This is a genomic window from Brachybacterium sp. NPDC056505, assembly GCF_042794925.1.
In the GTDB taxonomy this organism is placed as follows: Bacteria; Actinomycetota; Actinomycetes; order Actinomycetales; family Dermabacteraceae; genus Brachybacterium; species Brachybacterium kimchii.
The window spans coordinates 1-55,752 of record NZ_JBHTSV010000014.1 but is presented as its reverse complement, the minus strand read 5'-3'; the positions used below and the strand labels follow the sequence as shown (position 1 = coordinate 55,752).

Below are 55,752 nucleotides of genomic sequence, written 5' to 3'. Positions count from 1 at the left end.
GGCTGGATACACGACCACCAACCCGACAACGGGACAGACGATCAGGGAATATGACGGCCTGGACGAGGCAGGGGTGGAGAGGACCTTGTCGCAGTCGTCCGACGCATACCCGGAATGGCGGGACAAGGGGGCGGCAGAGCGCGCCGCGATCCTCGAGCGTGCCGCCGATGCCTACGACGAGCGGCAGGAGGAGCTCGGTCGGCTGATCGCCCAAGAGATGGGCAAGCCGCTCGCCCAGGGTATCGGCGAGGCGCAGCTCGCGGGTTCGATCTACCGTTGGTACGCGACGCACGGTCCCGAGATCCTCCGGAGCGAACAGCTCGACCCCCAGGGGGCACAGGAGTCGCTGGTCCAGACGGAGCCGATCGGCCCCCTCATCGGGGTGATGCCGTGGAACTTCCCCTACTACCAGGTCGCGCGCTTCGCGGCCCCGAATCTGGTCGCGGGGAACACTATCATCCTCAAACATGCCGAGATCTGTGCGGCATCGTCGTCGGTGATGGCGGACATCCTTCACCAAGCGGGCGCCGCCGCCGGTGTCTATGCGAATGTCTTCGCCGGTCATGAGCAGATCGCTGGCATGATTGCCGACCCGCGGGTGCGTGGGGTCTCTCTCACGGGGAGCGAGCGCGCCGGCGCTTCGATCGCCGAGACAGCCGGGAAGAACCTCAAGAAGGTCGTGCTGGAGCTGGGGGGCTCCGACCCCCTCATCGTCCTCGAGGACGCGAACATCGACGAGGTCGCCCGCACCGCCGCCACGGCTCGGCTCTCCAATGCCGGGCAGGCCTGCAACTCGCCCAAGCGAATGATCGTGGCCCATCACCAGGCGCAACAGTTCACCTCGAGGGTCATCGCGTCGTTCGAACAGGCTGTCGTGGGCGATCCGACCCATGAGGGCGTCGACGTGGGTCCGCTGTCCTCGGTCGGCGCGCGGGATACCGTCGTCGAGCAGGTGTCGCGTGCCGTGGAGCAGGGCGCGCACCTGCATGTCGGGGGCGAGGCGATCGAGGGTGACGGCGCGTTCATGCGTCCAGCCGTCCTTTCGGGCGTGACGCCGGAGATGGACGCCTATTCCGAGGAGATCTTCGGCCCCGTCGCCGTGATCCACGAGTACGGATCCATCGACCAGGCAGTGCAGCTGGCGAGCGACGTGCCGTTCGGCCTGAGCGGATCCGTGTGGGGCGCCGACCTCGAGCGCGCGAAGGAGGTCGCAGACCGACTGCAGGTCGGGATGGCCTACATCAACGAGCACGGTACGACCCTTGCGGGGCTCCCGTTCGGTGGGGTCAAGCGCTCCGGGTTCGGCCGGGAGCTGGGTCGCTGGGGCATGGGCGAGTTCGTCAACACTCGCCTGCGTCGAACCTCCGCTGCCTGACCGTCAGCTGCGGAGCCGCAGCCGTCGACCTCGCCTCGCGGGTGGTCGACGGCTCCCAGCACCCTGTGCAGGCATAAGCGCCCTGTGCGGGTATATCTGTGGACGGACTGCCCACCGCGTGGTCGACTGGCGCTCATGGAGATCACCGTCCGCCCGCTGAACGTCGACGAGCCCGGCATGCTCGAGCAGCTGAACGCGCTCCACGAGGCCGACGACCGCGACCTCTTCGGCGCGGTCGACAAGCACACCGTGGCCCAGCGTCGCGCGATCCTCGCCGACACCCCCTACTGGACCGTGCAGCGCTGGGTCGCCGAGGTCGAGCCGATGGACGGCGGTGCGAGCGTCGTCGGCCTGTGCACGGTCCATCTGGCTCTGGAGGAGAACCTCGACGCCGTCGACCTGGGGCTCGTCGTCCACCCCGCCTTTCGCGGGCACGGCGTCGCGACCGCCATGATCGAGCAGGCCCTGCGGCCAGCCATCGCCGCATCCGGCCGCCATCAGGTGTCCTACTGGGGCGAGATCCCCGCCGAGGGCGACCCCGACGACCCGGCCCTGCCCACCCGTCGCATCGCCGCGCGTCTCGGCCTGGAGCGCCGGACGATGGGCGTCTGCCGCACCCTCGCCCTCCCGGTCCCGACGTCTCTGCTCGACGAGCTCGCCGCCGAGGCCGCCGAGAAGACCGACGGGTACGAGATCCGCCTGTGGGACGACGCGGTTCCCGAGGAGCACCTCGCCTCGTTCGGCGTCGTGCTGCGCCAGCTCGATCTCGACGACCCCGACGAGGACTTCGAATACGAGGCGCCGCAGTACACGCCCGAGCGGATCCGCACCTTCGAGAAGCGCCGGGCCGACGCGGGCACCCGCGTGCTGATCGCCGTCGCCCTGGCGCCCGACGGGTCCATCGCCGCCCACAGCGAGATCCACGTCCAGAGCTCGGCGGGCACGACGGTCGGCTGGCAGGAGAACACGCTGGTCATGCCCGGCCACCGCGGCCATCGCCTGGGCCTCGCGCTGAAGGTCGCCAATCATCGTCGGCTCACGCAGGCGTTCCCCGACCTCGAGCGCCTGGTCACCTGGAACTCGCACGTGAACCCCTGGATGATCAGCATCAACGAGAAGCTCGGCTTCGAGGTCGCATTCCGCGAGATCGGCTTCCAGGGCGAGGCGCGCGCCGACGGGGCCTGATGCCCAGGTGAACGGGTGGCGAACACGCTCATCGGCCACAGGTCCCGCCCGTACGATCACTGCGTGTCCCCCGTATCGCAGGCCCGTCCCCGCGACGCTCGCCGAGACCGGCGCTCGCCGCTGGTCCTCGCCGCGCTGGGTTCGATCGGGCTCGTGGCGGGCGTCCTCGCCGCGGGCGAGGTGCTCTCCGCCCGCGCGGCCCGTGCCGAACGCGCACAGCTCGAGGGGTCCTATCCCGACCGCGCACGGCCCGAGGAGGGGCCGACGGGCGGGTCCGAGAGCCTCCGCGAGGTCATCGTGGTGCTCGGCTACGGCAATCCCGGCCAGCGCATCAACGCGGTGAACCGCTGGCGGGTCGACGTGGGCCTGCGGTCCCGGGACCCGCAGGCCACGAGCAGCCTGCTCGTGATGGCCGGCGGGGCCGTGCACGGCGAGGTCTCCGAGGCCGAGCACATGGCCCGCTTCGCCCGGTCCGAGCGCGGCTACGCCGGGCCCCTCGTCCTCGAGGACGAGAGCGTCACCACCTGGGAGAACGTGCGCAACGCGCTCCCGCTGCTCGAGGACGCCGATCGCATCGTGCTCGCGAGCGATCCCCTGCACTCGGTGCGCGCCGAGGGCTTCCTGCGCACCCTGCGCCCCGATCTCGCCGCGCGCCTCGCGCCCGCCGAGGGCAACCGGCTCGGGGAGCAGATCCTCCGCAAGCCCGCCTTCGTCGTGATGGGCCTGGAGGGACTGCGTCGCGCCCGCCGCGACGGGCTCGTCTCCTGATCGCTCGCGCGTCACGCCAGCACGGGGTCCTCCAGCAGCCGCCCGAGCGTCGTGCGGCCGAGGTCGGCCATTGCCGGCAGCGTGCGCTCGTAGTACCAGACCAGTCCCAGCGCCTGCTCGAGCGCCCAGGCGGCCCCGCGCGCCCACTGCAGATCGGACGCCCTCAGCTGCTCGCGCAGCACCGCCCTTCTCTCCGCATCGAGCAGGTGCCAGGCGACGACGAGGTCCAGAGCGGGGTCGGCGGGTCCGAATCCACCGGTGTCCAGCACACCGACCAGGCGGGACGCGGTGCCGGTCACGTCGGCCCCATCGGCCCCATCAGTCCCATCGGCCCCATCGGCCCCATCGACCAGGAGGTTCGCGGGGATCAGATCGCCGTGGCACAGGACGTCGGCATCCTCTCGCGGAAGCGACCGGGCCCGATCCCACATCCGCCGCAGCCTGTCGACGGGAAGCAGGTGCTCGCTGCGCTGGAGGCACTCGGAGACCCAGTCGTCGTGGTCCGCCAGGCGACCGCCCCGGCCGCTCCCGGAGAACCGGCGCTCACCGGGGTCCGCGTCGCGCAGTGCCCCGATCAGTGCGGCGAGCTGACGGGAGACGGTGGCACGGTGCTCGATCCCGCGCGGCGTCGCCGGGATCCCGGGCACCCAGGTCTGCAGGGACCAGGGGAGCGGAAATCCGGGTCCGGGTCCTCCCACCCCGCCGGAGCGGGAGCGGTCAGCGGGCTCGCACGGGCGAACTCCGCCATCGCGCGCTGCTCCCGTACGAGATCCCGGCGCACCTTCTCCACAACGGCCCGCCGACGGGGGAAACGGGCTGCGAGAGAGTCCCCGACCCGCACGATGTGGCTGGTCGTACCCGCCGCGGGCAGGATGCGGACGCTGCACCCCGCGAGATCCGGTCGCAGGGCGACGAGGCACTCGGCGGCGACCGCGGCCGTCAGCGGGATCTCGTCCTCGTGCACGCTCACCCCGCGGAGGCTACGGACCCGCTCGTCGCGGGTCCATCGGATATCCGGCCGGCTGAGATCGCGCTCTGCTCGACCGGCGCCTCGACCCGCCGCCCTGGACTCCCGCCCGCCGCCGCGAGAGGATCGGGTCACAAGGGCGCATCAGAGGACGCGAGGACGCGAAGACGCGAGCACGCGACGGGCCGCATCGCGCCGCTCCCCACCAGAGCGTGCGCCCATCCGCGAGGAGGCTCAGATGATCCGGGACGGCAAATGGGTCGACGGCGCCATCGAGGAGGCCATGGCCCGCGGCGACTTCGACGACCTCCCCGGCAGCGGCAAGCCCCTGAAGCTCCCCGCCCATCACGACCCCGACTGGTGGATCAAGCAGCGCATCGCCGAGGGCGAGGTCGATCCGTCGGCGATGCTGCCCACGGTGGTGGTGCTGCGACGCGAGTACGCGGCGCGCGACGAGACCCTGGTCGAGCTCCCCGACGAGGCAGCGGTGCGCGCCTATGCCGAGGACTTCACGAAGCGGGTGATGGACGACCGGCTCGAGCACCCCATGGCCCGCATGATCTCTCCGACCCTGGAGACCGACGAGGCGCTGGCGCGCTGGCGGGAGCTGCGCGCGGCGCAGGCGGAGCAGGAGCGCGCGCAGCTCGAGGCGGACCGCGCGACGGCCGCCGCGTCACCGCGGCGAACCTCCTGGTGGCGAAGGATCCTGGGCCGGAGGGACGCGGGTCACGAGACCACTCCGAGCACGCCCGCCGGGCCGTAGTCGCCCGTAGACTCGGGGCATGTCCCCGGTCCGTCTGGTCGCCTCCGATCTGGATGGCACTCTGCTCGATGACGCGGGCGCCCTCACCGAGCGCACCGCCCGCACCTGGCGGGCCCTGTGGGACCACGAGATCGAGACCGTGCTGGTCACGGCCCGTCCGCCGCGCTGGGTCGACGCGCTGGCGGGGATCACCGGCGCCCACGGCGTGGTGCTCTGCCTGAACGGCGCCTTCGTCTACGACGCGGCGAACCGGCGCGTGCGCAGCCACCACGCGATCGCGCCGGGAACGGTGCAGGAGATCGCTGCGCGGCTGCGCCAGATCCCCGGCATCCGCTTCAGCGCCGAGCTCGCCGGCGGCGCGCACCGCGAACCCGACTACCTCGGCGGCACGCCGGCGGGTGTGCTGCGCACGGAGGCGGCGTCCGTCGGCCCGATCGAGGAGGTGCCCGGACCGGTCGGGAAGCTGCTGGCCCGCAGCGACGAGCTGGGGGAGCGCGAGTTCCTGGCAAGGGTCCGGGTGCTGCTCGGCGACATGGCGCTGCTGTCGACCTCGTGCGAGGGCGGTCTCGCCGAGATCGGTCCGTCGGGCGTGACCAAGGCGCGGGCCCTGGAGACGTGGTGCGCGGATCTCGGCATCAGCGCGGGCGAGGTCTGGGCCTTCGGCGACATGCCCAACGACATCCCCATGCTGGAGTGGGCGGGCACCGGCTGGGCCGTCGCGAACGCCCATCCGGACGTGCTCGCGGTCGCCGATCGCGTGTGCGCCGAGAACAGCGCCGACGGCGTCGCCGAGGCCCTCGAGAGCCTGCTGCCCGAGCCCGCGGGCGCGTGAACGCGCTCGCGCGCGCTCAGTCCACGCCTTGGGCGACGCGCTCCCGCACCGCCCGCACGGCCGCCGCATCGCCCGTGAGGTCGACGCTCTGCGGGCCGTCCTCGAACACGTCCAGCGCACGCTCCCTGCCCCACAGCCACAGGTAGAGCGCCGGGGCGAGACCGCTCGCGACCGCGCGGGGGAGGGCGTCGACGGTGTCGGACGACCCGTTCCCGTCTCCGCTGCCCTGGTTCCCGGCGGGCAGCGGACGGGCGAGCAGCTGCGAGAGCTTCTCGCCGTCGCGCGGCCGGGTCCCGTGCCAGCGCGCGATCTCGACCTCGATGCCCGCGCCGGTCCCGTCGCCCTGGCCGTCGCGCACCTGCAGGGTGAGCACGGCGAGCGGCTCGACCTCCGCCCACTCGGGGATCCAGTCCCAGCTCGCGGCCCACATGACGCCCACCGCGTGATCGATGCCATCGGTCGCGACGTCCTCGCTGACCGCGGTGACCGGCAGGTTCGCGGTGAGCTGCGCGTCGACGCGGTGCACGGTCGCCTCGTGAACCTGCATGCGCCGGGTGAAGCCGACGGTCTGGTCGGCGGGGAACCACGACCAGCAGGCCTCGGCGCCGCCGCGCGTGGTGAGCTGGGCGAGGAGCGCGGCGGTCGCCTGCTCGCGCCGTTCGACGAGCTGGTTGCGGGCGCCAGGGCCCTCGGGGCGCGGCACCTTCGCGTTGTCGACCGACTCGGCGTCGGCATCGGTGAGAGCGCCGCTGCCCAGCACGCCCGCCCAGAACTCGTGCACCTCGGTGAGGTGCCACAGAAGATCGACGGAGGTCCAGTCGGGACAGGTGGGAACGGGGGCAGAGGGGTCCGGTCCGCGCAGGGCGTCGGCGAAGCGCTCGGCCTCCTCGGCGATGAGGTCTGTGGCCTGAGTCATACGACCAGTCAATCACTCCGCGGGCCAGCGGGCAACGGAGATCCGGCCCGCCTCTCCGCCCCGGGGCCGTGCCGCGGTCCGCGCGATCAGCTCTCGCGGAGCGCGTCGAGCGTGAGCAGGATGTTCGCCGCCGTCCACGCCAGCGGCGCGACCGCGGCCGGCGAGCCGTCGGCGAGGACCTTCTCCGGCAGGGACCCGTCCGCCGTGCGGTGCTGTTCGAGCCATTCGAGCAGGTCGTGCGCGCCGTCGGCGTCCCCCGCGCGGGCGAGGCCGAGGGCGAGCATCGAGGTCGAGGGCGTCCAGCTGACCCCGTCGCGGCGCCAGCGCGCACCGGGGGCGATGCCGCCTGCGGGCCGCGCCAGGGATGTGCGCAGGGCCCGCAGCTGGTCGGGCCCGACGATGCCGTGGCTGCCGGTCGCATCGAGGAAGGCGAGGGCGGAGTCGGCGCCGCCGCTGCGGGCTCGGCGCTGGAAGCCGTGGGGGCCGAAGGAGGTGACGAGGACGCGGCGGAAGGCCTCCGCCCCGTCGGCCCTCCCGGCGTCCTCGGCCTCGGCCCCGTCCTCCTCGGCTCCTTCCCCGTCGAGCCGCCCGGCTGCCTCGAGGCCCGCGAGCGTCGAGGCCATGATCCCGAGCGTCACCGCACGCTCGCTGACCTCCCAGTAGTCGGGCGAGACCGGTGGCAGCTGGGTGCCGTGGTCGGTGGCGCGCAGCAGGGCGTCGCGACTGGTGGTGAGCAGGGGATCGAGGCGGCGTTGCGCCGACGCCCGGGCGCTCCCGGACTGCGTGCCGATCACCTCTGCGGCGGCCCAGAGCGCGAGGCCCGTGCCGTCGAACTGGCGGGGGCGCTCGTCCGGGGCCTCGCCGGTGGTGGGGGAGTAGCGGGCCTCGAACCAGCCGTCGGCGGACTGCAGATCCTGCAGATGGGCGAGGTGGTCCAGGGCCGTGTCCACGTGGCCGATGCGCGCGAGGGCGACCGCGCAGAAGGCGGTATCGCGGGGCCAGATAAAGCGCCAGCTCGTCGACCAGCCGGCGACCGGGGCCGGCAGGCCGTCGCTGAGTGTCCACAGGTCCCAGACCGCGCTGCGCGCGAGATCGGCGAAGCGGTCGGGGACCTCGGCGAGCCAGGTCGCGACACCTTCCATGAAATCGTCGGCCCGGCGGGCGGCGGGGGAGTCGGCGGGTGTCCCGGCGAGCAGCCTGGTGCCGGGCTCGAGGCGGGGTGAGGAGTCGGCTGATCCGGCCGAGGCGGAGCCTGAACCCGAGGCCGAGCCCGACGGCGGGGCGAGGAGGGTGCGCCGACCGTCCCCGTCGACGGCCACGGTGCTCGAGTACAGGGAGATCTTCGCGTTGCCCGGCAGATGCTCGCTGAGCAGGCGGTGCGCCCCGGCGCCGAGTCCGCCGAGGGCGATCACTGCGCCCCCTGCACCGAGGGTCTGCAGCGCGCGGCGGCGCGTGGGCGGGGGTGTCGGGGTGTCCGGGAGCGCGGAGTCATGCGTCATCGAGCCCCCTTTCCTGCTCGGATCAGTATGCCGGAGAGCCGTGGTCCGCGCGCGTCGGGACGGTGGGGCAGAGGCATGGCAGACGGGCGCGGGCGGATCGCCGACGACGGCCGGGCGACGGTCGATGCCCGGCGGACGACGGGACGTACCGTAGGACCGCATGGGCCTCCGCGATCATCTCGACTCCCGCCTCGGCACCGCTGCGTCGCGGGCGATGCACGACCTGAACGCCCGGCACCCGTGGAGCCACAACGACCACTTCCACAGCTGGATCCTGCATGAGCTGCCGGAGCGTCGGCGCGCGGCGCTCGACGTCGGCTGCGGACGCGGTGGGCTGCTCGCCGAGCTCGCGCCCTGGTTCGATCGCGTCGAGGGGATCGACCGCGACGCCGGGATGCGCGAGGCCGCTGCACGGCGCACGGCGGACGTTCCGCAGGTGGACGTCCTGGACACGCGCCTCGAGGACCTCGAAGGGCCCTTCGACCTGATCACGATGATCGCGGTGCTGCATCACCTGGACCTCGAGCAGGCGCTGACTCGGGTGCGGGATCTCCTCGCGCCCGGCGGGCGCTTCCTCTGCGTGGGCCTCGCACCGCCCGCCTCGGTGCGCGACCACGCCTGGGACATGGCGTCGATGGTGACGAATCCGCTGATCGGCGCCGTGAAGCACCCCTGGCCAGCGCGACGGGAGCCGAGAGCCGACGGCGTGGACGCGCCCCCGATCGAGGGCCCCGGCATCCCGCTCGACGAGCTCGTGCGACGGGCCGCCCCGATCCTCCCGGGGCTGAGGGTGCGACGCCGCCTGGCCTTCCGCCACACCCTCGACTGGACCCGGCCCGTGTGAACCCCGCGTCGTCGGGCGCTGCGCCGTCGGGCCCTGCACCGCGCGGCCGTGCTCTGCACCGCGCGGCCGTCCCGCGGGCATAGCCTGGGGCGATGAGCCACCCCGCGCGCACCCGCAGATTCCTCACCGCCCTGCTCGCCGGAGCCGGGGTCATGCACTTCGCGAAGCCGGCGCCCTTCGACAGCATCGTGCCGCCCGTGCTGCCCGGAAGGGCCCGCTCCTACACCTATGCCTCGGGCGTCGCGGAGCTCGCGGTCGCCGGGCTGCTGGCGGCGCCTGCCACCCGGCGTCTGGGCGGGGCGGCCTCGGTCGCGCTGTTCGTCGCGGTCTTCCCCGCGAACGTGCAGATGGCGTGGGACTCCCGGCACGCCTCCGCGGTGCGGCGGGCGATCGCCGTCGGGCGGCTGCCGCTGCAGGGAGTGCTGGTCGCCCAGGGGCTCAGCGTCGCGCGGGACGGCGCTCCCGCATCGCGATGACCACCATCGCGGCGGCGGCCACCATGAGCACGACGCCCACGCCCGCCGTATAGGCGACGCCGGAGTCGAAGGCCTCCCGGGCCGAGCTCAGCAGCGCCTCGCCCGTCTCGCCGCCCAGCGAGCGGGCCGCATCGGTCGCGCCGCCCAGAGTCTGCCCGGCGGCGTCGGCCGCTCCGCCGCTCAGTGCCGTCGGTACCTCGACATGCGCGCGGAAGGTCGCGTTGAGGATCGAGCCGAGGATCGCCGTGCCCAGCACCGCCCCCGTCTCGTAGGCGGTCTCCGAGATCGCCGAGGCCGCGCCCGCCCTGCGTGCGGGAACGGCACCGAGGATCTCGTCGTTCGAGATGGTCTCCGCGGTGCCGACGCCCGCACCGACCACGGCGAAGGCGAGCACGAGCGCCCCGTCGGACCCGGCCGTGCCGGTGACCAGCACGATCCCGTAGCCGACGGCGTTCATGAGCAGTCCCGCCGCCATCGCGTGAGCGGGACGGACCCGCGGCACCACGCGCACCACGAGCAGGCCGGCCACGATCGTGACCACGAGCCCCGGCAGCAGGAGCAGGCCCGCCTGCATGGGGGAGCGGCCGCTCACGAGCTGCAGGTGCTGGGAGAGGAAGTACAGGAATCCGACCAGCGAGAACACGCTCAGCAGGTTCGCCGTCACCGAGGCGCTGAAGGCGGGGATGGTGAACAGGCGCACGTCGAGCATGGGCTGCTCGCGCGTGACCTGGCGGCGCACGAAGGCGACGCCCGCGAGGACCGCGATGCCCGCGGCCAGCACGACGGGGAGGGAGATGCCCGCGTCGGCCGCGGTCTTGATCGCCCAGACGAAGGGCGTCATGGTCGCCATCACCAGCACGATGCTCAGCGGGTCGACGGGGCCCGGCTGCGGGTCGCGCGACTCGGGCACGAGGATCGGCGCGAGCGCGAGCAGCGGCACCAGCATCGGCAGGGCCAGGAGGAACACCGAGCCCCACCACAGGTGCTCGAGCAGGAAGCCGCCCAGGATCGGGCCCAGCGCCGCGCCGCCCGAGAACCCGGCCGCCCACAGCGCGATCGCGGTGCGGCGCTCGCGCGGGTCCTCGAAGATGTTGCGGATCAGCGAGAGCGTCGCGGGCATGAGCATGGAGCCGAACAGGCCCATCGCCGCGCGCAGGCCGATGAGCGCGAGGGCGCTCGGTGCGAAGGCCGCGAGTGCGGAGACGGCTGCGAAGCCCGCGGCGCCGATCAGCAGCAGCCGGCGGCGCCCGATGCGGTCGCCCAGGCTGCCCATCGGCACCAGCAGGCCTGCCAGCAGCAGCGGGTAGATGTCGACGATCCACAGCAGGGCCGTCCCCGAGGGCCGCAGCGACTCGGAGATCGCGGGCAGCGCGAAGGACAGCACGGTGTTGTCCACCGACACCAGCAGCACGGGGAGCATCAGCACCACGAGGGCGGCCCAGCGCCGTCGCGGCGAGGTCGACGTGCCGATCACCGGGATGGGGCTCGTGATCGTCATGGTCTTCCTCCTTCGATGCGGCGGGTGCGTGGGATGCGGTGGATGCAGGGTGTGAGAGTCGCGCGGGATCCGGGGTCGACGGGGACAGGGCGCATCGCGCCGACCGCTCCAGACTAAACCGTCCAGACGGTACAGTAAACAGCGGGGCCTATGGTGTGGGTCATGTCCGCACGTGAAGACGTCCTCGACGCCCTCGAGGAGATCCTCATCCGCGACGGTGAGCGCGCCGCGACCCTCGACGCCGTCGCCGCTCAGGCCGGGGTCTCCAAGGGCGGACTGCTCTACCACTTCGGCTCCCAGCGGGCCCTCGTGGAGGGCCTCGCCGAGCGGATGCGCGAGCGCGCCGCGCAGGACGTGGAGCTCATGGCCGAGGCGTCCGACGGTCCCTCCGCCTACTTCGTGCGCACCTCCGTCTTCGAGGACACCCCGTTCGACCGCACGCTCGTGGCCGCGACCCGCCTCTCCGGCAGGGACGACGCCCCCGTGCACCAGGCCTTCGCCGACATGCGCGAGGGCTGGCTCGCGCTGATCCGCGAGGAGGTCGGCGACGACGCCCGGGCCGAGGCGATCATGCTGATCGGCGACGGGCTCTACTACAACGCCGTCCTCGATCCCGCGTTCCAGGCGGGCGACGCCGTGCGCGCGAAGGCCATGCAGGGGCTGCTCGGCGTCGTCGAGCAGCTGCGCGACGGCACGGCGTGAACGCGGGCGAGGTATGAGCGCGGGCGCGGCGTGAGCTCGGGTCTGGCGTGAGGAGGGCTCCGACGTGAGGGCCGCAGAGCCGCCCGCGACCGAGCGCGAGGTGGGCGGCGCACTGCTGCTGTCGGCCCTCGCGCTGGTCCTGCTGCTCGCCTCGACCTGGATCCTCGTCGCCATCGCGCTGCAGGATGCCCCGGTCCCTCTCGTCTCCGCAGGCCGCAGCGTCTTCGTCGTCATGGGCCTCGGTGTGCTCGCATCTCTCGCCTCCCGCACGGGGCGGACGGGCGGCGAGCAGGGCCCCGCCGCGTCGTCCGCGGACGCAGTGCCCGCCGTGCCGACGGCGCCTGCCGTTCCGGCGATGCCGGCGCGCACCACGGTGCTGCTCGCGCTCACCGGAGTCACCGGGTACACGATCGCCTCGACCGCAGCGATCGCCCTGGCCGGTCCCGACATGCCCGCGCTGATCCTCACGCTCGGTCCGGCCGTGGTGATGGCGATGGAGGCCGCGAGCGGGCCGGCGCGCGCACACCGCCGCGAGGTCGTGGCCACGCTCGCCGCGGTCGTCGCGACCGCTCTCTACGTCGCGGCGCGACCCGGTGGCGAGGGCGGTGGCGGGCATCCGTTCGCCGGTGCGGTCTGCGCCGTCGCGGCGATGCTCCTCATCTCCTGGTACGGCGTCGCCTTCTCCCGCACGAATCGTGGGTTCAGCGGGTCCATGGCGCGCAGGATCCTCCCGATCCACGCGATCGGTGTGGTCCCGCTGATGCTCTGGGCCGCCGCAGCGATGCTCGGCGGGGATCGCCTCACCCTGCGCGCGCTGCTCGTGCTGGTGGTGCTCGGGATCGTGGTCTACGTGCCGGTCTACCTGCTGCAGCACCGGATCATCGTGCGCGCGGGCGCGACCTTCAACGCGCTCCTGGGACTCGTCGTCCCGATCTTCGTCGGCGTCGTCTCGACCCTCCTCGGGATGACGGCGCCGCTGGGGCCCCTGCAGTGGTGCGCGGGCCTGATCGCGCTCGCGGCGATGGGGGTCGTCGTCATCTCGCGGGCACGGGGCGGGAGCCGATCGCGCCGGCGTGAGGACGGCGCTGTGGAGTCAGCCGAGACCGGCGGGACAGGCGAGGGCCGGTCCGTCGATCCCTGTTCGTGACGGTCGGCGCCGACGCGGCGGAGGTCAGGACTGCATGCCCTGCACCGAGCTGAGGATCGCCTGGGCGGCGTCCTCGAGCGACTGGCTGCCGAAGTAGTAGGCCTGGGAGAGCCGGGTGAAGTCGTCGGAGAAGCCGACGCCGGAGGTGGGTGTGACCCGCGGGGTGGGGGCGACCTCCTTCTGCATGTCGCGTGCGAAGTCCAGGCAGATGGTCTCGATCTCGTCGAGGTCGGGCTCGATCTCGTCCTGCACGGCAGGGAACCCGGTCACGCCGCGCTCGATCTTCAGGGCCTTGGCGGCGCCGGGATCGGTGAGCAGGAAGTCCATGAGCAGGCCCGCGTTCTGCGCGGACCGGGACCGCGACGAGATCGACCAGTACATCGACGCCTTGTTCACCATCTGGGGGCTGCCGCTGGTCAGCGCGGGCAGGCGCCACAGCGTCATGTGCGCTTTCGAGGAGGTCTGGAACGTCTGGATCTGCGTGTGGAACTGCAGGTGGAACGCTGATCTTCCGGTGCCGAACAGCCCCTGTTCGACGCCCGCCGCCGTGTCCTCGATCTGCGCCGAGACGGAGGGGACGGCCCGGGCGTCGACGAGCTTCTTCGAGTAGTCCAGGAACGAGGCGATCGTGTCCAGGCTGACCAGGGTCTCGTCGGATCGGGGGAAGACCTGCTCTCCGGACTGGCGCGCCCACGCCGCGAGCTGGTCTCCGCCCTGCCCGAAGCCGTCCAGGCCCACGATGTCCTTGCCCTCGTCGGCCGCCCACTCGCTGATCTGCGCGGACGTCTGCATGAGGTCGTCCCAGGTCCACGACGTGTCCTCGGGCGCATCGACCCCCGACTCCTCGAGGATGTCGGTGTTCACCCCGACCGACAGGATCCCCGTGCCCAGCGGCGCGCCGACGAGCGTCCCGTTCTCGAGCCGTCCCGTGTCGAGGAGGCTCTTCTCCATGTCGGAGAGATCGAGGACGTCGTCGAGCGTCTCCAGATCGAGCAGGGCGCCGCGGGTCCCGTAGGAGTCGATGTACTTCTCGTCCATCTGCAGGAGGTCCGGCATGCTCCCGCCCGAGGTCTGGGTCGCGAGCTTGTCCCAGTACCCGGTCCACTCGCTGTACTCGGGCGTGACCGTGATGCCGTTGTGCGCGTCCTTGAAGAGCCCGAGCGCCTTCTGCGTGAGCTCATGGCGCAGGTCCCCGCCCCACCAGTAGGTGCGCACGGTGTTCGGATCGCTGTTCGACCTCGAGGGGAGGTTCGGCCCGCAGGCGCTCAGTGCCGACGCCGGACCCAGAGCGGTCATCAGCAGCAGGGTCTGGCGACGGGTGAGCATTCGGGGCTCCGTTTCGAAGAGGGCGGTGTCGGCGTCGGTGCCGGAGTCGTCTCGATCATGCGGCGCCGGTCGTGGCGAGTCCGCGGATGAGGAGGCATCGGCGCCTCCTCATGCACCGAGCATGGTCGATCGCCCGGGCATCATCAAGGACGGGCCGAGTCCTGGGCGCCCGTCCGCACCGTCGTTCCATGGCCCTGCGCGCGCGGGCCACCCGCGCGGATGTGCGAGCCTCGCGCCTCGCTCAGCGTCGCCACATGTCCCACGGGCGATCGCCGGGACGGAACCCGAAGTGCTCGAGCATGGCTGTGGCCTCGTGGAACCCTCCGGCGATGCCCGCCGGCACGTGCGCATCGCTGCCGAAGGCGACGGCCCGTCCTCCCTCCTCGGTCCACCATTGTGGGATCCAGGGCCACAGTCGTCGGGTGTTCATCTCGAGCGCCCTCCCCGTCGCGGCGAGCGACCGCATCGCCGAGCGGAAGCCCTCCTCGAACTCGCGCGGATCGAACGGGCCGGCGGCCTCCGTCGGCCAGGACCTGACCGCGTAGTCGATGTGCGTGAGCACCTCGAACGTGTCCGAACCCTCGACCATTCGGGGGATCTCCGCGAGGTAGGCGTCCATGACGTCCGCGGGGGAGCGGTGGCGGTAGAGGGTCGTCGGCTCCGTACGATCCTCCGTCCCGCCGCTCTCAGGGAAGGGGAGCGTGTGCAGCGACCCGTTCACGCGGTCGAAGCGGCCGCGTGCGAGGAGGTCGGCCGCACGATCGTCGTGCAGGTGCGGCTGCCCGTACTCGACGCCCGTGAGGATCGTGAGCTCGGGGAACCGGGCTCGGCACCGGTCGACGTTCTCGAGATAGCCCTCAAGATCGAAGGACGGCAGGTGCACGTACCCGTCGTCGCCGATGTGGCGGTCGGCGTGCCCACCGAGATCACCTCGCTCGGCCCGCCAGCACGGATCCAGGTCCACATGCTCGGTGAACACGAGGGCCGGGAGGCCGATGCGTATCGCCTGCGCGCAGGTGCGATCCATGCGCCCTGCTGCGTCGGGATCGGAGCCGCTGTCCCATGACCATTCGCTGTGGACGTGTGCGTCGGCGGGGAGCAGGTTGCGGGGGCAGCCTCGCAGGTCGAAGGGCATCGTCATGAAGCGAGCATGATGCCTGTTCCGCCAGGCAACAAGGTCCCGTCGATCTGCAGACGGTCATCCTCGGGCGAGCTGCTCCCGGGTCTCGCGCACGAGTTCGGTCGCCTCGACGACGGAAGTCGCCAGGCGAGGAACGCGGTCGTCGATCGGAGATCCGCCTGCCTCGCCAGCCTCCGCGGATCCCTCCGCGCCGATGCCCGCGAGGATCTCCGTCGCGCGCGCCGCGAAGCCGTGGGTGTCGATCGGGAGGTGCTCGACGCCGGGTATCAGGCCCTTCTCGTTGGTCACCCAGGCGCCTGCCTCGGCGCACCACGCATGCGCGCACCACAGGAGTGCGCATGCGCAGCACAGCTCGATGTAGCCGACATCGACCCGGACGGCCGCCTTGGCCGCCCCGCCCAGCAGGAACTCCGCGTTGACCAGGTGGTCCGTGAACGCACCCCGAAGCGCGCGCGGGTAGGGGTCCAGGCCTTCGCGCAGCTGCTCGACGAGCTCCCCGGGATCCGCGAGCGGGGTGCAGACAGCGGCCTCCGCCGCGTACGCGATATCGAGGAAACCCAGCGGGTGGCCGAGCTGGTGGTGGAAGGCGAACTCGCCCGCGATCGCCCGGTCCCGCTGCGCGCGCACCCGCGAGGTCTCGCGCAGGATGAGGTCGACGGCGGTGTCCTCGATGGTGAGCCACCCGCCGCCGTCGACCCAGGGACCCCATCCGCCGGGCCCAGCGACGTCGACCGGGGCATCGGCGATCTCGCGCGCGACCTCCCTCAGTGCGTGCATGTCCAGGTGCTCGGCGTCGTAGTAGAGGCCGAGGTCCACGTCGGACCCGTCGTGGTGGGTTCCGCGGGCTCGGCTGCCTCCGAGCACCACGGCCTCGACGCCGCCCACAGCATGCAGCCGCTGCGCGATCCGGTGCAGTTCGTCGTCCTTCAGCATGTTCGTCTCCGTTCTGCTCGTGCCTCGGCGGCGCGGAGTGTCGTCGGCGCCGCCCCGGCACGACTCCTCATCCGCGCCGTTCCATCGCTTCGATCCACCACTCCTCGGCGTCGGCGGCGTGAGGGGCGGCTCCGTGGGCGCGCAGCCAGGTGCACACGTTCTCGCAGTCGCGGCGCAGGAAGTCCGGTCCGTTGGGGTTCGCGACCAGGTCGATCACCTGGGGCACGTCGATCACCACCAGGCGCTCGTCCTCGCTGCGCGGATCGACCAGCACGTTGTACGCCGAGAGGTCGCCGTGGACGAGCCCCAGCTCTGCGAGGCGCAGCACGAAGTCGCGCAGCTCCTGGGCCCATTGCGCGGCGAGCTCGGACGACGGCCTGCGTTCGTGCAGGCGGGGCCCGGCGACGGGCGTGACCGGCTGGCCTGTCGCCCCGACGAGCCCGATGAACTCCATGCAGACCTCTGTGCCCTGGATCTGCACGGGATAGGGGACGGCGAGGCCGGCGGCGTGCAGCCGGGAGAGGGTGTCGAACTCGGCGCGCGCCCACTGTCCGGCGGCCGCGCGCTTGCCGAACGCGCTGCCGCGCGCGATCGCACGGCCCTCGCGGGAATCGGTCACCCGCCTGCCCTCGGTGTACTGGGCGGAGCGGTGGAAGGAGGTGTGCTCGTCCGCGCGGTAGCGCTTGGCGACCATGAGCGCTGCCTCGCCGGGCGCCCCCGTGCGGTGGGCAGCTGGAAGAGCGCGCTCGAGCAGGAAGGCGTCGGCCTCCTTGCCCGTCTTCAGCACGCCGAGCTCGGTGTCGATCGCGCCCTCGTGCTGGACCACCCAGGCGGGGAACGGCTGCGGGCCGCGATCCAGGGTGTGGGCGGTCTCGGGCCAGGTGGACCAGCGCTGGTCGGGCCCGGGCTCGTCGGGGTCGCAGGGGAGGTCGTCGTCGGTCACGCCGGCGGTGACCAGAGAGGTCGTATAGAAGGTGTCCCGGTCGAAGGACGGTGCCATGTGGGATTCTCCCGAGGTGGGGACCTGCGACCCAGCCGCGCGGGGTGCTCCGCGGAGCGGCGCATCGTGCGCGGTGTGCGCGGGGTCAGCAGGTCGAGGTGGAGCGGAGGACGGCAGGGTTCAGCACGGTGACAACCATCGGGTCCTCCTCCCCTCGGGGTCGGCGCATGGCGGCCGACGCTCAGCAGCACGGTACGGCGGGCGGGGGAGCGGGGTCGAGGGATTTATGGCGGGCCGGGCCGTACCACCATGGGTGAAGCGTTTTACGCCGATCCCGGTGCATGCCCTACGGTGGATCCGTCGTCGGCGCGTCCTCGCGAGCGCCGGAGCATGAGCACGAAGGAGTGGACGTGACCAGCAGACGCACCCTGCTAGGAGCCGCAGGCGTCGCCGCGGCCGGGGGAGCGCTCGCGCTCTCCGGATGCTCCTCGGGAGGCGGCGGAGCCTCCCCGGAGCTCGGCGCGATGGCCGCGAGGAGCGCGAAAGACTCGATCAGCTTCCAGATCTGGGACGCCGCCCAGGCACCCGCGATGCAGCAGATCATCGACGCCTTCCACGAGGACTACCCCGGCATCGAGGTGAAGATGTCGATCGCCGCCTACGCGAGCTACTTCGAGCGCCTGCGCATCCAGGCCACGGGCGACGACCTGCCCGACGTGTTCTGGATCAACGGCCCGAATTTCGAGCTCTACGCCTCCCACGGACTCCTCCAGGACCTCAGCGAACTCGAGGGGTTCGACCCGAAGAACTACCCCGAGAACCTCGTCGACCTCTACACCTACGACGCGAAGCCCTGCGCGATCCCCAAGGACTTCGACACCATCGGCCTCTGGTACAACCGGGAGCTGCTGCATCGGGCGGATGTCGATGCGCCCGACGGCTCCTGGAGCTGGCAGCAGTACCGCGACGCCTCCGAGCAGGTGACCCGGAAGCTCCGCTCCGACCGCATCTGGGGAAATCCCGGCGGCATCGAGACCCAGGCCTACATCTACCCGCTCGCGCTGCAGGCCGGCGGCTTCATCGTCTCCGAGGACAAGACGACCTCCGGGTACGACGACCCCGGGACGCTCGAGGCCTTCGAGTTCCTGCGCGGGATGATCGACGACGACATCGCCCCCGACGTCCGGTACACCACCGAGAATCGTCCGCAGGACCTCTTCAGCGACGGCCGCGCGGCCCTCATGACCTCCGGCAACTGGCAGGCGGCCGTGCTGCAGGACTCCGTGGTCAAGGAGCAGATCGATGCCGCCCCGCTGCTGCACGGGAAGCAGGAGGGCAACGTCATCCACGGCATCGGCTGCGCGATGAGCGCGCACGGAACGCACAAGCCCGCCGCCTCGGCGTTCCTGTCGTTCCTGGGGTCCGAGAAGGCGGCCCGCATCCAGGGCGCCGCGGGCGCCGCGAACCCCGCGTTCATCGGCACCAACGACAGCTTCTTCGACGCCCTCCCGGGATTCGACCTCGAACTCTTCGTGGACGCCGCGAAGACCGCCCTGCCCTACCCGGTCTCGCAGAACACCTCGGCCTGGAACCAGCTCGAGGAGCTCCTGCTCCCCAAGATCGTCGGCGGCCCCGGCGATGTCGTCGGGACCGCGGAGGATCTCGCCGATCGCATGAACGGAGTGCTCGCCGATGAGTCATGAGACCGCCGCGGCAGCGCCGCGCAGCAGACGCCGAGGGGCCGACGGCTGGTGGCCGCTCGTGTTCCTCGGCCCCCTGCTGATCGGCGTCGCCGTCTTCTACTTCTGGCCGATCCTCGCGACCGTCATCAACTCCTTCACGGTGTTCGGGCCCTTCGGCGGGCGCACCTTCAACGGACTCGCGAACTTCGCGCAGCTGCTCCAGGACTCCTTCATCCCGCGGGCCGTCCTCAACACCCTCATCTACACGCTGATCGTGCTGTGCGGGATCCCGCTCGCCGTGTGCATCGCCTCGCTGCTGAACCAGAAGGGCCTGCGCTTCGCCCGCTTCTACCAGGTGCTGTTCTTCCTGCCCGCCGTCTCGATGCCGGTCGCCGTCTCGCTCGTGTGGCGGATGATCTTCAACAAGGAGTTCGGCCTGGTCAACTGGGCGCTCTCCCTCGTGGGCATCGACGGGCCCTACTGGGTGACCGCCCCCTGGTGGTCCCTGCTCGCGGTCTCGATCGTGGGCCTGTGGTCGAGCCTGCCGCTCGCGATCATCATCCTGGGTGCGGGACTGCGCGGCATCCCCGCCGAGCTGTACGAGGCCGCGCAGCTCGACGGCGCCGGCACCGTGCGCCAGTTCTTCTCGGTGACCGTGCCGCTGCTGACGCCCAGCATCTTCTTCCTGTCCATCATCACCGCGATCAACGGCTTCCAACTGTTCGACCTGCTCTTCGCGATGATGGGGCAGGCCAACCCGGCGATGGCCGACACCCAGTCGCTCGTGTACCTCTTCTACTCCGAGGCCTTCCGCCAGAACAACCAGGGCTACGCCTCCGTGATCGCCCTGCTCATCCTCGCGATCATCGGAGCGTTCACGCTGCTGCAGTTCCGCCTGCAGAGGAGGTGGGTCCACTATGAGTGAGACGTCCGCACGCACGACCGCACGCACGTCCGCCCGCACGAGCGCACCTGACCGGGCCCGCTCGAGGTCGCGCGCCCCTCGGCCCCGATGGGCGACCCATGCGGTGCTACTGATCGGCGGGATCCTCATGGTGTTCCCGTTCCTGTGGCAGATCAACATGTCGCTGTCCACGCAGGCGGAGGTCACCTCGGTCCCGCCCAGCTGGCTGCCCGACTCGCCCCAGTGGCAGAACTATCCCGCGGTCTTCGAGCAGGTGCCTTTCCTGCACCAGTTCGTGAACACGGCGCTGGTGACGATCGCCCGCGTGATCGGGCAGCTGCTGCTGTGCGCCCTGGCCGGCTACGCCTTCGCGCGGATGAGGTTCCGCGGGAAGAACCTCGTGTTCGCGCTGGTGCTCTCGATCCTCATGGTCCCGTACCAGATCTATCTCATCCCGCAGTACGGGGTGATCCAGAACCTGGGGCTGCTCAACACCATCGCCGGCATCGCCGCACCGGGCGTCTTCAGCGCCTTCGGCACGTTCCTCATGCGCCAGCACTTCCTGTCGATGCCCGCCTCTCTCGAGGAGGCGGCGCGCCTGGACGGCGCGAACCCGTGGCAGACGTTCTGGCGGATCATGTTCCCGCTCTCGGGACCCGCCCTCAGCGCGGTCGCGATCCTCACCGCGCTCGCCTCGTGGAACGACCTCATGTGGCCGCTGATCGCCGCCACCTACGACGAGAAGACGACCCTCGCCGTCGGGCTCACGTCCCTGCAGGGCCAGTTCACGACGGACTACCCGGTGATGATGGCCGCGAGCTTCATGGCGATGCTGCCGCTGATGATCCTGTTCATCGTGCTGCAGCGCCGCGTCGTGGAGGGGCTCGCCCATTCGGGCATGAAGGGGTGAGCGAGTCCGCGGCCCGCCGACACGGACCTTCCCGGCGAACCGCCCCACCCGCCGTCTCGTGCCCCCAACCCACCCTTCCCACGTGGGCATCCCGCGGCTACAGTGCAGATCCCCCACCTGCCACAGGAGTCGATGATGACCGTGGATCTGCCCCGCCCTGCCCTCTCCTCCCGTCCTGAACCGGCGGCGACCGTGCCGTCGGCGTCCCGCTCGTTCACCCGCCGCACGGCGCTGGCCGGCGGCATCGGCGCCGCGGGCGTCGCCGCCGCTCTCTCGATGAGCGTCCCGTCGGCCGACGCGGCGGGCCCGGCTCCCGCCGGCGGTCACCACGGCGGCCACCATTTTGGGTCCGCCCCTGCCGTGCACTGGGAGCGCGGGCACTTCTTCCCGACCTTCGACCGCGCCGCGAGCACGGTGCGCGTGGGAGACATGCGGAAGCTCGACGGCTTCGACCGTCTGCTGCTGATCACCCTGCAGGGCCTCGTGAACCGTGAGCGCCCCGAGCTGTACCTCATCACCGACGACGTCGACGAGACCTGGATCCACGACCTGCCCGCGCGCACCCGGTACGAGAAGCACCCGCTCGACCTCGTCGATCGCTTCCGCCGCCGCATCGCGGGCGCCGTCGTCTACGACATGGACGCACCGGACACCATCAACCTCGCCACCACGATCGCCGCGCAGCGGGGCGCCGTCGTCGCGACCGCCGATCAGGCCTCCGAGCATCGCCTGAAGGTCATCGAGGACCTGCGCGGGCGCTTCGACGACGACCCGGCCGCGATCTATGCCTACGCGACCGACCACCTCTGGGAGAAGAGCACCCACAGGGTCCTCGTCGGCCTCCCGCCCACCCACACCGTCGAGGTCGACGGCGTGGAATGGACCGAGCTGCTGCGCGAGAAGGAGCGTGTCACCGACTCCTCGAACCTCGGCACGCAGACCGTGGACCTCTCGGGCCAGGTCGGCGACGGGGAGGTGTTCGTGCGCCTGTCCGACTCCTTCCCCGAGGACGGCTGGGGCCCCGCCCTCCACCACGCGACCCTCACGGTCGACGGCGAGCAGACCGCCGACTTCGTGCCCGGCACCGACGCCGAGGCCGAGCTCCTCTTCGACGGCAGCGGCTCCCAGACCAAGGACGGACTGCGCTTCGCCGACGGCGGCTCCTCCTTCATCTACCGCTTCGAGGTGCCGGCCGGGGCGAGCGCCGTGAGCATCGACCTCGAGCTCGAGAACGAGTACCTGGTCTCCGCGACCGGGACCGCGCCCACCCGCGTCGAGCCCTTCTCCTCCTTCCGCGACTTCGCGATCGCCACGAGCGCGCTGATCACCTGGCTCCCGCCCTCGGGCGACAGCGGCAGCCAGTTCTCCGAGCTGCTCGCGAAGGTCGACCCCGGCACCGTCTACGCGGGATGGTTCGCGAACGACGTCGACGGCGAATGGTCGGGGGTCGAGCTGTGCAGCACCCACGGCGTCATCGTCGTCGCAGCGGACTACTTCATGAACGCGAGCGTGCTGTCGGGCATCCCCGCCACGACCCGGGCCCGGCCCACCAAGCCCTCGCGGGGCCGCGTGAAGGACCGCACGTACCTCACGCTCACCTTCGGCGAGGGCGACAACATCCAGTTCTGCGAGCGGCACATGCGCGAGCTCTGGGACGATCCCGCCCGCGGCTCCGTGCCCATGAACTGGACGATCACCCCTCTCCTCGAGGACATCGGCCCCGCCCTGCTCCACCACTTCCAGCGCACAGCCACCGAGAACGACTTCCTGGTGTGCGGCCCCTCGGGCGCGGGCTACACCTACGGCGACTCCTGGCCGAAGGACCAGCTGGACGTCTTCACGAAGGCCTCCGGCCGCTACCAGTCCCGCACCGGACTCGACGTCGTCTACGCCTACTCGACACCCGAGTCCGGGAAGCCCTCGCCGACCCTTCCCGACTGGGTCCTCGAGTCCTATGCGGAGAACGTCGACCTCCGCGGCATCATGCAGACCGACGAGAAGGGGTCGATCAGCGATCCCGGTGCCGCCGTGCCTCTGATCGGCACGTTCTATCCCGCCGGCGGCGTCGACACCTACCGCGAGGAGCTGCTCGCGAAGATCGAGGAGGAGCGCGGGGCCGACGGGGCCGACCGGAAGGGCGACCCCCTCTTCGTCGCCGGGCTCATCAATGCCTGGAGCTGGACCCCGTCGGACGTGAAGGAGCTGGTCGAGAGCCTCCCGGAGGACGTCGAGGTCGTGCTCGCCGACGAGTTCTTCGACCTCTTCGCGCGCACGCGCTGAGCGTCGGCCCGGACTACCCTCTCCCTGTGCCAGATCCTGTGCCTGACGACGTCACCGACTTCCTCTCCGCGTACGACTCCCAGTTGCGGACCGATGCCGAGGTCGTGAACGCCGCGAGCGTCACGCGGCTCGGTCCGCTGCTGGTGGCGAGGTATCCCGGGGGCCGGGGCTTCGTCACCTATCGGGATCTGCAGGTGAGCGACGCCCAGCAGGCGTCTCGCAGGGTGCGGGACGCGCTCGCGCTGCTCCTCGAGGAGCCGCGGTGCACGGAGATCGAGTGGAAGACCCGGGGCCATGATCGCGCTCCCGGGCTCGAGGATGCTCTGCGCGCGCACGGCTTCGCGCCGGACGAACCGGAGTCGATCATGGTCGGCCGCCTGGAGGCCCTGATGGACGGCGCTCCGCTGCTGGGCGGTGTCACCCTGCGACGCATCACCGAGGGCGCCGACGTGCGGGCGATGTGCGCGATGGCGGAGGAGGCCTTCGGGCGCAGCGCCGGCCCGCGCCATTCGGACGTGCTCCTCGCGCGCATCGCGGCCGGTGACCCCATGCAGCTCTGGGTCGCAGAGACGGAGGGGAGGTTCGTCTCGTGCGGACGGCTCGAGCCCGTGGAGGGCACCGACTTCGTCGGCCTCTGGGGTGGGGCCACCCTCCCCGGGTATCGGCACCGGGGGATCTACCGGGCACTCACGGCCGCCCGTGCCCAGGCGGCACGCGCGGCCGGATACAGCTTTGTCCACAGCGACTGCACGGAGTTCTCCCGCCCCATCCTCGAGCGCTCCGGTCTGGTGCGGGTCTCGTCGACCACGCCCTTCATCTGGAGGAAGGCGGACGCCTGAGCCCAGCGGTAGCGTGCCCGCCATGACCGCTCCCGCAGATCGCCTCATCGACGTCCACGCCCACTTCGTCACCGACGGCTACATCGCCGCCGCCCGCGCCGCGGGGATCGAGCACCCCGACGGCATGCCCGGGTGGCCGCAGTGGGACCTCGCTTCGCAGATCGAGGACATGGACCGCCGCGGCATCGAGCACGCGGTGCTCTCGATCTCCTCGCCCGGCGTCCACTTCGGCGACGACGCGTCCGCGGCCTCGCTCGCCCGCGCGGTGAACGACGCCGCGGCCGCGTTCGTCGCCGAGCATCCGCAGCGCCTCTCCTTCTTCGCCTCCCTGCCCCTGCCCGATGTCGACGCGGCCCGCGCCGAGGCGCGTCGGGCCCTCGCGCTGCCCGGGGCGCGCGGGGTGATCCTCGAGTCGAACGCGCGCGGCCAGTACCTGGGCGATCAGGCGCTCGAGCCGCTGTGGGCGGAGCTCGAGGCGGCGGGCGCGATCGTGTTCGTGCATCCGACCTCGCCCGTCGGGGCCGACGGGACGGACCTCGGCCGGCCGCGTCCGATGCTCGAGTTCATGGCCGACTCGACCCGCAGCATCGTGGACCTCGTGCTCGCGGGCGCCCTGGACCGCCATCCCGGACTGCGCGTGATCGTCCCGCACTCCGGGGCCTCCCTCGCCCTGCTGTCCGACCGGGTCGCCCTCTTCCAGGACGGTTTCGGGCTGGGCGGCACGCGCTTCGCCGACGCGCTGCGCGGCCTCTGGTTCGACCTCGCGGGGACGCCCTTCCCGCACGCCGCGCCGCTGCTGGTGGACGTCGCCGGGTCCCAGCACGTGCTCTACGGCAGCGACTCCTGCTGGACCCCGGCGCCCGCGGTCGACGCGCAGATCGAGAGCATCGACCGCGCGGACCCGCCCCTCGGCGCGACCAGCTGGCGGCGTCTGACCACCCGCAACGCGGAGTCGCTGCTGGGCGAGGCGTGAGCGCGCGAGCTCAGGCGCCGGCGAGCCCGTCGACCCACTGGTCGACGGTCGTCACCGCCGCCTGACGCGGGAACACCTTCTGCGTGAGCACGCGGTGCACCTCCTCGTCGGGGTCGGCGCAGGCGTCGGCGAGCACGGTGAGGCGGAAGTCCAGATCCGCGGCCTGGCGCAGCGTCGAGAGCACGACGCCGCTCGTGGAGATCCCGGCGAGCACGAGCGACTCGGCCTGCAGGCCCCGCAGCAGCACCTCGAGGTCACTTCCGGTGAACGCGCTGATCCGGCGCTTGATCACGACCGGCTCCTCGGGGCGCGGGGCGAGGGTCTCGTGGAGCGCCGTGGCGGGGGAGTCCTCGGTCATGCCGTTCTCGCCCGCGCGGGCAGAGATGCCGGCGAATCCCGAGGTCGGCGCGATCTCGGGGTAGCCGGGGCGGAAGGCCACGCGCACCCACACCACGGGGATGCCGGCGTCCCGCGCCGCCTCGACGGCCGCGCGGGCGTGCACGAGGACGCCGGTGCCGGTGAAGCGGTCGGCGATGCCGTGCTGGAAGTCCATGGCGAGCAGGACGGTGCGCGCTTCGTGGCCCGTGGTCTCGTGGGAGTCGGTGGCGGGTGCGGTCATGGGGGAGTGCTCCTCGATCGGGGTGGACTGGGTGGTCGCGGTGGACGGGGCGCTGGGCCCGTTCGGTGAAGGTCACGACCCGCGTTTGCTCAATGAACATTGATCAATGTACGTTGACGGTATGGATCCAGCAAATCGTCCGGCCTCCTCGGCCGAGGCCGCGCACGCCCTGCGCGGGGTCGTCGGCAGGCTGCGGCGCCGCCTTCTCGCGGTCTCCGGCAGCGATGTCCTCACGCCCGCGCAGGCCTCCGCCCTCACCCTCTTCGCACGCGGCGACGCCGACTCGGGCGCCTCTCTCGCCCAGGCCGAGCGGATCTCGGCCCAGGCCGCGGCGGTGACGGTGGCGGCGCTCGCGAAGGCCGGCCTCATCGAGCGCACGGCCGATCCCGCCGACGGCCGTCGCCAGATCATCGCCGTCACCGACACGGGCCTCGACTACGTGCAGGGCGCTCGCGGGATGCGACAGGCCTGGCTCGAGCAGGGCCTCACCGAGGAGTTCACCGAGGACGAGCGCGCGCAGCTCATCGCCGCGGCCGCCCTCCTCGAGCGCCTGCTGCAGCGATGACGGCGATCGCCCGCCGCCCCTCGCCCCCGGATCGCTTCGATCGCCGGCTGCTGTCCCCGATGATGCTCGGGTCGATCCTGAACCCGATCAACTCCTCGATCATCGCCGTCGCGCTGGTGCCCATCGGCATCGCGCTCGGCGCGCCCGCGCGCGAGACGACCTGGCTCATCACGGGCCTGTATCTCGCGACCGCCGTCGGCCAGCCGCTGATGGGGCGTCTCGTCGACGCCTACGGCGCCCGGCGCATGTTCCTCATCGGCTCCGCGCTGACCCTGCTCGCCGGGGTGATCGGCACCTTCGCCCCGAACATCTGGGTGCTCGTCGCCGCGCGCGTCGTGCTCGGCTTCGGGACCTGCGCGGGCTATCCCTCGGCGATGCGCCTGATCCGCGACGAGGGCGATCGCACCGGGGTGGACAGCCCCGCCGCCGTGCTCAGCGCGCTCAGCATCACCACCCAGACCATCTCGGTGATCGGTCCCGTGCTCGGAGGAGTCCTCATCGACGCGGGCGGCTGGCGCAGCACGCTCGCGATCAACGTGCTGCTGGGCGCCGCGGGGCTCGTGCTGGGCCGTCTCTACCTGCCGCCGAGCCGCCGGCCCGTCGGCCGCGCGCGCATCGACGTGGTCGGGATCGTGCTCTTCACGGTCGCCCTGGTGGGCCTGCTGCTCCTGGTCATGAGCCCGTCCGTCGGTCGGCTCTGGCTGCTCGTGCCCGTGCTCGCCGCGGGCGCCGGCTTCTGGATCTGCGAGATGCGGCGGGCCGACCCCTTCATCGACGTGCGGATGCTGCGGGCGAGTCCAGCGCTCGTGCGCACCTACCTGCGCTCGGTGCTCGCGGCGCTCGTGAGCTACGGGTACATCTACGGCTTCACGCAGTGGATGCAGGAGGCGCGCGCGCTCAGCCCCTCGCTCTCCGGTCTCGTGCTGCTGCCCACCTTCGCCGTCGGCATCGCGGTCGTCGCCCTCACGGGACGGCGCGAGGCGCTGCGCGGGAAGCTGATCGTCGGCTCACTCGCCCAGATCCTCGCGTGCGCCATGGTGCTCGCGCTCGGCGACCGCTCGCCCCTCGTGCTGCTGCTCGCGATCGCCGTCGTGCTCGGCATCCCGCAGGGGCTGCTGAACCTCGCCAACCAGAACGCCGTCTACCGGCAGGCGCGCAGCGAGCAGATGGGGGCGGCGGCGGGGCTGCTGCGCACCTTCATGTACCTCGGTGCCATCGGCTCGTCCTCGGCGAGCGGTGTGCTCTTCGGCCGACGGGCCGACACCGCGGGCATGCACGACCTCGGGCTGGTGATGCTCGCGGCGGCCGTGCTCCTGCTCGTGCTCGCGGTGGCCGACAGGAGGCTGGGCGGGAGGGCGGCCCGCGGCGACTGAGCCCGCGGGCCGGGCCTCTCCGGCGATTCGGTCGTCACCGCAGCTCGCGGTGCAGATCCGCGAAGCAGTCGACCCCCGAGGTCCACTCCTTGTGCGCGCCGTCCCCGAAGTCGCCCAGACGGGCGACGGCGGTGCCGTCGCGCTGGGAGGGACGCGGGTGGATGCGCAGAGAGCCGTAGGTCAGCTCGAGGCGCAGCCCGATGCCCTGCTCCTCGTAGGTCTCCGTGACGTCCTGGCCGATCAGTGCGCGCAGGGCGCCCGCCCAGCGCTCGTCGTCGGCGGAGACGATCGAGTGCTCCTTCAGCACGGTGGGCATCACCAGGCACTCCAGGAGCGGCTGCTCGCTCGAGCCCGTGGGGGACTCGAAGCGGATCCGCAGGCGCCCCAGCACGAAGCCGATCTCGCGCACCCGGTAGCCCCGGAGCCTCGACAGCTCGAGGGTGTGGGGCTGCGTCGCAGTGCTGGCGTCCGTCGTGGTGTCCATGGGGCACACTCCTTCCGGTCGTGGCTGTGGTGCGGGCGGGCCGCCGCGGAGGGCGACCCGGGTCACAGTGCGGCACTGTAGACCCCTTGCCCGGAAGATGCCGACATGGTGTGCACAGTGGACACGCAGAACTCCGCGCGGGCGGCTTCCCCGGGGCGGCAGGCTCGCCCGGAGGGCAGAATGTGCGCCATGGACGAGACGCAGAACGATCCCGCCGAGGCGGCCCCGCGCGTGGTGAGTGCGAGCCGCGTGATCGCGGCCGCTCCCGGCGTGATCTTCGAGCACATCGCCGATCCGGCGCTGCAGACCGCATGGGACGGCAACGACAACCTCGCCGCGGCCGCCTCCGGCCAACGCGTGAGAGGCGTCGGGGACGTCTTCGCGATGACGCTGACCACCGGCGCCGTGCGCGAGAACCACGTGGTCGACTTCGACGAGGGCCTGCGCATCGCCTGGCTCCCCGCCCCCGAGGGCGAGCAGCCGCCCGGTCACCTCTGGCGCTGGGACCTCGAACCCCTGGGTGAGGGCCGCACCCGCGTCATCCACACCTACGACTGGACCGACCTGCACGACCCCGTGCGCCAGGACCGCGCCCGACGCACCACCGAGGCGAGCCTGCAGGCCTCGGTGGATCGGCTCGCGGCGCTGCTCGAACAGGACGGCTGAGGGCCCCGCGCGCTGATCTGCGTGCGCCGACCTCCGCGCGCTGTGACCTCCCCGCGCTGATCGCCCAGCGCTGAACACCCCGCGCTCAGCGGGAGAAGGCGATCCGCCCGTCGACGATCGTCGCGAGCGGCCGCACCTCCCGCAGACGCGCCGCGGCCTCCCGTGCCGCGGAGTCCACGAAGACGCCGTCGGCCCCGCGCGGCACGTCGGTGGAGAGCCCGTGCCCTTCCCCGTCGACCGGATCCTCCAGCAGCACGAGGTCCGCGCGCGCTCCGACCGAGGGCCGGACCCCGGCCCCGTCGGTCGAGGCGGCGAGCGCCTCGAGGGGCTGCAGCTGTTGGGCGGGGAACCACGCCTCGCGCCCGTCGGCACTGCGGTGGACGGCCGCGGACATGGCGAGCCAGGGATCCACGGGGGCGACGGGGGAGTCCGACCCCATGAGCAGGTCGACGCCCGCGTCGAGCAGATCGCGGAAGCGGTAGGAGCGCTGCGCGTCGCCCGGCCAGACCTCCTCGGTGGGGTCGCGGTCGTCGAGCAGATGGGCGGGCTGCACCGAGGCCAGCACCCCGAGCGCCGCCATCCGCGCGACGTCCTCGTCGGCCAGCAGCTGGGCGTGCTCGATCCGGGGTCCGCCCCGACGCCCGCCGACGCCCCCGCTTTCGCGACCAGCGGCGGCCTCCGCGAGCGCATCCAGGACCACCGCGGCGGCCGCGTCGCCGATCGCGTGCACGGCGACCTCGAGCCCGCGCGCGTCGGCCCGCGCGAGCAGCGCCGCGAGGTCGTCGGCCATGTGGCTGAGCACCCCGTATCCGCCGCCGAGCGGGTGGGCCCCCGCCTCCCCGGAGAACGCGTAGGGGTGGCGGCAGTAGGCCGAGCGCGAGCCGAGCGAGCCGTCGGCGATCACCTTGAGCGGTCCCATGGTCACGAGCCCCGAGCCGCCGATCGGCGTGCCCGTGGGCCCCGGGACGCCGTCGAGCCCGGAGGCGTAGGTGGCCGTGCGCACCCGGATCCGGGCCTCGCGCCGGGCCCACAGAGACGCGTTGTCCGCCCACTCCATGTCCGTGAGGCCGACGATCCCGCGCGCGAGCGCCTGCTCCTGGAGCTTCCCGACCCCGGCCTCGAGGTGCGCCGCGACGCCCGGGAGGTCGTCGAGGTGGGCGACGGCGTCGAACCACTCGTCCTCGGCCACGATCCCGCGCCGCGGCGGCAGGCCCAGCGCGCGCAGAGCGGCCGAGCTCATCCAGGCGTGGTGCGCGTCGCCGCCGATCAGCACCACGGGCAGCTCCCCGGCGACGGCGTCGAGCCCGGCCACCGTGGGATCGCCCGCCATGTCCACGAGACGGTGGCCGAAGCCGATGAGCGCCTCGGCGCCCGCGGGACGGGAGGCGATCGCGGAGGCGACCTCCCGCAGCACCTCGTCGACCGAGGCGAGCCCTGAAGTGTCGAGCCGCGCGTAGCCCTGGGCGGTCTGGCCCACGTGCACGTGGTGGTCCCAGAGGCCGGGGACCGCGAGGGCCCCGCCCGCCTCGAGGACCTCCTCGCCCGGGGACGGCACGAGATCCGCCCCGATCTCCGCGATCACCCCGTCACGCAGACGGATCGACACGGGCGATGCGGGCGAGGGCGACAGCAGACGCAGATCACGGACGAGCACGCGGCGAGCCTATCCGCCCCTGCGCGGGGGAGAATCGAGGCATGCGCGAGCAGACCCCCGAACCGACCACCGCGCCCGCCCCCGACCAGACCGCCGCGCCTGACCAGACCATCGTGCCCGCGCCCGACCCGACTCCCGCGCCCGACCAGACCGCCGCGTCCGCGCCGGAGGCCTCCCGCGACGAGACCGCAGCTCTGTGGTGCGCCGCGGGCGCCGCCGTGCTCGGGCTCGGCCTGGGGCTGGTCTCGCTGCGCACGACGCTCCCGCTGTTCGGCCGCGGCTCGATCGGCGAGGTCGCGGCGTACGCGGGGATGGGCGCCGGTCTGCTCGGCTTCGTCCTCGCCGGTCTCACGATCACCCCGCGCCGCCAGCCCTGGCTGCGGGAGATCTCCCGGGTCCGCCGCGCGGCCAACATCCTCGCCCTCGGCGCGCTCCACGCAGTGTTCGCCTTCCTGCTGTGCAGCGCCCTCTACGGGGTGTTCGCCTCGGCCTTCCTGGGGCTCGCCCTGGACCGCTGGACCGGCGCCGTGTGGGTCGCCATCACCGCCGCTGCCTGCGCGTACGCCTGCGTGGAGAGCGCTCTCGCGCTCACCAGCGAGTCCCTGTCCGTGCTGCTCGCCGCGTTCCTCGTGACCGGTGCGCTCGCGGCCGCGCTGAGCGCGAGCGACCCGCACTGGTGGCACCACCACTTCTCCGCGCTCGGCTCGGGCCGGGACGGGCTCACCTTCAACCTCACCCTGCTGCTGGCAGGGCTCGCGCTCGCCGCGATCGGCGACTTCGTGGGCCACGACGTCGCCCTCTGGTGCCGCGCGACCGGCCAGACCCGCTCCCGGGCCACGCTCGTGCGGCTCGCGCTCATCGTCCTCGGGCTGCTCGTGATCGCCGTGGCCCTCATCCCGATCGACGCCGAGCGGACCTGGCACGATGCCGCCGCGCAGAGCATCGTTCTCGTCTTCGCCACCGCGCTCGTGGGCTTCCCGGCGCTGTTCCGGCGCCTGCCCGGCAGTTTCCTCGCCGTCACGGTGGGCGTGATCATCGCGCTGCTGGCCCTGCTGATGCTGTGGAAGGGCGCGGGGTACCTGAACCTCACGGCCTTCGAGATGGGCGCGGCCGCGACCGTCATGGCCTGGCTCGTGCTGTTCGTGCGCACCGTCTCCGCGGCGGTGCGCAGCCTGCCCGCCGCGGACTGAGCTCCTCCGTCCCTCCCATGACAGCTGTCATGGGCGGGACATGACGGCGCCCGATGGGCCCGCGGCCACGGCGCGGCGGAGGCTGGAGCCATGAACGAGACGACCCCGGCCCCGTCCCAGGAACCTCGGCCCGCGATCGACTGCCGTGCCCTGACCAAGACCTTCGGCTCCCTCACCGCCGTCGACGACCTCGACCTCGCCGTCCCGCGCGGCCAGATCCTCGCGCTGCTCGGCCCCAACGGCGCCGGCAAGTCCACGACCACCGAGATGATGCTCGGGCTCGCGACCCCGGATGCCGGTGAGGTGCGCATCTGCGGCACCACACCCACGGACGCCGCGCGCCGCGGGCTCGTCGGCGCGATGCTCCAGAACGGCGCGCTGCTCGAAGACACGCCGGTGCGGGTCATGCTGAACCTCGTCGCCGGGGTCTGCGCGCACCCGCTGCCGCTCGACGAGGTCATCGAGCGCGCCGACATCTCCGCCCTGCTGCGTCGCAGCACCTCGAAGCTCTCGGGTGGGGAGGCGCAGCGCGTCCGCTTCGCCCTCGCCCTGCTGCCCGACCCCGAGGTGATCCTGCTGGACGAGCCCACGGTCGCCATGGACGTCGAGACCCGTCGGCGCTTCTGGGAGCGCATGCGCCACGTCGCCGCAGACGGCCGCACCATCGTCTTCGCGACCCACTACCTCGAGGAGGCCGACCAGCAGGCCGGCCGGGTGGTCGTCATGGACCAAGGGCGCATCGTCGCCGACGGGACCGGCGCGCAGATCAAGGCCAGGATCGGCGGACGCGCGATCACCCTGCGCGTTCCGGACCGCGCCGCCGCCGGCCCCCTCGCCCATCTCGACGGCGTGACCAGCGTCGACGTGCTCGAGGACGGCCGCCTGCGCCTCGCCACCGCGGATTCCGACGCGACCCTGCGCGGGCTCTTCACCGGCGCGGGCCTGCCCGCCGTCAGCGACGTCGAGGTCACCACCCCGAGCCTCGAGGACGCCTTCCTCGCGCTCACGTCCCACTGAACGCACCCCCAGAGCTCCCCGCCCGCCCCACCCTCCAGGAGACGCCATGACCACCGCATCCACCGCCGTCTATGCTCCGTCGACAGCCGCCACCGCGAGTCGCGGCGCCCCTGCGAGCCAGCTGCGGCGCACCACGCGCTTCGCGCTCGCCTCCACCACGACCACCCTGCGCAAGGGCATGTTCCTGTTCTTCACCGTCGCCCTCCCGATCCTCATGTTCCTGATGTTCAACGAGATCTTCGGGAAGGAGGCCATGGGCGAGGGCGGCGAGACCGTGGGCACCTTCATCATGGTGCGCATGGCCGCCTACGGCGGACTCGGCGCCGCGGTGAACGCCGGCGCGATCATCCAGCTCGAGCGCACCAACGGCTGGCTGAGGCAGCTCATGGTCGCGGGCCTCACCCCGCGCAGCTTCGTCCTCGGCAAGATGGTCGCCGCCATGGCCGTCGTGCTGCCTGCACTCATCGGCGTCTACCTCGCCGGCGCGCTCGTCGCCGGCATCCATCTGGACGCCCTGGAGGCCGTGCGCTCGCTGCTGGCCCTGTGGATCGGCATGCTGCCGCTCGTGCTGCTGGGCCTCGTCGTCGGACTCGCCCTGAAGCCCAGTGCCGTCGGCGCCGCGACCACGATCGGCATGATGCTGCTCGCCGTCGCGGGCGGGCTCTGGTTCCCCTACGAGATGTTCCCGAGCTGGCTGCAGTCCATCTCCCGCTTCACCCCGACGTACTGGGTGGGGGAGCTGGGCACCTGGGGCATCATCGGCGAGGACTTCCCGATGCGCGGCCTCGTGACCCTCGCCGCCTGGACCCTCGGCCTCGCGCTGATCGCGGCCCTGCTGCTGGGTCGCGCGGCGCGCTCCGCCTCGCGCCGCTGAGCGGCACGGCGGAGGAATGCTGGAAGAATCGGTGCCAGTCCGCGAGGAGGAGACCCCATGGCGCCAGCACGACTGACCGGCTCCGCGCGCCGCAGGCACGAGCTCGCCGCGACCGCACCGCCCCTCGAACGCGGCGACGAGCAGCATCCGCGCACGCTGCGCGGGCTGTATCGGGCTGCGGTCGAATCGGGCGCGATGTTCTACACGGCGCCCTCGCTGCTGTTCATGCTGTTCGTGATCATCCCGGCGTTCGACCATCCGACCCCGGTGCGCACGACGGCGATCATCGTGCTGTCCCTCGCCTTCAGCGCGGCCTTCCTCCTCCTGCCCGGGGTGAAGGCGTACAGCCCGAGCTTCGGGTACGGCTTCATCGCCGTGGTGTGGCTGCTGGTCGCCCTGTTCGTCCCGGCGATCGGCGTGAACGTCCTCTACATGGTGATGTTCGTGCAGATCGCGCACACCATCGCGCTGCCCTGGCGCACCGCCCGGGTGGTGATCCTCCCGCTCACCCTCGCCGTCTGCCTCCTCGCGGTGCTCACCGGCCAGTACATCTCGATCATCCTCGCGCTCGTCGGGCTCATGATCTCCCTGGGTGTCGGGTACGGGATCGAGCGCGAGATCCTCACCGAGCGCCTCGCGCGCGCCGAGCAGCGCAACGCGGTCCTCGCCGTCGCCGCCGAGCGCGAGCGCATCGGCCGGGACCTCCACGACATCCTGGGCCATTCGCTCACCACCATCACCGTCTCCGCCCAGCTCGCCCAGCGGCTGCTGGAATCGGATCCTGAGGCCGCCCGGGCCCAGATCTCCGAGGTCGAGCGGATCTCCCGCCAGTCCCTGGCCGACGTCCGCGCGACCGTGAGCGGCATGCAGGAGGTGCGCGCCGCCACCGAGATCGCCTCGGCCCGCAGCGTGCTCACGGCCGCCGGCATCGAGGCCGACGTCCCCGCGGCGCTGCCCGAGCTCGACGACGCCCGCGCGGAGCTCTTCGGGTACGTGATCCGCGAGGGCATCACGAACGTGGTGCGCCACTCCCGCGCGACGCGCTGCACGATCCGTGTGGACGAGGACTGCGTGAGCGTCGCCGACGACGGCGTGGGCATCCCGCGCGATCGCAGCCGCTCGGGCCTGGACGGCCTCGCCCGCCGCGTCGAGGAGGGCGGGGGAGAGCTCGTGGTCGCCCCGGGAGAGGACGGCACGGGGACCGTGATCACGGCGCACCTCGCGCCCGCCCGTCGGCCGCTCGACGAAGGAGCCACCCATGCCTGACGCACCCGCCGCGCCCGGCGCCCCGATCCGCATCGCCCTGGCCGACGATCAGGCCCTGCTGCGCTCGGGCCTCGCTGCCCTCCTGCGCCTCGAGGCCGACATCGAGGTGGTCGCGGAGGCCGCGGACGGCGCCGGGACCCTCGCCGCCGTCGCCGCGCAGCATCCCGACGTGCTGCTGCTGGACGTGCAGATGCCCGCCGGGACCGAGGCGGACGGCGGGGCGGGGCCGACCGACGGCCTCGAGGTCGCCGAGCGCTTGCGGGGATCGGGCACCCGCATCATCGTGCTGACGACGTTCGGGCGCGCCGGCTACCTGCGCCGCACCCTCGAGGCAGGAGCCGACGGCTTCATGATCAAGGATGCCCCCGTGGAGCGGCTGGTGGACGCGATCCGCCGCGTCCACCAGGGCCTGCGCGTGGTCGATCCCGAGCTCGCCGCGCAGTCGCTGGCCGCCGGGCCCAACCCGCTCTCGGCGAAGGAGACCGAGGTGCTGCGCGCCTGCGCGCACGGCGGCTCGACGGCCGACGTCGCCGCGCGGGTGTTCCTCTCCGAGGGCACGGTGCGCAACCACGTCTCGAGCGCGATCGGGAAGCTGGGCGTCGCCAATCGCGCCGAGGCCGTGCGCCGCGCCACCGACAACGGGTGGCTGTAGCGGGACGAGGTATGGACGGGCCGGAGGCGCCGCCGTAGAGTCGCCGACGATGATGACCAGTCAGGCCCGTTGCGGCCGCTCCCGGACAGGCGATCTGGTCGGTCCCTGATCCGCGCCCCTCCCGTCGTGCGCAGGCCGTCGACCCACCCGACCCCGCGCACCGACCGAGGAGAACCATGACCGCGCACTTCAACCACACCATCATCGCCACTCGCGACCCTGAGGGACTCGCTTCGTTCTACCGCGACCTGCTGGAAGCGGAGGAGGCCCCTTCCTGGGGCGTGTTCCAGAACCTGACCATCGGCAACGGCGTGCTGCTCCAGTTCGCCGCCCCACCGATCGACTTCCCGCCTCAGCACTACGCATACCTGCTGGACGACGAGCATTTCGACCGCGCTCTCGCCTCGATCCGCGAGAGCGGGCGCGAGCACTGGGCGGACCACACGAGGACCCGTCCCGGAGAGGTCAACACGGAGCATGGGGGCCGTGGCGTCTATCTCCTGGACCCCTCTGGCCACTATCTGGAGCTCATCACGCGTCCATACCTCTGAACCACTGAAGCCGGGCGCATGACACAGCCGGGCGACGCGCGAAGGCGCGCCGCCCGGCCGTGTGTGCTGCCGTGGGTCAGATCGTGGACGCGAACGGGTCGAAGTCGACGGGGACCGTCGGCACCTCGGAGACCGAGCTCTTCACGGCCACGAACTCCTCGCTGGCCGCGGACTCCTCGGCCGAGAGCATGATGTCCAGGACGTGGTAGCCCAGCTCGCCGCTCGCGACGTGCGGGCGGTCCTCGGCGATCGCGCGGACCATGTCCAGCAGACCCAGGCCGCGGCCGGTGACCGTGCCCTCCTGCGGGATCTCGATGCGCTCCTGGACGGGCGGCGCCTCGCCGAAGGACTCGAAGGGCTTCACGTACGAGATCGAGCCCTCGAACATGTTCGGGTCCGGCAGGAAGATCGAGCCCTCGGTGCCGTGGATCTCGACGATGCCCTGGCGGGCGAGCGGCGAGTCGAAGCTGACCAGCGAGTTCGCCTGCTGGCCGGCCTCGAAGCTGGTGAGCAGCGAGAGCGTGGACGGCACCTCGACGGGGAAGGTCTCCCCGGCGCGGTCGCCCACCTGGATGGTGCGCTCGAGCTGCGCGCGCAGGCCCATGGCCGCGACCGTGTCCACGGTGCCGAACAGGCTCACGAGCGCCGTGATGTAGTACGGGCCGATGTCCAGCAGCGGACCCGCGCCCTTGGCGAAGAGGAAGCCGGGGTTCGGGTGGAAGACCTCGGGGCCCTGCCACTGCATGGAGGTCTGGGCGAACAGCGGCGTGCCGATGGTGCCCTTGTTGATCTCGCGCTTGGCGGTCTGGAAGCCCGGGCCCAGCACGGTGTCGGGCGCGCAGCCCACGCGCAGGCCCTTGGCCTTCGCGTCCTCGAGCAGCTGTGCGGTGGACGCGCGGTCCAGGCCCAGCGGCTTCTCGGTCCACACGTGCTTGCCGGCGGCGATCGCGCTCGCGGAGACCTCGGCGTGCACGGCGGGGATGGTCAGGTTGACGACGATCTGGACGTCCGGGTGGTCCAGGACGTCCTGGGCGGTGCCGGAGGCGGGGACGCCGTGCTTGGCGGCCTGGGACTTCGCGCGCTCCACGTCGAGATCGCCGAGGATTAGGACCTCGACGTCGGGGAACGAGCTCAGGTTCTCCAGGTAGGTGTCGGAGATGACGCCGACGCCGATGAAGCCGACGCCGATCGGGCCGCCGGTGCTGCGGGTGGTGCTCATGCGATGAATCCTCCGTCGCGCAGGAAGGCAAAGCTGGCGGCGACGTCCTCGAAGACGTCGCCGGGGGTGTGGTCGTACTCGATGACGGCGTACTTCAGGGAGTCGCCGGCGGCCTTCAGGGCGTCCTCGGTGGGCACCTCGCCCTCACCGGGGTGACGCTGGTCGAGGCTCGCCGAGTCGAAGTCGGGGGCGTCGGGCGCGAAGGGGTTGCCCTGCGGCGGGACGCCGTCCTTCACATGGACCGCGACGAGGCGGTCGCCGAGCGAGCGCACGAGCTCGGTCGGGTTCTGCCCGCCCACGATCGCCCAGAACAGGTCGAGCTCGATGACGACGCTCGGGTCGAGCAGGGAGACCATGTACTCGTACGCGGTCTTCCCGTCGAAGCTCGCGAGGAACTCCTGCGCGTGGTTGTGGTAGCCGACGCTCAGCCCGAAGGTCTTCGCGGTCTCGGAGGCGGCGTTCAGGCGCTCGGCGATGTCCTTGACGCCGTCCTGCGTGAGCCAGCGCTCGACGGGCACGAAGGGGTCGATGACGGTGGTCATCCCGATCGCGGCGGCGGCCTCGAAGACGACCTCGTTGGCGGGGGTGGGGATGGAGCCGTCCGGGGTCCACAGCTCGTCGGAGAGCAGCGGCGCGTGGCCGGTCGGGGAGGCGAGGCCGCTCGCGTCGAGCGCGGCGCGGATCTCGCGCGGCCGGCGCACGAAGTCGAACGCCTCGACGTTCTTCAGGCCGATCGCGGCGAGCTTGTCGAGGGAGCCGCCCATGTCGTCGGAGAACTGCTGAGCAAGGGTGTACAGCTGCACGGAGCCGAGGGGGAGAGCCACGGTGCCCTTCTTTCCTTCAGGAGTGGTGATGGGTGCGTACGGCGTCACGCTAGCACGGAAAAGTACCGTGTGGAGGTTTTCTCGGGGTATGGTGCGGGCCATGACGAGCAGCGAGCAGGGCGAGGGGAGCGACGCGGCTCCCGGACGGCCCGACCCGGCGCACGACGCGCCCGCTGAGGCGCACGTCGAGGAGCAGGCGACCATCGGCCGACCCGGCGCCTACGCCAAGGGCATGGCCCGACGGCGCCAGATCCTGGACCGCGCCATCGAGGTCTTCCGAGAGCGCGGGGCCGACGGCACCTCGCTGCGCCGCATCGCCGAGGCCATCGGCGTCTCGCACGCGGCGCTGCGCCACTACTTCGACTCCCTCGAGCAGCTGCTGGTGGCGGTCTACGCCCACGCCGAGGCCGCGCGCGACGACGACCCGGACCTGCCCGAGCCCTCGTCGGCCGTCGACGTCATGGTGCAGGCGGCCGTGCAGAACCTCGAGGTGCCCGGCCTCGTGCAGCTGTACTCGACGCTCGTCGCGGCCTCGCTCGAGGCGCGGTCGACCGAGGCGAAGGACTACTTCACCTCCCGCTTCGCGCACCTGCGCGTCGCGCTCGAGGCACGGGTGCGCGCCGAGCAGGAGGCGGGGGAGCTGCGCTCCGACGTCGATCCCGCGCAGATCGCGTCCCTGCTCGTCGCAGCGTCGGACGGCCTGCAGATCCAGTGGCTGCTGGAGCCCGACATCGATCTCGAGGGCACGCTGAGCGCCTTCCGCACTCTGCTGCGGCCCTGAGCGTCGCCCCCGGGGGCCCGTGCCGGTGGGCGGATCCCCGCGGATGCTCGGGGTACCCGGATGTCCGCCAGGGCCCGCGAGGCCTAGGCTGAACAGGTGCTGAGCGCGATCGAGGATCTGCTGGAGCTCGTCATCTCCATCTCCGTGCCCGCCTTCGCGATCGCGAGCATGCTCTCCATGGGACTGCGCACCCCGCTGGACACCTTCGGGCGCCAGCTGCGCGATCGCAGGAGCGTGATCGCCGTGCTGATGGCCAATTTCGTGGTGGTCCCCGCTGTCGGCACCCTCATCGTCTGGATGCTGAGCCCCTGGGTGCCCGGCGGCGTCTCCGAGGGATTCGTGATCGTGCTGTGCGCTGCGGGCGCACCGTTCGTGCTGCAGCTCGGCGCGATGGCCCGCATCCCCTTCGACGAGTCCGCGGGGCCGATGGCCGTGCTGCTCCTGGGCACGGTCGTGTACATGCCGATCGTCGTGCCGCTGCTCATGCGCGACGTCGAGGTCGATGCCCTCGCCGTCGCGGCCCTGCTCCTGGGGACGATGCTCGCTCCGATGATCCTCGGGGTCGCCGTCGCCCGTGCGCTGCCGCGTCGGGCCGACTCGCTGGGACGCCTCGCCGGCGGAGTCGCGGCGGTCGCGGCAGTCCTCATGTTCCTCTCGGGCTTCGGTGCGAACTCCGGGCTCGTCCTCGATCTGCTCGTCTCGCCCTCGCTGCTGGTCGCGATCGGGATCGTGGCCCTCGCCTTCATCGCCGGCCGGATCGCGGGGGAGCAGGCGGGACCCACGCTGCGGGTTCCCGACGGGCCCGGGATCCTCACCAGTCAGCGCAACATCGCCGCCGCCCTGCTGGTCGCCCGCGGCGCTGAGCACCATGGGGAGATCGTCATCGCGATCCTGCTGACCAGCGCCGTCGGGTTCGCGATGCTCGTCCCCTACGCCTTCGCCACGGGGCTCGTGCGGCGTCGGCGAGCGGGGGAGCGGACGACGCTCGGCCGACTGATCGGCACCAGTCGCTCCCCGGACGAACCCGGCGACTGACGGGTCACCGCGACGCCGCAGTCCCGTCTCCAGCGCGCGCCTCCAGCGTGCGCCGCAGCCCCGCGGCCCGGTCCGGGCTCAGGGAGACGTCGAGCTCCCGCACCGTCTCGATGGACTGCGCGGGCGTCAGCTCCCGGCGCTCCGTGGGGCGCTCCGCTCTGCGGATGGTCAGGGAGGTGTCCGCCAGACTGTGGTGCCCCTCCGAGGTGAAGCGGGAGACGATGAGGCGGTGGGTGAACGGGCCCGCGTCCGGGTCCGTCGACGTGATCACGTGCCCGCCCCGCACATCAGCCGGCACCACGGGCAGGGTGTCGATCACGTGGGCGGTCTCGCCGTTCCGGCGCAGCTCCCAGGTCTCGGCCCCGCCGGCCTCGTCCCGGTGCAGCGAGTACTCGCCGTGCGCCTCGTGCCGCACGGCGCCGTCGGACATCCGCATCGGCTCGGTGATCGAGAGCCCGAAACCGGGGTCGCAGAGCAGCCTCTCGTCGTCGAGCCGCACCTCGAGGGCCATGTGGGTGCGGGTGTTGACCGGGCTGTGCACGCGTCCCAGACGCCGGGTCACCGTGAACCCGAGCGACTCGCACGTCGCGGCGAACAGCTGGGCGTGCTCGAAGCAGTACCCGCCGGTGCGCTCGACCAGCAGCCGGCGGGACACGGTCGCGGGCGCCACCCCCGGATGATCGCCCAGGAGCACGTCCACGTTCGCGAAGGGGAACGTGTGCACGTGCCGGCGATGGAGCTCGGCGAGCAGAGCGAGGTCCGGCTCCGAGCGCTCGAGCCCGAGGAGCTCGAGGTGGAGATCGACGTCGACGTCGGAGACATGCCAGGGGTCGGGGGCGGGAGTCATCGAGTCGCGGCTCATGCGTCCAGCCTAGAAGCCCGGCTCGTGGACGAGGCCCGCGGGATCTGTCCGGGGCTTCGCTGGTAGCGGAGCGGCGGGTCCTCCGAGGAGCCCGACACCTAGGCTGACACGGTGTCGTCCCTCGTGCGCATCGTGCGCTTCACCCGTGAGCTGTCCCCGCTCTACCTCCTCATCGTCCTCTGCTCGGTCGTCACCGCGCTGACCGGCCTCGCCGTCCCCTTCATCATCGGTCACGCGACCGACGTGGTCACCGGCGCCGTGGGCGGCAGCATCGACGCCGCCTCCGCCACCCGCACCGTGCTCTGGCTCGCCTTCGCGCTGCTGCTCGCGGAGCTCGCGAACACGCTGCTGTCGAACCTCGGCGGCTACTACGGCGACCGCATGAGCAACCGCCTGCGCACGATCCTCTCGGTGCGCTACTTCGACAAGCTGCTCGCCCTGCCGCAGCGCTGGTTCGACACCGAGCTGACCGGCACGATCGTCTCGCGCCTGAACCGTTCGATCGCCGAGGTCTCGAACTTCGCGAAGACCTTCTCGAACTCCTTCGCGACGATGCTCATCACGACCTTCGCGGTCCTGGGCATCTCCGCCTTCTACTTCTGGCCGCTCGCGGTGCTGCTGCTCATCATCTTCCCGGTCTACGTGTGGCTGACCGCGCTGACCTCGAAGAAGTGGCAGAAGCTCGAGGGCGCGAAGAACGAGCAGGTCGACCACGCGGGCGGGCGCTTCGCCGAGGTCATCGGCCAGATCCGCGTCGTGAAGTCCTTCGTGCGCGAGCGCTCGGAGCTCGACGGCTTCCGGGGGCGCTTCGAGGCGACCGACGATCTCACCTCCGAGCAGTCCGCCCACTGGCACCGCATGGACGTGCTGCGCCGCGGCGTCCTGAACCTCATCTTCTTCGCGATCTACGCGATCATCTTCGTGCTCACCGCGCGCGGCCAGTTCTCGCTGGGCCAGATGGTGCTGCTGATCCAGCTCATGAACATGGCCCGCGACCCCGTGCAGTCGATGAGCTGGGTGATCGACTCGTCCCAGCGCGCGATCGCGGGCTCCCGCGACTACTTCCGCGTCATGGAGACGCCCGTGGATCCGCGCACCCCGCACGTGGCGGCCGCACCCGGCGCCGACGGCCTCGAGGCGGAGGATCTTCCCGTGCCCGTCCTCGGCGCACCGATGGTCGCCTTCGACGACGTCCGCTTCGCCTACGAGAACGGCGAGGACGTCCTGCACGGGGTCTCCTTCGACGTCGCCCGCGGGGAGAAGGTCGCCCTGGTCGGCGAGTCCGGCGGCGGCAAGTCCACGATCGTGAACCTGCTGCTCGGCCTCTACGAGACCCGCACCGGAAGCGTCGACATCGCCGGGCACCCCCTCACGGACCTGCCGCTGGGCCAGCTGCGCCGCGAGATCGGCGTGGTCTTCCAGGACGCCGCCCTGTTCTCCGGCACGATCCGCGAGAACATCGCCTACGGCAGACCCGATGCGTCCGACGAGGAGATCCGCGAGGCCGCCCGCCGTGCGAACGCCGACCGCTTCATCGAGCGCTTCACCGGCGGATACGACACCGTGATCGGCGAGCGCGGACTGCGGCTCTCCGGCGGTCAGCGCCAGCGGATCGCGGTGGCCCGCGCGATGCTCAAGGACGCCCCGATCCTCGTGCTCGACGAGGCGACGTCGGCCCTGGACACCAAGGCCGAGCGGCAGGTGCAGGCCGGGCTCGAGGAGCTCATGGCCGGACGCACCTCGCTGATCATCGCCCACCGCCTCTCGACGATCGCGAGCGTGGACCGCATCGTCACCCTGCGCGACGGCCACGTCGACGAGATCGGCGCCCCGGAGGACCTCGCGGCATCCGGCGGCATCTACGCCGAGCTGCTCTCGCTGCAGGACTCGGGACGGAAGAAGGACCTGGCGAGGTTCGGTTTCCGCGCCTGAGGCGAGGCGGACGGGGCCGCGCGCCGGTTCTGGCTCCGCCCGGACGCCCCGACCCAGGCCGACGCGCCGGCCCACACCGGCCGCCCGCGCGCAAGAATGGACGCGACAGCAGACCGGAAGAAAAGGACCCCAGCACATGACCAAGCGCATCCTCGTCGTCGGAGCCCGTGGACTCATCGGATCGGAGGCGGCCTCCGCCCTCGAAGCTGCAGGCCACGAGGTCATCCGGGCCTCGCGCAGCAGCGGCGAGCACGTCGACCTCACCGCCCCCGCCTCGATCGAGGCCCTCTTCGAGCGCATCGGCGATGTCGATGCGGTCGTCTCGACCACCGGCGTCGTCGCCTTCAAGCCCTTCACCGAGCTCACCCTCGACGACTTCCGCGACGGCGTGGGGGACAAGGCCCTCGGCCAGATAGCCCTCGTCACGCTCGGCGCGGCGCATGTGCGCGATGGCGGTTCGTTCACCCTCACCAGCGGAGTCCTCTCCGCGGAGCCCATCGAGACCGGCACCGCCGCGTCGGTCGCCAACGGCGCGCTGGACTCGTTCGCGATCGCCGCCGCCGTCGGCCTGCCCCGCGGCATCCGCATCAACACCGTGAGCCCGAGCGTCATCGCCGAGGCCACCGGCTACCACTCGAGCTTCCCCGGCTTCCCGCAGACCCCCGTCGCCGAGGCGGCCCGCGCGGTCGTCCGCTCGGTCGACGGCGTGGAGACGGGGCAGATCTTCTCGGTCTGATCCCGTCGGCCCGGCGTCTCACGCCCACCGTCCGCCGCCCGCCGCCCGCGCACAGCCCCTTCTTCGGGAACTCCACAGCTCCTGCTCAGGGCGGTCGATAGCATGGTCCGCATCACATGACGACCGGCCTCCCGGGGGACGAAGGAGATCAGCATGGGCTTCATCCAGGCATTCAAGGGCGCCATCGGCGGCATGTTCGCCGATCAGTGGAAGGACTTCCTCACGGTGCCCGACGGGCTCCCGGCGACGGCGGCCCTGTTCCCCGCGGTCCCGCGCGGCACCAACGCCGGCCGCGGCTCGAACGTGCGCGGCTCGCAGTCGATCATCACCAACGGCTCCCGGATCCTCGTGCCCGAGGGCTACGGCCTGGTGACGGTGCTCGACGGCAAGGCGACCGGCTTCATCACCGAGGCGGGCGGCTACGAGTTCCAGGGCGATGCGCCCGACTCGAAGTCCGTCTTCGCCGGGGACGACGTGATGTCCTCGACCGTGGGCATGAGCTGGGAGCGCTTCAAGTTCGGTGGCCGCCCCACCTCCCAGCAGCTCGCGTTCTTCGTGAACCTCAAGGAGATCCCCGACAACCGCTTCGGCACGCAGTCGGAGATCTACTGGGACGACGCCTATCTCAACGCGCAGGTCGGGGCGCTGGCCCGCGGGTCGTACACGATGCGGATCCTGGACCCGCTGCTGTTCGTGCACAACTACGTGCCCGCCTCGTTCATCACCGAGAACGCAGGGGTCTTCGACTTCTCCGACCCGGACAACCCGGCCGGCAATCAGCTGTTCCGCGAGGTCGTCTCCTCGCTCGCCGCCGCGTTCTCCCGCTACACGAACGACCCCGACAAGGGGAACCGGATCACTCGCATCCAGTCCGACGCCGTCGGGTTCGCGCAGTCCCTCGCGGCCGTCGTCGAGGAGGACTACCGCTGGTCGAGCGACCGCGGCCTCGCGATCGTGAAGGTCGCGATCGCCTCGATCGAGTACGACCAGAACACCCGTGCGCTGCTCAACGACGTCCAGAAGGCCGACGCCCTCTCCGGCAACCGCTCGCAGTCCTTCATGAACCAGGCCGTCGCCCGCGGCGTCCAGGGCGCCGGCGAGAACGGCGGCGGGCAGGGTCTCGCGATGATGGGCATGGGCATGAACGCGACCGGCGGAATCGTGCAGCCCTCGCAGGCCCAGACCCCTCCCGGACTGAACTTCGGGAACCAGCAGGGTCAGCAGCAGGGCCAGCAGACCGCCGGCGAGCCCGCCCAGGCCCAGGCCGCGGGAGCCTCGGCAGGCGCTTCAGACGGGGCTCCGGCCGACGGGTCCGCCGGCTCCGCTCCGGCCGCGGAGGACCCGGTCGCCAAGCTCGGCCAGTACAAGCAGATGCTGGACCAGGGGCTGATCTCGCAGGAGGACTACGACGCGGCCAAGAAGAAGGCGCTGGGTCTCTGACCCGGCCGTCGGCCCCCTGGCACCTCGAAACCAGACCACGGAAGACCCGCGATGAGCCAGCAGCCCGGTGACCCCGCGCGTCCGACCGGACCCGCGGGGCCTCCGCCCGTTGCGCCGGGAGCGCAGCCTCCGATCCAGGAGCCCCCGATGCAGCAGCCCCCGACGGAGCAGCAGCCGCCTGCACAGCCGCCTGTGCAGCAGCCTCCCGCTCCGACGCAGCAGGCTCCGTCGGCCCCCGGCGCGCAGCCTCCTCCGCCCGCCCCCGCCGAGCAGATCCAGGACGCGATCGACGAGGCGACGTCGGGCGACCGTGTCATCGACACCGATCGGGGCAAGAGCCACGGGCTGGACAAGTGCCCGCGATGCGGGTCCTCCGACGTGCACTACCGGATCGAGTCCCGGGCGCTCGTCTGCGACTACTGCCGCAACGAGTGGAACGAGGACAACGCCGAGAAGGCATTCCACCTCGACACCCCGATCCAGGAGCTGCGCGGCGACCACGTCGCCTCCGGCGCCCAGGACGTCCAGGCCGGCGACTCGATGGTCACCATCAAGTGCCAGGGCTGCGGCGCCGAGATCGTCGTGAAGTCCGACGAGACCCTGCAGGCCCGCTGCCACTGGTGTCGCCAGGTGCTCTCGATCAACCATCAGATCCCCAACGGCGCCGTCCCCGACGCGGTGCTGCCCTTCACGCTCACCCGCGAGCAGGCGGTCGAACAGATCAAGAAGTTCGTCGACTCCCGCCGCACCTTCGCCAACCGCACCTTCGTCAAGGAGTTCGTGCCGGACAACGTCAAGGGCGTCTACATGCCCTACATGGTGGTGGACGGCAACCTGCACACCGACCTGCGCGGCACCGGCGAGATCACCACCCGCACCTACACGGTCCAGCGCCGCGTCGGGAAGGACCAGACGGTCTCCGAGCGCTACTGGGACGCCAGCGTCCACGAGCTGGGTCGCAGCTTCGACGTGCTGGTCAACGACCTCACCGCCGGCTCCTCGCGGCAGTACGACCGCACCGACTCCTCGGCCGCGACCAACTACATCCTCGACGCGGTCCAGCCGTATGACACCCGCGAGGCGCTCGTGTTCAACCCGAACTACCTCTCGCGCTTCACCTCCGAGCGCCGGGACCTGGACATCGACGACCTCGACGAGCGGGTCGAGGACAAGTTCCTCACGATCGCCCGCGAGAAGGCGCGTCCCACGATCGCCCAGTACGACCGCGGTGTGCGCTGGGAGCGCGAGGGCGTCGCGATCCGCGGCACCCGCTGGATCACGATGTACGTCCCGGTGTGGCTCTACAGCTACTACCAGCAGACGTCGAAGGGCAGCTACGTCCACTACATCGCGGTGAACGGCCGCACCGGCAAGACCATGGGGTCCGTCCCCGTGTCCCATCCGCGGATCTTCAGCCTGGCCTGCGCGGGCGGCGCGGTCGCGACCGCCGCCGCGGCGGTCGTGGGCTGGGGAGTCTTCCTCACCCAGGGATTCTGAGAGGAGCAGGCCATGGACACCATCCTCGCGGCGCAGGTGCTGCTGGCCGACGGCGGCAGCTCCGAGGGCGGGCTGTTCGCCCTCGCGCTCCCGTTCGTCGTGGGACCGGCCGTGTTCGGCGCGATCTACGGCGGCATCTACCGCTACTACCGCAACAAGGACAAGCGGTTCGGCTTCGAGCGCGAGACCGACATCCAGGTCGGCAACCTCCAGGCCTTCGACCACCACGTCGGCGACAAGAACCGCCAGCGCAGCGCCACGATGTCGGGCGCGAACCAGGACGATCCGCTGCAGCGCGTGGGACGGCTGGAGGTGCGGTGAGCACCCCACACGCCGCTGGCCCCGCGGCGCATCACGTCGCGGCCGACGCGATCGTCGTGGGTGCGGGCCTGGCAGGCCTCGTCGCCGCCTGCGAGATCGCCGACGCCGGGCGCGACGTGCTCCTCCTCGAGCGCGAGGGCATGGCGGACCTCGGCGGGCAGGCGCACTGGAGCTTCGGCGGATTGTTCCTCGTCGACAGCCCCGAACAGCGCCGACTGGGGATCCGCGACTCCCTCGCGCTGGCGCATCAGGACTGGATGGGCTCCGCGCGCTTCGAGCGGCCCGAGGACCACTGGCCCCGCGCCTGGGCCGAGGCCTACCTGCGCTTCGCCGCCGGGGAGAAGCGCGCCTGGCTGCACGGCATGGGCGTGCGGTTCTTCCCCGTCGTCGGCTGGGCCGAGCGCGGCGACGGCACCGCCGAGGGCCACGGGAACTCCGTGCCCCGCTTCCACGTCACCTGGGGCACCGGCCCCGGCGTGCTCGAGCCGTTCCTGCGCCGCCTCGCCGCGCACCGCGAGAGCGGGAGGATCCGCCTGCGCACCCGCCACGCCGTCGAGGCGCTGATCCTCGAGGACGGGCGCGCGGCCGGGGTGCGCGGGCACGTCCTGGAGGCCGACGCGACACCGCGCGGGGTCGCCTCGACCCGTCGGCCGACGGGCGAGTTCGAGGCCCGGGCCGGCGCCGTGCTGCTCGCCACCGGAGGCATCGGCGGCAACCCCGACCTGGTGGGCGAGCTGTGGCCGCAGCGCCTGGGCACCATGCCGAGGGACGTGGTGCGCGGCGTGCCCGCGAGCGTCGACGGCGCCGGCATGGTGATGGCGCGCGACGCGGGCGCACACTGGATCAACGCCGACCGCATGTGGCACTACACCGAGGGGCTGCGCAACTGGGATCCCGTGTGGGAGGGGCACGGGATCCGCATCCTCCCCGGCCCCTCGTCGCTCTGGGTCGACGCCCGCGGGGAGCGGCTGCCCGCTCCCGCCTATCCCGGCTTCGACACCACGGGCACGCTGCGGATCCTGCGCGAGCGCGGGGGTGAGCACTCGTGGTTCGTGCTCACCCGCCGGATCATCGAGAAGGAGTTCGTGCTCTCCGGGAGCGAGCAGAATCCCGATCTCACCGGCAAGGGCCTGCGCGCGGTGCTGGGGAGGGTGCGGCCCGGGGCGCCGCCGCCCGTGCAGGCCTTCCTGGACCGCGGCGAGGACTTCGTGACCGCGAGCGACGTCCCCGGCCTCGTGCAGAAGATGAACGCCCTGGTGGGGGAGGACCTCGTGGACGCTGAGCGGCTCGAGACGCAGATCCGGGCCCGTGACGCGGAGGTCGTGAACCCCTTCGCGAAGGACACCCAGATCACCGCGATCCGGGGCGCCCGCCGCTACGTCGGCGACCGGCTCATCCGCACCGCGGCCCCGCACCGCCTGCTGGATCCTGCGGCGGGTCCCCTGATCGCGGTGCGCCTGCACGTGCTGCTGCGCAAGACCCTCGGGGGCCTCGAGACCGACCTCGACGGCCGCGTGCAGCGCGCACCCGCGGCGGGCGGCGGCGCGTTCGACGGCCTGTTCGCCGCGGGCGAGGCCTCCGGCTTCGGGGGCGGCGGCTACCACGGCAACTCGGCGCTCGAGGGCACCTTCCTGGGCGGATGCCTCTTCTCGGGTCGACAGGCCGGACGGGGGATCGTGGAGGAGCTGCGGTGAGCGCCGAGGGAGCCGGCCCCGCCGAGGCGGATGGCATGCGGGCGCTGCTGGTGACGGGCGCCGTCGGCGTCGGCAAGACGACCGTCGCCGACGCGATCGGGGACGAGCTGGAGGAGCGCGGGATCCCGGGGGCCGTCCTCGACCTGGACTGGCTGCGCAGGTCGTGGCCGAGCCCCGCGGGCGACCGCTTCAACAGCCGTGTGGAGCTCGCGAACCTGCGTGCCGTGTGCGCGGTCTATCGCGGCACCGGGGCGCGCGTCCTGGTCGCTGCCGGGGTCTTCGAGGAGGTCGGCGCCCGCGCCGACTACGAGGAGGCGTTCGGCTGCCCGCTGACCGTGGTGCGACTGCGCGCCCCGCGGGACCTGGTCCGTTCGCGCCTGCGTCGGCGCCACGAGCGGGACCCGGAGGCTCTGGCCTGGCACCTCGCGAGGTTCGACGAGCTCAGCGCGATCCTCGAGGTCGCGCGGGTCGAGGACGCGGCCGTCGACGCGGCGGAGGACCCGCGGGTCTCCGCGCGGCGTGTACTCGCGGCTGCACGGATCTGAGGGCGTCCCGGTCCGTCGGCCGGTTTCGTCCCTCGACAGCACCATCCCTCGACAGCACCGTGCGTCGACCGGTCAGACTGTCGACCGCTCCGGAACCATGATCGCCGAGAAGTCCTCGTTCCCACGGCCGGCCTCCTGCTGGCTCTCGAGGGAGTCGAGGGCGGCGTGGAGTGCCGGCAGGTCCTCGTCCTCTCCCGTGTCCGCCACCGTGTCGAGCATGAGGCGGGCGTCCTTCGCGATCGCGTCGACCGTGAAGTCACCGCCCTCGGTCGAGCGCTCGCCGCGCACGAACGGGCCCTTCATGGCCGCGATGAACGCGAGGCCCGTCGAGCCCAGCATGTCGAGGGTCGCCTCGTCGGACACGCCGCACGCCGTGCCCAGGGCGAGCGCCTCCTTCAGCCCCTGCGCGCTCACCGCGAGCGCGAGGTTCGCGAGCAGCTTCCCCGTCGCGGCCTCGCGGCCCGAGCCGACCTGGACGAGGCGATCGGGGTCCGCCCACGGGGCGACGAGATCGGCGATCCGCGCCCGGCGGTCCGCGTCGGCCGAGCCCACGTAGACCCCGAGCATGCCCTTGCGCGCCGGGCCCAGCGTGCCCACGACGGGCGCGGCGACGTAGCCGGCGACGGCGTCGGCGAACTCATCGGCGTCGGCGGGGGAGACGGTCGTGGTGTCGACCCAGGTCACGCCCTCCGGGATCAGACCCGGGCCGGTGACCACCTCGCGGACGGCGGCGGGGCCGAACAGGCTCGTGACCACGACGTCCGCGCCCTGAACGGCCTCCTCGGGGGCGTCGACCACGCGGGCTCCGCCCTTCTCGACGATCCGCGTGCGCTCGCGGGTGCGGTTCCAGGCCACGAGCTCGTGGCCCGCGCCCAGCAGCTGCAGGGCAAGCTCCGTGCCCATCCGTCCGGTGCCCAGGAATGCGATCCTCATACCCGACAGTCTGGCACTGCTCCTAGAGTGGCATCCATGACTTCCGCGCCCGCCCTGCCCCCGGTCATCGACATCGATCGCTTCCGCGCTCTGCGCGAGGAGCCCGGGGTGCGCGTCGCCGAGGTGCGCTGGGCGCTCGACGGGTCCAAGGACCGCTCGACCTTCCTCGCCGGCCACGTGCCCGGCTCCGTGTACATCGACCTGGGTGCCGATCTCGCCGCTCCCGCACGACCCGACGCCGGTCGCCACCCGCTGCCGGACCCCGCCGACTTCGCCGCCGCCCTCGGCGCGGCGGGCATCGCAGACGGCGTCACCGTGCTCGCCCTCGACGACACCGACGGCTCGCAGGCCTCGCGCCTGGTGTGGATGCTGCGCGCCCTCGGCGTGGACGCCGCGCTGCTGGACGGAGGGCTCGACGCCTGGACGGCCGCCGGCGGCGAGCTCTCGACGGAGGACCCCGCACCGGACGCCGCCACGTTCACCCCGCGCTCGTGGGGGACGGGCGTCACCGCGACGGCCGACGAGGTCGAGGCCGTCGCCGGAAGCGAGGGCTCGGTCGTCATCGACGCCCGCGCATCCGAGCGGTTCCGCGGCGAGAGCGAGCCCGTCGACCCGCGCGCGGGTCACGTGCCCGGTGCGATCAACGTCCCGTTCGCGGGGAACATCGGGGCCGACGGGCGGTTCCGCGACCCGCAGGCGCTGCGCGAGCGCTTCGAGTCCGCGGGCGTGGACGGCGAGGACGAGATCATCGTCTACTGCGGCTCCGGCGTCACCGCGACCCACGACCTGCTGGCACTCGAGCGCGCCGGCTTCACCGGCGCGCGGCTGTTCCCCGGCTCGTGGTCGCAGTGGAGCGCGGACGAGGGCCGCGAGGTCGCGACCGGCGAATGAGGGACTGGGGCGGTGTCGCGGACGCCTGACCTCACCCCGCGCCCAGCCGTTGCTGGATCGCGCGCACCACACGCCCTCTGTCCACAGACGGGTCGAGTCCGAGGACCGCGGCCCAGACCAGCACGACCTCCTCGTGGTAGCTGTGGCCGTGGCCGCCGTCGACCTCGGCCGAGAGCGGCATGTCCGCCGCGATCTGCCAGAAGGTGATCCACGGCGCCCAGCCCACGGCGCCGGTGACGTCCCTGCCCACGCGCTCGCGCAGCCAGTCGGGCTTCCTCACCAGCAGGGACGGCTGCCACCAGACGACGGGGTCCGAGGCGTGCTGAACGTAGGCCACGCGCGGCGGCAGCCAGGGCCCGAAGGCCGGGCCGCGGCCGTGGAAGGGGCGATGCAGATCGGCCGGCTCGGTGATGAAGCGGACGTGCTCGCCGTCGCCCACCACGGGTGCGATCTCCGGCGTGCCCGGCCGTCGTGCCTCGGTGAGCTCGCGCCAGATCGGCGTGAACCCCGGGGTGCCCGTCCACACCGCGCCGTCGATGCGCGCGAGCATCTCCGAGACGTCGCCGAACGCCGCCTGGCCGGCGAAGGAGCCGAGCGACTCCCCGGCCGCGAACAGACGCGGGCGCTCGTGCGGGGGCATCGCATCGAGCCTCCCGCGCACCGCCTCGAACAGCAGACGCCCCGCACGCTGCGGGGTGCGCCGGTCCAGCACGTAGTTCAGGGCGCTCGAGTAGACCGAGTACTGCAGGGAGGCGGTCGCGCAGTCGCCGCCGGTGAGGAACTCGACCGCGGACAGCGACCATTCCTGCAGCCACCCCGTGCCGGTCCCGGTGAACAGCACGAGCACCTCGCGCTCCCACGCGCGGGTGCGGTCGAGCTCGGCGATCACGGCCGCGACGGTCTGCTCGAGCGTGCGGTCGGAGCGCTTGCCCGCGTACACGCGGATGGGCGTGCGCGCGCTCCTCCCTGTGGCCCGCGCGATCTCCTCGGCGCTCGCCGCGGAGGAGACGATGCGCCGTCCCGCGGCGCCGAGGGACTCCCAGCTCTCCTTCGAGGCGATCGATCCGGACACCAGCTCGGAGGCGGGGCGGCGCAGGTCGGGGGAGAGCAGCCGGTTGGCCTGCTCGGCGCGCTCGATCATCCGCTCGAGCACCTGGCCGCGCAGCAGGCGGTCGATCGCGACGGCGAGCGTCGCCGCGGTGAGCAGGGCGGAGCCGATGCCGACGGCGAGCGGAGGCAGATAGGAGCGCAGCAGCAGCCGGTACAGGCGCGCCGTCGCGCCCACGACGCGGGACGCCATGAGCACTCCGGCGAAGATCCCGAGCCCCGCGGCGGTGCCCACCGCATGCGTGGCGAGGTTCTTCGGCTCGCGGTCCACGAGCACGCTGATCTCCCGCTGCCGCAGCGCCCCTCGGGTCCACGAGTAGGCGGTGATCCCGACCAGGGCGGCCGCGCCGCCCCAGCGCAGCGTCTCCCGGTTCCGGGGGCTGAGGGGCTCGCGCGCCACGGGATGGGGGAGGCGTCGCACGAGCATCCGGCCGGTACGGCCCAGCACCACGCCCGAGGCGTAGCCGTACGTCGTGGACAGCGCGTAGTTCGCCGCCCACATCCACCAGGTGCGCGGCAGCAGGCTCGGCGAGGTCGCGATCCAGCCGGCCATGCTCGCGCCCAGGAAGCCCGAGGCGCTCAGCGGGGTCGTGGTCGCCACGCGCCCCGCCGCGCGGCGGATCATGCGGCGGGTGGCCCGCGGTGCCACGTCGGCATGGACGGTCCGGGCGAGGCGGCCGACGGCGCGCAGCAGACGCCGGGAGGACGAGGTGGAGGGGGCGCGCGTGGGACGGAGTGCCGGGCCGATGCGCATGCACCCAGGCTAGTGCTCCCGGGCGCTCCCGGGATCCTCTCCTGTGCGCCCGGACGGACGCCCCCAGCAGGGTGCTCCCGTGCGATGCGGTGTTGCGATGTGGTGTCCGGATCCGCCGTGGCGGCCCGCGCCTCCGGGCCCGACGTCCTAGCCTTGTGCCATGAAGATCCTGCTGCCGGACACGATGGAGCTCGACCCCGCCCTGCCCGAGGGGTGGGAGGCCGTCGTCGTCGACGCCCGCGAGCCGATCCCCGCCGAGCACCATGACGCCGAGGTCCTCGTCGTCTGGGGCTCCTCGCGCCGCCATCTCGAGTCCGCCGCGCGGGACCTGGGGTCCCTGCGCCTCGTGCAGTCCCTCGCCGCCGGGGTCGACGGGATCCTCGCCGCCGGATTCGCCGACGACGTGGTGATCGCGACCGGCGCGGGCCTGCACTCGCGCACCGTGAGCGAGCACGCCCTGGCCCTGCTGCTCACGCTCGTGCGCCGCCTGCCCGAGGCGCGGATCGCCCAGGAGCATCACGAGTGGTCGCGCGAGCTCGGCGGCCTGCAGCCCCTCCACCCCGAGGGCCGCCTCACCACCCTGCTCGATGCCCGCGTGCTGATCTGGGGCTTCGGGGAGATCGGGCAGACCCTCGCCCCGATCCTCGCCGCCCTCGGCGCGCACGTGCGCGGGGTCGCCCGCAGCGCGGGGGAGCGCTCCGGCTTCGAGGTCATCGCCGCGGACGACGTCATGTCCGCCCTGCCGGGGACCGACGTCCTCGTCGACATCCTCCCGGCCTCACCGGAGACCGCGGGAGCCGTCGGCCGCGAGGTGCTGGATGCGCTGCCGGACCACGCGATCCTCGTGAACGTGGGGCGCGGGGCGACCGTCGACCAGGACGCCCTGCTCGACGCCCTCGAGGACGGGCGACTGGGCGCCGCAGGCATCGACGTCACCGATCCCGAGCCGCTCCCGGCCGACGACCCGCTGTGGGGAGCGCCGCGGCTGCTCATCACGCCGCACGGCGCGGGCGGGCGTCCCGTCGGCGCCGACGAGAGGATCGCGCGGAATGTCCGCTCGCTCACGCTCGGCGAGGAGATCCTTCACACCACCGCGCGCTGAGCCCGACCGTCGGCCCGCGCGCCCGGTGCCGATCGTCCTCGCCCCCATATCGCCGCCCGGGAGCAGTGCGCGAGCCGTCGCCCGCCCGTCCCACCTGCACGGATGGGCGGACGCGTCGGAGGGGTCGATGTGCTGGCGCTCGTCGGCCCCCAGGGGCTCAGGCCATCGCCTCCCGGCGTCCACGCCCCGGGCCCCGCACCGGTGCGCGGGTTAAAGTGAAGGGATTTTGTCCCTCGCCCCCACCGTACGAAAGGACATGCGGCCGAGCCTCCTGGCCGCAGACCCCTGTATGAGCAGCGACACCGATACCCATCAGCTCCTCGAGCAGCTCGATGCCGCGAAGGCCTCTGCCGAGAACCCGCCGCCCCGCCGCAAGGGGCTCGACAAGTTCGTCTTCTTCCCCGCCGCCGTCCTGGCGATCGCGTTCGTCCTCTGGGGCGTCATCAGCCCCACCGGTCTCGGCGGCGTCGCGACCAATCTTCTCAACGGCACCATGTCGAACTTCGGCTGGCTGTTCGTCATCGCCGGCTCCGTGTTCACCGTCTTCGTCATCGTCGTCGCCTTCAGCCGCTTCGGCTCGATCCCGCTGGGCAAGGACGATGAGGAGCCCGAGTTCAAGACCAGCTCCTGGATCGCGATGATGTTCGCGACCGGCATGGGCATCGGCCTCATCTTCTACGGTGTGGGCGAGCCGCTGTTCTTCTACCTCTCCCCGCCGCCCAACACGGTCGAGCCGGAGGCCGCGCAGGCCGCCGCCACCGCCATGGGCCAGACCGCGTTCCACTGGACCCTGTACCCGTGGGCGATGTACGCGATCGTGGGACTGGGCGTCGCCTACGGCTCGTTCCGCCTGGGCCGCTCCCAGCTGTTCTCCTCGATGTTCACCGGCCTGTTCGGCGAGCGCGCCGTGAACGGCGTCGGCGGCAAGATCATCAACATCCTCGCGATCCTCGCGACCCTGTTCGGCTCCGCCTGCTCCCTGGGCCTGGGCGCCCTGCAGATCGGCGGCGGCATCACCGCCTCCGGCCTCATGGACAAGGTGACCAGCCCGATCCTCGTGATCATCATCGCGGTGCTCACCGCGTGCTTCGTGGCCTCGGCGGTCTCGGGCATCGAGAAGGGCATCCAGATGCTCTCGAACATCAACATGGTGCTCGCGGTGCTGCTGGCGGTCATCGTGTTCATCGGCGGGCCCACCCTGTTCATCCTGAACATCATCCCGTCCACCATCGGCGAGTTCATCAAGGACCTGCCGCAGATGGCCTCGCGCACCTCCGCGAACGGCGGCGGCGACGTGCAGAGCTGGCTGTCCACCTGGACCGTCTTCTACTGGGCGTGGTGGATCTCCTGGTCGCCCTTCGTGGGCCTGTTCATCGCCCGCATCTCCCGCGGCCGCACCGTGCGCCAGTTCGTCACCGGCGTGCTGCTGGTGCCCTCGGGCATCTCGATCCTGTGGTTCGCGATCTTCGGCGGCGGGGCCATCGGCCTGCAGGAGCGCGCCGAGCAGGCGGGCGACACCGCGAAGAAGCTCGCCCAGACCGGCGACGACATCAACTTCGACACCGTCCTGTTCGATCTGCTGAACCACATGCCCGTCCCGCACTGGATCTACATCGTTCTGGTCGTCCTCTCGGTGGTCCTGGTGGCGATCTTCTTCGTCACCGGCGCGGACTCCGCCTCGATCGTCATGGGCGGTCTCGCCGAGAACGGCGCCGAGGAGCCGCGCAAGTTCCAGGTCATCTTCTGGGGCGTCGCCACCGGCGCCGTCGCGGCGGTCATGCTGCTCGCGGGCGGCGACGATCCTGCCGAGGCCCTGAACGGGCTGAAGAACATCACGATCGTCTCAGCCCTGCCCTTCGTGATCGTGATGCTGCTGCTGTGCATCTCGATCTGGAAGGACATGTCGAAGGACCCGCTGGTGCTGCAGAACCGCCTCGCGCGCGCCGTGCTCGTCGACTCGGTCTCGGCCGGCATCGACATCCACGACGGTGAGGTGTTCCAGCTGCGCACCCACTCCGCGCCCTCGGACTCCGACAGCGAGCCGAAGCTCGTGCCCACCGGACGCAAGCCCGACGGGACCCCGACGAGGGACACCGGCGCCGACGGGGAGAACACCCATCGTGCCGACGCCCCGAGCGATGCCCCGAGCGACGCCCCGGCGGACGCCGACGAGAAGGGCACGGACGAGCGCTGAGCGCCTGATCCCGAGCCCGGTCCGAGGGGATCCCCCGGACGCACAGGAGCCCCCGATCCGCCACGGCGGATCGG

Annotated in this window: 52 protein-coding genes (1 of these 52 only partly in view); 36 read left to right on the top strand and 16 right to left on the bottom strand. The window is 72.1% G+C overall.

All coding sequences use genetic code 11. From position 1 onward, the window contains the following. The 3 genes from ACFQ53_RS09640 to ACFQ53_RS09630 form a co-directional block, all read left to right on the top strand. A protein-coding gene (locus ACFQ53_RS09640; protein WP_377858759.1) for an NAD-dependent succinate-semialdehyde dehydrogenase crosses the window boundary here: on the top strand, window positions 1–1,375 show its 3' portion. Its footprint begins 2 nt before the window's first position; 1,375 of the gene's 1,377 nt are visible here — the last part of the coding sequence; its start codon straddles the left edge of the window (only 1 of its three bases is visible, at window position 1); its stop codon occupies window positions 1,373–1,375. Between the two features lie 135 nt (window positions 1,376–1,510). Then, window positions 1,511–2,560 (top strand): GNAT family N-acetyltransferase, encoded by a 1,050-nt coding sequence (locus ACFQ53_RS09635; RefSeq protein ID WP_377858756.1) that lies wholly within the window; start codon window positions 1,511–1,513, stop codon window positions 2,558–2,560. A 63-nt stretch (window positions 2,561–2,623) separates the two neighbouring features. Continuing rightward, window positions 2,624–3,328, top strand: a complete 705-nt coding sequence (locus tag ACFQ53_RS09630) for a YdcF family protein (RefSeq protein WP_377858753.1) — start codon at window positions 2,624–2,626, stop codon at window positions 3,326–3,328. An 11-nt stretch (window positions 3,329–3,339) separates the two neighbouring features. Here ACFQ53_RS09630 and ACFQ53_RS09625 read toward each other — a convergent pair whose 3' ends face one another. After that, complete coding sequence (locus ACFQ53_RS09625; protein WP_377858751.1) at window positions 3,340–3,975, bottom strand: phosphotransferase; 636 nt, start codon at window positions 3,973–3,975, stop codon at window positions 3,340–3,342. Between the two features lie 558 nt (window positions 3,976–4,533). Between ACFQ53_RS09625 and ACFQ53_RS09620 the strand changes: the two genes are divergently transcribed. Both ACFQ53_RS09620 and ACFQ53_RS09615 read left to right on the top strand, forming a co-directional pair. Beyond that, window positions 4,534–5,058, top strand: coding sequence for a DUF1992 domain-containing protein (locus ACFQ53_RS09620; protein WP_377858749.1), 525 nt, complete (start codon window positions 4,534–4,536; stop codon window positions 5,056–5,058). Between the two features lie 19 nt (window positions 5,059–5,077). Next, complete coding sequence (locus tag ACFQ53_RS09615; protein WP_249478565.1) at window positions 5,078–5,890, top strand: HAD family hydrolase; 813 nt, start codon at window positions 5,078–5,080, stop codon at window positions 5,888–5,890. A gap of 16 nt (window positions 5,891–5,906) precedes the next feature. Here ACFQ53_RS09615 and ACFQ53_RS09610 read toward each other — a convergent pair whose 3' ends face one another. Both ACFQ53_RS09610 and ACFQ53_RS09605 read right to left on the bottom strand, forming a co-directional pair. Next, on the bottom strand, window positions 5,907–6,806 hold the full coding sequence (locus tag ACFQ53_RS09610; RefSeq protein ID WP_377858745.1) for a maleylpyruvate isomerase N-terminal domain-containing protein: 900 nt from the start codon (window positions 6,804–6,806) through the stop codon (window positions 5,907–5,909). Between the two features lie 86 nt (window positions 6,807–6,892). After that, window positions 6,893–8,305 carry a hypothetical protein gene (locus tag ACFQ53_RS09605; RefSeq protein ID WP_377858742.1) on the bottom strand — a complete coding sequence of 471 codons (1,413 nt, stop codon included), beginning with the start codon at window positions 8,303–8,305 and terminating at the stop codon, window positions 6,893–6,895. A 160-nt stretch (window positions 8,306–8,465) separates the two neighbouring features. Here ACFQ53_RS09605 and ACFQ53_RS09600 point away from each other — a divergent pair, with 160 nt between their 5' ends. After that, window positions 8,466–9,149 carry a class I SAM-dependent methyltransferase gene (locus ACFQ53_RS09600; RefSeq protein ID WP_377858739.1) on the top strand — a complete coding sequence of 228 codons (684 nt, stop codon included), beginning with the start codon at window positions 8,466–8,468 and terminating at the stop codon, window positions 9,147–9,149. 92 nt (window positions 9,150–9,241) lie between these two features. After that, window positions 9,242–9,625, top strand: a complete 384-nt coding sequence (locus ACFQ53_RS09595; RefSeq protein ID WP_377858736.1) for a MauE/DoxX family redox-associated membrane protein — start codon at window positions 9,242–9,244, stop codon at window positions 9,623–9,625. Here ACFQ53_RS09595 and ACFQ53_RS09590 read toward each other — a convergent pair. Further along, entirely contained in the window at window positions 9,588–11,123 is a 1,536-nt protein-coding gene (locus ACFQ53_RS09590; protein ID WP_377858733.1) for an MFS transporter, read from the bottom strand. The two genes, ACFQ53_RS09595 and ACFQ53_RS09590, sit on opposite strands and share 38 nt — an antisense overlap. A 162-nt stretch (window positions 11,124–11,285) precedes the next feature. On the opposite strand from ACFQ53_RS09590, the gene ACFQ53_RS09585 reads away from it, so the two are divergent. Beyond that, on the top strand, window positions 11,286–11,825 hold the full coding sequence (locus ACFQ53_RS09585; protein ID WP_377858730.1) for a TetR/AcrR family transcriptional regulator: 540 nt from the start codon (window positions 11,286–11,288) through the stop codon (window positions 11,823–11,825). Window positions 11,826–11,889: 64 nt separating this feature from the next. Beyond that, window positions 11,890–12,972 carry a hypothetical protein gene (locus ACFQ53_RS09580; protein WP_377858727.1) on the top strand — a complete coding sequence of 361 codons (1,083 nt, stop codon included), beginning with the start codon at window positions 11,890–11,892 and terminating at the stop codon, window positions 12,970–12,972. A 24-nt stretch (window positions 12,973–12,996) separates the two neighbouring features. Here ACFQ53_RS09580 and ACFQ53_RS09575 read toward each other — a convergent pair whose 3' ends face one another. The 4 genes from ACFQ53_RS09575 to ACFQ53_RS09560 form a co-directional block, all read right to left on the bottom strand. Beyond that, the gene (locus ACFQ53_RS09575; RefSeq protein WP_377858724.1) at window positions 12,997–14,298 is read right to left on the bottom strand and encodes an ABC transporter substrate-binding protein; all 1,302 of its coding nucleotides are present in this window, start codon (window positions 14,296–14,298) and stop codon (window positions 12,997–12,999) included. 241 nt (window positions 14,299–14,539) lie between these two features. Further along, the gene (locus tag ACFQ53_RS09570) at window positions 14,540–15,439 is read right to left on the bottom strand and encodes a PHP domain-containing protein (protein ID WP_377858721.1); all 900 of its coding nucleotides are present in this window, start codon (window positions 15,437–15,439) and stop codon (window positions 14,540–14,542) included. Window positions 15,440–15,496: 57 nt separating this feature from the next. Beyond that, window positions 15,497–16,372, bottom strand: coding sequence for a nucleotidyltransferase domain-containing protein (locus ACFQ53_RS09565; RefSeq protein WP_377858718.1), 876 nt, complete (start codon window positions 16,370–16,372; stop codon window positions 15,497–15,499). A 67-nt stretch (window positions 16,373–16,439) separates the two neighbouring features. Then, complete coding sequence (locus ACFQ53_RS09560) at window positions 16,440–17,372, bottom strand: serine protein kinase RIO (protein ID WP_377858715.1); 933 nt, start codon at window positions 17,370–17,372, stop codon at window positions 16,440–16,442. Between the two features lie 350 nt (window positions 17,373–17,722). On the opposite strand from ACFQ53_RS09560, the gene ACFQ53_RS09555 reads away from it, so the two are divergent. The 6 genes from ACFQ53_RS09555 to ACFQ53_RS09530 all read left to right on the top strand — a co-directional run bounded on the left by ACFQ53_RS09555 (window position 17,723) and on the right by ACFQ53_RS09530 (window position 24,900). Further along, the gene (locus ACFQ53_RS09555; protein WP_377858712.1) at window positions 17,723–19,015 is read left to right on the top strand and encodes an ABC transporter substrate-binding protein; all 1,293 of its coding nucleotides are present in this window, start codon (window positions 17,723–17,725) and stop codon (window positions 19,013–19,015) included. After that, window positions 19,005–19,919 (top strand): carbohydrate ABC transporter permease, encoded by a 915-nt coding sequence (locus ACFQ53_RS09550; RefSeq protein WP_377858709.1) that lies wholly within the window; start codon window positions 19,005–19,007, stop codon window positions 19,917–19,919. Before ACFQ53_RS09555 ends, ACFQ53_RS09550 begins: the two co-directional genes overlap by 11 nt. After that, entirely contained in the window at window positions 19,912–20,808 is an 897-nt protein-coding gene (locus tag ACFQ53_RS09545) for a carbohydrate ABC transporter permease (protein WP_377858706.1), read from the top strand. Before ACFQ53_RS09550 ends, ACFQ53_RS09545 begins: the two co-directional genes overlap by 8 nt. 135 nt (window positions 20,809–20,943) lie before the next feature. Beyond that, on the top strand, window positions 20,944–23,088 hold the full coding sequence (locus ACFQ53_RS09540) for a GxGYxYP domain-containing protein (RefSeq protein WP_377858703.1): 2,145 nt from the start codon (window positions 20,944–20,946) through the stop codon (window positions 23,086–23,088). Window positions 23,089–23,114: 26 nt separating this feature from the next. Beyond that, a complete protein-coding gene (locus ACFQ53_RS09535) occupies window positions 23,115–23,927 on the top strand; it encodes a GNAT family N-acetyltransferase (protein ID WP_377858700.1) in 813 nt (270 codons plus the stop codon). A 22-nt stretch (window positions 23,928–23,949) separates the two neighbouring features. Continuing rightward, window positions 23,950–24,900, top strand: a complete 951-nt coding sequence (locus tag ACFQ53_RS09530) for an amidohydrolase family protein (RefSeq protein ID WP_377858697.1) — start codon at window positions 23,950–23,952, stop codon at window positions 24,898–24,900. 10 nt (window positions 24,901–24,910) lie between these two features. Here the strand turns inward: ACFQ53_RS09530 and ACFQ53_RS09525 are convergent, their stop codons facing one another. Continuing rightward, entirely contained in the window at window positions 24,911–25,519 is a 609-nt protein-coding gene (locus ACFQ53_RS09525; protein ID WP_377858694.1) for a cysteine hydrolase family protein, read from the bottom strand. A 121-nt stretch (window positions 25,520–25,640) separates the two neighbouring features. On the opposite strand from ACFQ53_RS09525, the gene ACFQ53_RS09520 reads away from it, so the two are divergent. Continuing rightward, window positions 25,641–26,084 carry a MarR family transcriptional regulator gene (locus ACFQ53_RS09520; RefSeq protein WP_377858691.1) on the top strand — a complete coding sequence of 148 codons (444 nt, stop codon included), beginning with the start codon at window positions 25,641–25,643 and terminating at the stop codon, window positions 26,082–26,084. Next, window positions 26,081–27,457 carry an MFS transporter gene (locus tag ACFQ53_RS09515; RefSeq protein WP_377858688.1) on the top strand — a complete coding sequence of 459 codons (1,377 nt, stop codon included), beginning with the start codon at window positions 26,081–26,083 and terminating at the stop codon, window positions 27,455–27,457. The genes ACFQ53_RS09520 and ACFQ53_RS09515 overlap by 4 nt, the downstream gene beginning before the upstream one ends. A 34-nt stretch (window positions 27,458–27,491) precedes the next feature. Here ACFQ53_RS09515 and ACFQ53_RS09510 read toward each other — a convergent pair whose 3' ends face one another. Then, a complete protein-coding gene (locus tag ACFQ53_RS09510; RefSeq protein ID WP_377858686.1) occupies window positions 27,492–27,941 on the bottom strand; it encodes a hypothetical protein in 450 nt (149 codons plus the stop codon). Between the two features lie 189 nt (window positions 27,942–28,130). On the opposite strand from ACFQ53_RS09510, the gene ACFQ53_RS09505 reads away from it, so the two are divergent. Next, window positions 28,131–28,607 carry an SRPBCC family protein gene (locus ACFQ53_RS09505; RefSeq protein ID WP_377858684.1) on the top strand — a complete coding sequence of 159 codons (477 nt, stop codon included), beginning with the start codon at window positions 28,131–28,133 and terminating at the stop codon, window positions 28,605–28,607. An 85-nt stretch (window positions 28,608–28,692) separates the two neighbouring features. Here ACFQ53_RS09505 and ACFQ53_RS09500 read toward each other — a convergent pair whose 3' ends face one another. Further along, complete coding sequence (locus ACFQ53_RS09500; protein ID WP_377858681.1) at window positions 28,693–30,261, bottom strand: amidohydrolase family protein; 1,569 nt, start codon at window positions 30,259–30,261, stop codon at window positions 28,693–28,695. A 41-nt stretch (window positions 30,262–30,302) separates the two neighbouring features. Here ACFQ53_RS09500 and ACFQ53_RS09495 point away from each other — a divergent pair, with 41 nt between their 5' ends. The 6 genes from ACFQ53_RS09495 (at window position 30,303) to ACFQ53_RS09470 (ending at window position 35,811) form a co-directional block, all read left to right on the top strand. Then, window positions 30,303–31,451, top strand: coding sequence for a DUF998 domain-containing protein (locus ACFQ53_RS09495; RefSeq protein ID WP_377858678.1), 1,149 nt, complete (start codon window positions 30,303–30,305; stop codon window positions 31,449–31,451). Between the two features lie 90 nt (window positions 31,452–31,541). Beyond that, window positions 31,542–32,468 (top strand): ATP-binding cassette domain-containing protein, encoded by a 927-nt coding sequence (locus tag ACFQ53_RS09490; protein ID WP_377858675.1) that lies wholly within the window; start codon window positions 31,542–31,544, stop codon window positions 32,466–32,468. 46 nt (window positions 32,469–32,514) lie between these two features. Further along, a complete protein-coding gene (locus tag ACFQ53_RS09485) occupies window positions 32,515–33,342 on the top strand; it encodes an ABC transporter permease (protein ID WP_377858672.1) in 828 nt (275 codons plus the stop codon). Window positions 33,343–33,399: 57 nt separating this feature from the next. After that, window positions 33,400–34,608, top strand: coding sequence for a sensor histidine kinase (locus tag ACFQ53_RS09480; RefSeq protein WP_377858669.1), 1,209 nt, complete (start codon window positions 33,400–33,402; stop codon window positions 34,606–34,608). Beyond that, entirely contained in the window at window positions 34,601–35,260 is a 660-nt protein-coding gene (locus ACFQ53_RS09475) for a response regulator (RefSeq protein WP_377858665.1), read from the top strand. The genes ACFQ53_RS09480 and ACFQ53_RS09475 overlap by 8 nt, the downstream gene beginning before the upstream one ends. Before the next feature lie 176 nt (window positions 35,261–35,436). Further along, window positions 35,437–35,811, top strand: a complete 375-nt coding sequence (locus ACFQ53_RS09470; RefSeq protein WP_377858662.1) for a VOC family protein — start codon at window positions 35,437–35,439, stop codon at window positions 35,809–35,811. A 76-nt stretch (window positions 35,812–35,887) separates the two neighbouring features. Here the strand turns inward: ACFQ53_RS09470 and ACFQ53_RS09465 are convergent, their stop codons facing one another. Both ACFQ53_RS09465 and ACFQ53_RS09460 read right to left on the bottom strand, forming a co-directional pair. After that, complete coding sequence (locus tag ACFQ53_RS09465) at window positions 35,888–37,030, bottom strand: Gfo/Idh/MocA family protein (RefSeq protein WP_377858659.1); 1,143 nt, start codon at window positions 37,028–37,030, stop codon at window positions 35,888–35,890. After that, window positions 37,027–37,854: a sugar phosphate isomerase/epimerase family protein gene (locus tag ACFQ53_RS09460; RefSeq protein WP_377858656.1), complete on the bottom strand. Its 828-nt coding sequence runs from the start codon at window positions 37,852–37,854 to the stop codon at window positions 37,027–37,029. Before ACFQ53_RS09460 ends, ACFQ53_RS09465 begins: the two co-directional genes overlap by 4 nt. A gap of 100 nt (window positions 37,855–37,954) precedes the next feature. On the opposite strand from ACFQ53_RS09460, the gene ACFQ53_RS09455 reads away from it, so the two are divergent. Beyond that, window positions 37,955–38,635 (top strand): TetR/AcrR family transcriptional regulator, encoded by a 681-nt coding sequence (locus tag ACFQ53_RS09455; RefSeq protein WP_377858653.1) that lies wholly within the window; start codon window positions 37,955–37,957, stop codon window positions 38,633–38,635. A 96-nt stretch (window positions 38,636–38,731) separates the two neighbouring features. Continuing rightward, on the top strand, window positions 38,732–39,670 hold the full coding sequence (locus ACFQ53_RS09450) for a bile acid:sodium symporter family protein (protein ID WP_377858651.1): 939 nt from the start codon (window positions 38,732–38,734) through the stop codon (window positions 39,668–39,670). 4 nt (window positions 39,671–39,674) lie between these two features. On the opposite strand, the gene ACFQ53_RS09445 is transcribed toward ACFQ53_RS09450, so the two are convergent. Next, window positions 39,675–40,532 (bottom strand): arylamine N-acetyltransferase, encoded by an 858-nt coding sequence (locus ACFQ53_RS09445; RefSeq protein WP_377858649.1) that lies wholly within the window; start codon window positions 40,530–40,532, stop codon window positions 39,675–39,677. A 111-nt stretch (window positions 40,533–40,643) separates the two neighbouring features. Between ACFQ53_RS09445 and ACFQ53_RS09440 the strand changes: the two genes are divergently transcribed. The 7 genes from ACFQ53_RS09440 to ACFQ53_RS09410 all read left to right on the top strand — a co-directional run bounded on the left by ACFQ53_RS09440 (window position 40,644) and on the right by ACFQ53_RS09410 (window position 48,697). After that, window positions 40,644–42,464, top strand: coding sequence for an ABC transporter ATP-binding protein (locus ACFQ53_RS09440; protein ID WP_377858646.1), 1,821 nt, complete (start codon window positions 40,644–40,646; stop codon window positions 42,462–42,464). Window positions 42,465–42,600: 136 nt separating this feature from the next. Next, window positions 42,601–43,200: a short chain dehydrogenase gene (locus ACFQ53_RS09435; RefSeq protein ID WP_377858642.1), complete on the top strand. Its 600-nt coding sequence runs from the start codon at window positions 42,601–42,603 to the stop codon at window positions 43,198–43,200. A 153-nt stretch (window positions 43,201–43,353) separates the two neighbouring features. Next, on the top strand, window positions 43,354–44,640 hold the full coding sequence (locus ACFQ53_RS09430) for an SHOCT domain-containing protein (RefSeq protein ID WP_377858633.1): 1,287 nt from the start codon (window positions 43,354–43,356) through the stop codon (window positions 44,638–44,640). A gap of 147 nt (window positions 44,641–44,787) precedes the next feature. Continuing rightward, on the top strand, window positions 44,788–46,137 hold the full coding sequence (locus ACFQ53_RS09425) for a TFIIB-type zinc ribbon-containing protein (RefSeq protein WP_377858631.1): 1,350 nt from the start codon (window positions 44,788–44,790) through the stop codon (window positions 46,135–46,137). A gap of 12 nt (window positions 46,138–46,149) precedes the next feature. Then, entirely contained in the window at window positions 46,150–46,458 is a 309-nt protein-coding gene (locus ACFQ53_RS09420) for a hypothetical protein (RefSeq protein WP_249478600.1), read from the top strand. After that, on the top strand, window positions 46,455–48,152 hold the full coding sequence (locus ACFQ53_RS09415) for an FAD-binding dehydrogenase (RefSeq protein WP_377858626.1): 1,698 nt from the start codon (window positions 46,455–46,457) through the stop codon (window positions 48,150–48,152). Before ACFQ53_RS09420 ends, ACFQ53_RS09415 begins: the two co-directional genes overlap by 4 nt. Further along, window positions 48,149–48,697, top strand: coding sequence for an AAA family ATPase (locus ACFQ53_RS09410; RefSeq protein WP_377858623.1), 549 nt, complete (start codon window positions 48,149–48,151; stop codon window positions 48,695–48,697). The genes ACFQ53_RS09415 and ACFQ53_RS09410 overlap by 4 nt, the downstream gene beginning before the upstream one ends. Before the next feature lie 72 nt (window positions 48,698–48,769). On the opposite strand, the gene ACFQ53_RS09405 is transcribed toward ACFQ53_RS09410, so the two are convergent. Beyond that, window positions 48,770–49,630 (bottom strand): NAD(P)-dependent oxidoreductase, encoded by an 861-nt coding sequence (locus tag ACFQ53_RS09405; RefSeq protein WP_377858620.1) that lies wholly within the window; start codon window positions 49,628–49,630, stop codon window positions 48,770–48,772. A gap of 36 nt (window positions 49,631–49,666) precedes the next feature. Between ACFQ53_RS09405 and ACFQ53_RS09400 the strand changes: the two genes are divergently transcribed. After that, window positions 49,667–50,521 carry a sulfurtransferase gene (locus ACFQ53_RS09400; protein ID WP_377858617.1) on the top strand — a complete coding sequence of 285 codons (855 nt, stop codon included), beginning with the start codon at window positions 49,667–49,669 and terminating at the stop codon, window positions 50,519–50,521. Between the two features lie 31 nt (window positions 50,522–50,552). Here the strand turns inward: ACFQ53_RS09400 and ACFQ53_RS09395 are convergent, their stop codons facing one another. Beyond that, window positions 50,553–52,382: an alpha/beta hydrolase gene (locus ACFQ53_RS09395; RefSeq protein ID WP_377858614.1), complete on the bottom strand. Its 1,830-nt coding sequence runs from the start codon at window positions 52,380–52,382 to the stop codon at window positions 50,553–50,555. 160 nt (window positions 52,383–52,542) lie between these two features. Between ACFQ53_RS09395 and ACFQ53_RS09390 the strand changes: the two genes are divergently transcribed. Together ACFQ53_RS09390 and ACFQ53_RS09385 are read left to right on the top strand one after the other, a co-directional pair. Next, on the top strand, window positions 52,543–53,484 hold the full coding sequence (locus tag ACFQ53_RS09390) for a phosphoglycerate dehydrogenase (protein WP_377858611.1): 942 nt from the start codon (window positions 52,543–52,545) through the stop codon (window positions 53,482–53,484). Window positions 53,485–53,773: 289 nt separating this feature from the next. Next, a complete protein-coding gene (locus tag ACFQ53_RS09385; protein WP_377858608.1) occupies window positions 53,774–55,678 on the top strand; it encodes a BCCT family transporter in 1,905 nt (634 codons plus the stop codon). The last annotated feature ends 74 nt before the right edge of the window (window positions 55,679–55,752 follow it).

Bases quoted from the DNA above. Each gene is read 5' to 3' on its own strand.
- ACFQ53_RS09560 (WP_377858715.1), bottom strand. From the start codon at position 17,372: ATGGCACCGTCCTTCGACCGGGACACCTTCTATACGACCTCTCTGGTC.
- ACFQ53_RS09600 (WP_377858739.1), top strand. From the start codon at position 8,466: ATGGGCCTCCGCGATCATCTCGACTCCCGCCTCGGCACCGCTGCGTCG.
- ACFQ53_RS09495 (WP_377858678.1), top strand. From the start codon at position 30,303: ATGCGCGAGCAGACCCCCGAACCGACCACCGCGCCCGCCCCCGACCAG.
- ACFQ53_RS09565 (WP_377858718.1), bottom strand. From the start codon at position 16,372: ATGCTGAAGGACGACGAACTGCACCGGATCGCGCAGCGGCTGCATGCT.
- ACFQ53_RS09465 (WP_377858659.1), bottom strand. From the start codon at position 37,030: ATGAGCACCACCCGCAGCACCGGCGGCCCGATCGGCGTCGGCTTCATC.
- ACFQ53_RS09605 (WP_377858742.1), bottom strand. From the start codon at position 8,305: ATGACGCATGACTCCGCGCTCCCGGACACCCCGACACCCCCGCCCACG.
- ACFQ53_RS09515 (WP_377858688.1), top strand. From the start codon at position 26,081: ATGACGGCGATCGCCCGCCGCCCCTCGCCCCCGGATCGCTTCGATCGC.
- ACFQ53_RS09585 (WP_377858730.1), top strand. From the start codon at position 11,286: ATGTCCGCACGTGAAGACGTCCTCGACGCCCTCGAGGAGATCCTCATC.
- ACFQ53_RS09590 (WP_377858733.1), bottom strand. From the start codon at position 11,123: ATGACGATCACGAGCCCCATCCCGGTGATCGGCACGTCGACCTCGCCG.
- ACFQ53_RS09470 (WP_377858662.1), top strand. From the start codon at position 35,437: ATGACCGCGCACTTCAACCACACCATCATCGCCACTCGCGACCCTGAG.
- ACFQ53_RS09525 (WP_377858694.1), bottom strand. From the start codon at position 25,519: ATGACCGCACCCGCCACCGACTCCCACGAGACCACGGGCCACGAAGCG.
- ACFQ53_RS09490 (WP_377858675.1), top strand. From the start codon at position 31,542: ATGAACGAGACGACCCCGGCCCCGTCCCAGGAACCTCGGCCCGCGATC.
- ACFQ53_RS09510 (WP_377858686.1), bottom strand. From the start codon at position 27,941: ATGGACACCACGACGGACGCCAGCACTGCGACGCAGCCCCACACCCTC.
- ACFQ53_RS09485 (WP_377858672.1), top strand. From the start codon at position 32,515: ATGACCACCGCATCCACCGCCGTCTATGCTCCGTCGACAGCCGCCACC.
- ACFQ53_RS09385 (WP_377858608.1), top strand. From the start codon at position 53,774: ATGAGCAGCGACACCGATACCCATCAGCTCCTCGAGCAGCTCGATGCC.
- ACFQ53_RS09455 (WP_377858653.1), top strand. From the start codon at position 37,955: ATGACGAGCAGCGAGCAGGGCGAGGGGAGCGACGCGGCTCCCGGACGG.
- ACFQ53_RS09575 (WP_377858724.1), bottom strand. From the start codon at position 14,298: ATGCTCACCCGTCGCCAGACCCTGCTGCTGATGACCGCTCTGGGTCCG.
- ACFQ53_RS09405 (WP_377858620.1), bottom strand. From the start codon at position 49,630: ATGAGGATCGCATTCCTGGGCACCGGACGGATGGGCACGGAGCTTGCC.
- ACFQ53_RS09480 (WP_377858669.1), top strand. From the start codon at position 33,400: ATGGCGCCAGCACGACTGACCGGCTCCGCGCGCCGCAGGCACGAGCTC.
- ACFQ53_RS09545 (WP_377858706.1), top strand. From the start codon at position 19,912: ATGAGTGAGACGTCCGCACGCACGACCGCACGCACGTCCGCCCGCACG.
- ACFQ53_RS09540 (WP_377858703.1), top strand. From the start codon at position 20,944: ATGACCGTGGATCTGCCCCGCCCTGCCCTCTCCTCCCGTCCTGAACCG.
- ACFQ53_RS09595 (WP_377858736.1), top strand. From the start codon at position 9,242: ATGAGCCACCCCGCGCGCACCCGCAGATTCCTCACCGCCCTGCTCGCC.
- ACFQ53_RS09530 (WP_377858697.1), top strand. From the start codon at position 23,950: ATGACCGCTCCCGCAGATCGCCTCATCGACGTCCACGCCCACTTCGTC.
- ACFQ53_RS09570 (WP_377858721.1), bottom strand. From the start codon at position 15,439: ATGACGATGCCCTTCGACCTGCGAGGCTGCCCCCGCAACCTGCTCCCC.
- ACFQ53_RS09610 (WP_377858745.1), bottom strand. From the start codon at position 6,806: ATGACTCAGGCCACAGACCTCATCGCCGAGGAGGCCGAGCGCTTCGCC.
- ACFQ53_RS09425 (WP_377858631.1), top strand. From the start codon at position 44,788: ATGCAGCAGCCCCCGACGGAGCAGCAGCCGCCTGCACAGCCGCCTGTG.
- ACFQ53_RS09430 (WP_377858633.1), top strand. From the start codon at position 43,354: ATGGGCTTCATCCAGGCATTCAAGGGCGCCATCGGCGGCATGTTCGCC.
- ACFQ53_RS09395 (WP_377858614.1), bottom strand. From the start codon at position 52,382: ATGCGCATCGGCCCGGCACTCCGTCCCACGCGCGCCCCCTCCACCTCG.
- ACFQ53_RS09435 (WP_377858642.1), top strand. From the start codon at position 42,601: ATGACCAAGCGCATCCTCGTCGTCGGAGCCCGTGGACTCATCGGATCG.
- ACFQ53_RS09620 (WP_377858749.1), top strand. From the start codon at position 4,534: ATGATCCGGGACGGCAAATGGGTCGACGGCGCCATCGAGGAGGCCATG.
- ACFQ53_RS09635 (WP_377858756.1), top strand. From the start codon at position 1,511: ATGGAGATCACCGTCCGCCCGCTGAACGTCGACGAGCCCGGCATGCTC.
- ACFQ53_RS09475 (WP_377858665.1), top strand. From the start codon at position 34,601: ATGCCTGACGCACCCGCCGCGCCCGGCGCCCCGATCCGCATCGCCCTG.
- ACFQ53_RS09400 (WP_377858617.1), top strand. From the start codon at position 49,667: ATGACTTCCGCGCCCGCCCTGCCCCCGGTCATCGACATCGATCGCTTC.
- ACFQ53_RS09390 (WP_377858611.1), top strand. From the start codon at position 52,543: ATGAAGATCCTGCTGCCGGACACGATGGAGCTCGACCCCGCCCTGCCC.
- ACFQ53_RS09420 (WP_249478600.1), top strand. From the start codon at position 46,150: ATGGACACCATCCTCGCGGCGCAGGTGCTGCTGGCCGACGGCGGCAGC.
- ACFQ53_RS09615 (WP_249478565.1), top strand. From the start codon at position 5,078: ATGTCCCCGGTCCGTCTGGTCGCCTCCGATCTGGATGGCACTCTGCTC.
- ACFQ53_RS09505 (WP_377858684.1), top strand. From the start codon at position 28,131: ATGGACGAGACGCAGAACGATCCCGCCGAGGCGGCCCCGCGCGTGGTG.
- ACFQ53_RS09445 (WP_377858649.1), bottom strand. From the start codon at position 40,532: ATGAGCCGCGACTCGATGACTCCCGCCCCCGACCCCTGGCATGTCTCC.
- ACFQ53_RS09520 (WP_377858691.1), top strand. From the start codon at position 25,641: ATGGATCCAGCAAATCGTCCGGCCTCCTCGGCCGAGGCCGCGCACGCC.
- ACFQ53_RS09550 (WP_377858709.1), top strand. From the start codon at position 19,005: ATGAGTCATGAGACCGCCGCGGCAGCGCCGCGCAGCAGACGCCGAGGG.